At 49.3% G+C, this 52,385-nt stretch carries 48 protein-coding genes, 2 pseudogenes and 2 riboswitches; of the genes and pseudogenes, 41 read left to right on the top strand and 9 right to left on the bottom strand.

What is annotated here, in order from left to right; translation table 11 throughout:
- From IT084_RS14900 to IT084_RS14890, 3 genes are all read left to right on the top strand, one after another.
- On the top strand, positions 1-617 hold a 617-nt coding region (locus tag IT084_RS14900), incomplete at its 5' end, for a thiamine pyrophosphate-dependent enzyme (RefSeq protein ID WP_195713677.1).
- 3 nt (positions 618-620) lie between these two features.
- Positions 621-1,142 (top strand): 2-oxoacid:acceptor oxidoreductase family protein, encoded by a 522-nt coding sequence (locus IT084_RS14895; protein WP_195713676.1) that lies wholly within the window; start codon positions 621-623, stop codon positions 1,140-1,142.
- A 48-nt stretch (positions 1,143-1,190) separates the two neighbouring features.
- Complete coding sequence (locus IT084_RS14890) at positions 1,191-1,430, top strand: hypothetical protein (RefSeq protein WP_195713675.1); 240 nt, start codon at positions 1,191-1,193, stop codon at positions 1,428-1,430.
- A gap of 253 nt (positions 1,431-1,683) precedes the next feature.
- On the opposite strand, the gene rd is transcribed toward IT084_RS14890, so the two are convergent.
- The 3 genes from rd to IT084_RS14875 form a co-directional block, all read right to left on the bottom strand.
- Positions 1,684-2,370 carry a rubredoxin gene (gene rd, locus IT084_RS14885; protein ID WP_243277004.1) on the bottom strand — a complete coding sequence of 229 codons (687 nt, stop codon included), beginning with the start codon at positions 2,368-2,370 and terminating at the stop codon, positions 1,684-1,686.
- 60 nt (positions 2,371-2,430) lie between these two features.
- On the bottom strand, positions 2,431-3,612 hold the full coding sequence (locus tag IT084_RS14880; RefSeq protein WP_195713673.1) for an FprA family A-type flavoprotein: 1,182 nt from the start codon (positions 3,610-3,612) through the stop codon (positions 2,431-2,433).
- A gap of 165 nt (positions 3,613-3,777) precedes the next feature.
- Complete coding sequence (locus tag IT084_RS14875; protein WP_207744624.1) at positions 3,778-4,707, bottom strand: LysM peptidoglycan-binding domain-containing protein; 930 nt, start codon at positions 4,705-4,707, stop codon at positions 3,778-3,780.
- Between the two features lie 331 nt (positions 4,708-5,038).
- Between IT084_RS14875 and IT084_RS14870 the strand changes: the two genes are divergently transcribed.
- The 12 genes and pseudogenes from IT084_RS14870 to IT084_RS19055 form a co-directional block, all read left to right on the top strand.
- Positions 5,039-6,136: a TRAP transporter substrate-binding protein gene (locus IT084_RS14870; protein WP_313885499.1), complete on the top strand. Its 1,098-nt coding sequence runs from the start codon at positions 5,039-5,041 to the stop codon at positions 6,134-6,136.
- Between the two features lie 23 nt (positions 6,137-6,159).
- Complete coding sequence (locus tag IT084_RS14865; protein ID WP_195713672.1) at positions 6,160-6,720, top strand: TRAP transporter small permease; 561 nt, start codon at positions 6,160-6,162, stop codon at positions 6,718-6,720.
- Complete coding sequence (locus IT084_RS14860; protein ID WP_195713671.1) at positions 6,717-8,024, top strand: TRAP transporter large permease; 1,308 nt, start codon at positions 6,717-6,719, stop codon at positions 8,022-8,024. The genes IT084_RS14865 and IT084_RS14860 overlap by 4 nt, the downstream gene beginning before the upstream one ends.
- Positions 8,025-8,215: 191 nt before the next feature.
- Positions 8,216-8,770, top strand: a complete 555-nt coding sequence (locus tag IT084_RS14855; RefSeq protein ID WP_195713670.1) for a Uma2 family endonuclease — start codon at positions 8,216-8,218, stop codon at positions 8,768-8,770.
- 159 nt (positions 8,771-8,929) lie between these two features.
- On the top strand, positions 8,930-10,600 hold the full coding sequence (locus IT084_RS14850) for an NAD(P)/FAD-dependent oxidoreductase (protein ID WP_243277003.1): 1,671 nt from the start codon (positions 8,930-8,932) through the stop codon (positions 10,598-10,600).
- The gene (locus IT084_RS14845) at positions 10,584-11,834 is read left to right on the top strand and encodes an NAD(P)/FAD-dependent oxidoreductase (protein ID WP_195713669.1); all 1,251 of its coding nucleotides are present in this window, start codon (positions 10,584-10,586) and stop codon (positions 11,832-11,834) included. Before IT084_RS14850 ends, IT084_RS14845 begins: the two co-directional genes overlap by 17 nt.
- Entirely contained in the window at positions 11,812-12,075 is a 264-nt protein-coding gene (locus tag IT084_RS14840) for a hypothetical protein (RefSeq protein ID WP_243277002.1), read from the top strand. Before IT084_RS14845 ends, IT084_RS14840 begins: the two co-directional genes overlap by 23 nt.
- A 42-nt stretch (positions 12,076-12,117) precedes the next feature.
- Positions 12,118-12,249 (top strand): hypothetical protein, encoded by a 132-nt coding sequence (locus IT084_RS18685; RefSeq protein ID WP_279327885.1) that lies wholly within the window; start codon positions 12,118-12,120, stop codon positions 12,247-12,249.
- 67 nt (positions 12,250-12,316) lie between these two features.
- A riboswitch (molybdenum cofactor riboswitch) is annotated at positions 12,317-12,437 on the top strand.
- Between the two features lie 402 nt (positions 12,438-12,839).
- Positions 12,840-13,712 (top strand): substrate-binding domain-containing protein, encoded by an 873-nt coding sequence (locus IT084_RS14835; RefSeq protein ID WP_207744623.1) that lies wholly within the window; start codon positions 12,840-12,842, stop codon positions 13,710-13,712.
- 743 nt (positions 13,713-14,455) lie between these two features.
- The gene (locus IT084_RS14830; protein WP_195713667.1) at positions 14,456-16,666 is read left to right on the top strand and encodes a DUF1156 domain-containing protein; all 2,211 of its coding nucleotides are present in this window, start codon (positions 14,456-14,458) and stop codon (positions 16,664-16,666) included.
- A complete protein-coding gene (locus IT084_RS14825; RefSeq protein WP_195713666.1) occupies positions 16,650-17,678 on the top strand; it encodes a hypothetical protein in 1,029 nt (342 codons plus the stop codon). Before IT084_RS14830 ends, IT084_RS14825 begins: the two co-directional genes overlap by 17 nt.
- Positions 17,679-17,791: pseudogene (locus IT084_RS19055) on the top strand (molybdopterin dinucleotide binding domain-containing protein); the annotation flags it as partial. It abuts the gene before it with no gap.
- Positions 17,792-18,066: 275 nt separating this feature from the next.
- Here IT084_RS19055 and IT084_RS14820 read toward each other — a convergent pair.
- Both IT084_RS14820 and IT084_RS14815 read right to left on the bottom strand, forming a co-directional pair.
- Positions 18,067-18,444: a universal stress protein gene (locus IT084_RS14820; protein ID WP_195713665.1), complete on the bottom strand. Its 378-nt coding sequence runs from the start codon at positions 18,442-18,444 to the stop codon at positions 18,067-18,069.
- 394 nt (positions 18,445-18,838) lie between these two features.
- Positions 18,839-19,666, bottom strand: a complete 828-nt coding sequence (locus IT084_RS14815; RefSeq protein WP_195713664.1) for a hypothetical protein — start codon at positions 19,664-19,666, stop codon at positions 18,839-18,841.
- Between the two features lie 284 nt (positions 19,667-19,950).
- On the opposite strand from IT084_RS14815, the gene IT084_RS14810 reads away from it, so the two are divergent.
- The 7 genes from IT084_RS14810 (at position 19,951) to IT084_RS14780 (ending at position 24,959) form a co-directional block, all read left to right on the top strand.
- On the top strand, positions 19,951-20,316 hold the full coding sequence (locus IT084_RS14810; RefSeq protein ID WP_195713663.1) for a ferric reductase-like transmembrane domain-containing protein: 366 nt from the start codon (positions 19,951-19,953) through the stop codon (positions 20,314-20,316).
- Positions 20,317-20,415: 99 nt separating this feature from the next.
- Positions 20,416-21,606, top strand: coding sequence for a DNA polymerase IV (locus IT084_RS14805; protein ID WP_195713662.1), 1,191 nt, complete (start codon positions 20,416-20,418; stop codon positions 21,604-21,606).
- Positions 21,599-21,895 (top strand): hypothetical protein, encoded by a 297-nt coding sequence (locus tag IT084_RS14800; RefSeq protein WP_195713661.1) that lies wholly within the window; start codon positions 21,599-21,601, stop codon positions 21,893-21,895. Before IT084_RS14805 ends, IT084_RS14800 begins: the two co-directional genes overlap by 8 nt.
- A gap of 430 nt (positions 21,896-22,325) precedes the next feature.
- A complete protein-coding gene (locus IT084_RS14795) occupies positions 22,326-22,553 on the top strand; it encodes a hypothetical protein (protein WP_195713660.1) in 228 nt (75 codons plus the stop codon).
- A 14-nt stretch (positions 22,554-22,567) separates the two neighbouring features.
- Entirely contained in the window at positions 22,568-23,764 is a 1,197-nt protein-coding gene (locus IT084_RS14790) for a sulfite exporter TauE/SafE family protein (RefSeq protein WP_195713659.1), read from the top strand.
- Positions 23,765-23,960: 196 nt separating this feature from the next.
- Complete coding sequence (locus tag IT084_RS14785) at positions 23,961-24,449, top strand: cyclic nucleotide-binding/CBS domain-containing protein (protein WP_195713658.1); 489 nt, start codon at positions 23,961-23,963, stop codon at positions 24,447-24,449.
- An 18-nt stretch (positions 24,450-24,467) separates the two neighbouring features.
- Entirely contained in the window at positions 24,468-24,959 is a 492-nt protein-coding gene (locus tag IT084_RS14780; RefSeq protein ID WP_313885498.1) for a CBS domain-containing protein, read from the top strand.
- Positions 24,960-25,041: 82 nt separating this feature from the next.
- Here IT084_RS14780 and IT084_RS14775 read toward each other — a convergent pair whose 3' ends face one another.
- Both IT084_RS14775 and IT084_RS14770 read right to left on the bottom strand, forming a co-directional pair.
- Positions 25,042-25,233 (bottom strand): hypothetical protein, encoded by a 192-nt coding sequence (locus IT084_RS14775; protein ID WP_195713657.1) that lies wholly within the window; start codon positions 25,231-25,233, stop codon positions 25,042-25,044.
- Between the two features lie 196 nt (positions 25,234-25,429).
- Positions 25,430-26,332, bottom strand: a complete 903-nt coding sequence (locus IT084_RS14770; RefSeq protein WP_195713656.1) for a polysaccharide deacetylase family protein — start codon at positions 26,330-26,332, stop codon at positions 25,430-25,432.
- Positions 26,333-26,566: 234 nt separating this feature from the next.
- Here IT084_RS14770 and IT084_RS14765 point away from each other — a divergent pair, with 234 nt between their 5' ends.
- Complete coding sequence (locus IT084_RS14765) at positions 26,567-27,835, top strand: DUF6612 family protein (RefSeq protein ID WP_195713655.1); 1,269 nt, start codon at positions 26,567-26,569, stop codon at positions 27,833-27,835.
- A 173-nt stretch (positions 27,836-28,008) separates the two neighbouring features.
- Here the strand turns inward: IT084_RS14765 and IT084_RS18280 are convergent, their stop codons facing one another.
- Positions 28,009-28,275 (bottom strand): nucleotidyltransferase domain-containing protein, encoded by a 267-nt coding sequence (locus IT084_RS18280; protein WP_313885497.1) that lies wholly within the window; start codon positions 28,273-28,275, stop codon positions 28,009-28,011.
- A gap of 566 nt (positions 28,276-28,841) precedes the next feature.
- Here IT084_RS18280 and IT084_RS14755 point away from each other — a divergent pair.
- From IT084_RS14755 to IT084_RS14735, 5 genes are all read left to right on the top strand, one after another.
- A complete protein-coding gene (locus IT084_RS14755) occupies positions 28,842-30,275 on the top strand; it encodes a Wadjet anti-phage system protein JetA family protein (RefSeq protein ID WP_195713654.1) in 1,434 nt (477 codons plus the stop codon).
- Positions 30,272-30,895 (top strand): DUF4194 domain-containing protein, encoded by a 624-nt coding sequence (locus IT084_RS14750; protein ID WP_195713653.1) that lies wholly within the window; start codon positions 30,272-30,274, stop codon positions 30,893-30,895. Before IT084_RS14755 ends, IT084_RS14750 begins: the two co-directional genes overlap by 4 nt.
- Positions 30,864-34,187 (top strand): ATP-binding protein, encoded by a 3,324-nt coding sequence (locus tag IT084_RS14745; RefSeq protein ID WP_195713652.1) that lies wholly within the window; start codon positions 30,864-30,866, stop codon positions 34,185-34,187. The genes IT084_RS14750 and IT084_RS14745 overlap by 32 nt, the downstream gene beginning before the upstream one ends.
- Before the next feature lie 828 nt (positions 34,188-35,015).
- Positions 35,016-35,213 carry a UPF0175 family protein gene (locus IT084_RS18275; protein WP_313885496.1) on the top strand — a complete coding sequence of 66 codons (198 nt, stop codon included), beginning with the start codon at positions 35,016-35,018 and terminating at the stop codon, positions 35,211-35,213.
- Positions 35,197-35,592, top strand: coding sequence for a hypothetical protein (locus IT084_RS14735; protein ID WP_195713651.1), 396 nt, complete (start codon positions 35,197-35,199; stop codon positions 35,590-35,592). Before IT084_RS18275 ends, IT084_RS14735 begins: the two co-directional genes overlap by 17 nt.
- Positions 35,593-35,623: 31 nt before the next feature.
- On the opposite strand, the gene IT084_RS14730 is transcribed toward IT084_RS14735, so the two are convergent.
- On the bottom strand, positions 35,624-36,286 hold the full coding sequence (locus IT084_RS14730; protein ID WP_195713650.1) for a hypothetical protein: 663 nt from the start codon (positions 36,284-36,286) through the stop codon (positions 35,624-35,626).
- A 435-nt stretch (positions 36,287-36,721) separates the two neighbouring features.
- A riboswitch (cyclic di-GMP riboswitch) is annotated at positions 36,722-36,805 on the top strand.
- A 150-nt stretch (positions 36,806-36,955) separates the two neighbouring features.
- Here IT084_RS14730 and IT084_RS14725 point away from each other — a divergent pair.
- The 13 genes and pseudogenes from IT084_RS14725 to IT084_RS19050 all read left to right on the top strand — a co-directional run.
- Entirely contained in the window at positions 36,956-38,902 is a 1,947-nt protein-coding gene (locus IT084_RS14725; RefSeq protein WP_195713649.1) for a methyl-accepting chemotaxis protein, read from the top strand.
- A 12-nt stretch (positions 38,903-38,914) separates the two neighbouring features.
- Complete coding sequence (locus IT084_RS14720; protein ID WP_195713648.1) at positions 38,915-40,417, top strand: chemotaxis protein CheW; 1,503 nt, start codon at positions 38,915-38,917, stop codon at positions 40,415-40,417.
- A 19-nt stretch (positions 40,418-40,436) separates the two neighbouring features.
- Positions 40,437-41,507, top strand: coding sequence for a chemotaxis response regulator protein-glutamate methylesterase (locus tag IT084_RS14715; RefSeq protein ID WP_195713647.1), 1,071 nt, complete (start codon positions 40,437-40,439; stop codon positions 41,505-41,507).
- Positions 41,508-41,530: 23 nt separating this feature from the next.
- Positions 41,531-42,112 carry a HEAT repeat domain-containing protein gene (locus tag IT084_RS14710; protein WP_195713646.1) on the top strand — a complete coding sequence of 194 codons (582 nt, stop codon included), beginning with the start codon at positions 41,531-41,533 and terminating at the stop codon, positions 42,110-42,112.
- 6 nt (positions 42,113-42,118) lie between these two features.
- A complete protein-coding gene (locus IT084_RS14705; RefSeq protein ID WP_195713645.1) occupies positions 42,119-42,949 on the top strand; it encodes a protein-glutamate O-methyltransferase CheR in 831 nt (276 codons plus the stop codon).
- Positions 42,950-42,960: 11 nt separating this feature from the next.
- On the top strand, positions 42,961-43,347 hold the full coding sequence (locus tag IT084_RS14700) for a response regulator (protein WP_195713644.1): 387 nt from the start codon (positions 42,961-42,963) through the stop codon (positions 43,345-43,347).
- Positions 43,334-45,775 (top strand): chemotaxis protein CheA, encoded by a 2,442-nt coding sequence (locus IT084_RS14695; RefSeq protein WP_195713643.1) that lies wholly within the window; start codon positions 43,334-43,336, stop codon positions 45,773-45,775. Before IT084_RS14700 ends, IT084_RS14695 begins: the two co-directional genes overlap by 14 nt.
- Positions 45,765-46,037: an STAS domain-containing protein gene (locus tag IT084_RS14690; RefSeq protein WP_195713642.1), complete on the top strand. Its 273-nt coding sequence runs from the start codon at positions 45,765-45,767 to the stop codon at positions 46,035-46,037. Before IT084_RS14695 ends, IT084_RS14690 begins: the two co-directional genes overlap by 11 nt.
- Positions 46,038-46,076: 39 nt before the next feature.
- Positions 46,077-47,204, top strand: a complete 1,128-nt coding sequence (locus IT084_RS14685; protein ID WP_195713641.1) for a methyl-accepting chemotaxis protein — start codon at positions 46,077-46,079, stop codon at positions 47,202-47,204.
- Between the two features lie 22 nt (positions 47,205-47,226).
- The gene (locus IT084_RS14680; RefSeq protein WP_195713640.1) at positions 47,227-47,595 is read left to right on the top strand and encodes a response regulator; all 369 of its coding nucleotides are present in this window, start codon (positions 47,227-47,229) and stop codon (positions 47,593-47,595) included.
- A 378-nt stretch (positions 47,596-47,973) separates the two neighbouring features.
- On the top strand, positions 47,974-50,310 hold the full coding sequence (locus tag IT084_RS18270; RefSeq protein ID WP_243277000.1) for an HD domain-containing phosphohydrolase: 2,337 nt from the start codon (positions 47,974-47,976) through the stop codon (positions 50,308-50,310).
- A gap of 563 nt (positions 50,311-50,873) precedes the next feature.
- Positions 50,874-51,992 carry a methyl-accepting chemotaxis protein gene (locus tag IT084_RS14655; RefSeq protein WP_195713639.1) on the top strand — a complete coding sequence of 373 codons (1,119 nt, stop codon included), beginning with the start codon at positions 50,874-50,876 and terminating at the stop codon, positions 51,990-51,992.
- A 245-nt stretch (positions 51,993-52,237) separates the two neighbouring features.
- Positions 52,238-52,385: pseudogene (locus tag IT084_RS19050) on the top strand (diguanylate cyclase domain-containing protein); the annotation flags it as partial.

Raw genomic sequence — 52,385 nt, 5'->3', positions numbered from 1 at the left:
GGGCGCTGGCTTTTGCCACCGGCATAAAAATAGGTAACCCCGAACTGCATGTTATCGTACTTATGGGTGACGGTGATGCAGTAACTATCGGAGGCAACCACTTTATCCATTCCGCCCGTCGTAATATCGACTTGACCGCTGTAGTAGTAAACAATTACAACTATGGAATGACCGGCGGCCAGTACTCGGCCACCAGTCCCCTGACAGCGCGCACGACCACTTCACCCCGGGGTGTGCCGGAACCGGGCTTTGATGTATGTGCCCTGGCGGAAACATCGGGTGCCAATTTTGTAGCCCGTACCACCGCATACCATGTGCTGCAGATTAAAAAATATATCATGCAGGCTATCCAGAAAAAAGGATTTAGCCTGGTAGAGATAATGAGTCCCTGCCCCACCCATTTTGGACGGAGAAACTTTGCAGGCGGGCCGCTGGCCATGATGAAATACCTGAAAGAGAGAGCCGTGCCCAAAGCTCGTTTTGATAAAATGACGGACCAGGAAAAAATAGACCACATTGCCACGGGCGTATTTGTTGACAAAGAGCGTCCGGATTTCCTGACGATCTACCGGGAACTGAATCCAATCAACCAGCTAGCGGATCAAGGGGGGCGGTAACAAATGAAAAAAACCTGGCAAATAGTAATGGCCGGAGATGGAGGACAGGGCTTGATTGTCGGCGGGCGTATCTTGGCCCAAGCCGCCATTTTAGAAGGAAAGAACGTTCTACAAACACAGAGTTACGGCATCGCCGCCCGGGGAGGCTATTCGGAAGCTCAGGTAATCATCTCCGACGGGGAAATCTATAACCCCAAGTGTGAGACACCGGACCTTGTTCTTGCCCTAACCCAAACAGCCTACGATCGTTACTGTGAACAAGTGGACGAAAATTGCTTGATTATATACGAAGAAGATGCGGTAACACCCAGGCGCGGTAAAAATGAAGTGGGTTATCCTTTTAAGGACACATGTCTTGATATAGGCAGCCTTAAAGTGATCAACTCGCTGTTTTTGGGCGTAATATTGAAGAATGCTCCCATTGTTAACAAAGAAAGTATGGTGAATTCCATAAAAGAAGCGCTGCCAAGTAAGCTGCACGAGATTAACATAAAAGCATTCAATGTGGGGGTAGGGAGTGAATAACGTGGGAATTGGCCGGATTAAAGAATTGCAATATTCGAGGGCCGGCATGTGATTAACGCCGGCAGCGCGGGCAAACCCAAACACGGCGACCCCCGGGCGGTTTACGCGCTGATCGAGATAGACGGCAATATCCAGGTGGATTTTATCAAGGTCTCCTATGACCACGAGTCCGCCGTCCGGGCTGTGGAAAAAGCCGGTTTGCCCGCTGAATTTGCAACCAGCATTCTGTATTCCTCTTCATGCATTGAATTTTTTGCCCAGCAGGTACTGGGGGACATGGATATTTAAACCGAAAGCCTGTTGCAGGCAAACGAAGGTACCCAGCAGCTTACCGCCGCCGGTGAGCAGATTGCATCCGCCGTACAGCAGGTTTCCAATGCCGCCTAGGAACTGGCAAGTACCGCTGCGGAATTGCAAAACGCTGTCGCCAACATAGAAACCCTCTTCCGCCGGAGGAGGGTTTCTTGGATGAATGTTGGGTCACGTTCGTCCCGCGCATCAAGACCCCGGCTTGCGCCGGGGCCGGTTTGTGTTCAATGAGTTAAGCTTCTTTTTCAAATTCCTCTTTGCCCGCTCCGCACACGGGACAGACCCAATCATCCGGAAGCCGCTCAAAGGATGTATCCGGCGCAATGCCGTTTTCCGGGTCGCCAACTGCCGGGTCATAAACATAGCCGCAAATTGTGCACACGTATTTTTCCATTATAACCTTCCTTTCTGTTTGTTCAGGTGTATAATTGGGCGCCGTCTTTGGCACCGACCCTCGCTTAATCTGGTGATAATAGGCATAAGTCATGGGGATGCCTTCTTTCAATACTTCAGCTCCGGTTACTTTGCCGATGAAAATATGATGTGTTCCGGCATCCACTTCTTGGATCACCTCGGCCTCCAGGTAAGCCAGAATATGATCTGTTAGATAGGGAACCCCCGTATTTCCCGTCTTGTAACTGATGCTTGCAAATTTATCCACTTCCCGGCCGGTTTTAAAACCAAATTGACCAATTAAAGACAGCGGGGCTTCCTGAGCCAGGATGGACACGCCAAATACTTTGCTGTCCCTGATAAACTCGTTGGTTAAATTTTGCTTGTTTATGCTGACGGCGATTGTCACAGGGTCGCCGGATATCTGGAATACCGTGTTGGCCACCTGGCCGTTGATTTTGTCGCCTTTTTTGGAGGTGACGATATATAGCCCGTAGCTGATTTTATGTAGCGCTTTGGTGTTCAAAAAGTGAAACCCCCTTTCCCTTAAATAAAAGCTTTTTTCGTTCATTTTGCAATTTTGCCGTTACGCTTGAATTATTTCACCCAGCTTTTTGCCCGCTTCTTTTGCCATGTCCAGTTCGTGGTCACCGGGCAGGTACTGGATGTTGATCAAGTCCAGGGGCATTTCCCAGCCCGTGTCCTTGATTGCCTCCGCAACTTCTTTGGCCCCCTGGCCGCCCCAGCCGTAGGACCCGAAGGCCAAACCAATCCGTTTTTTGGGCCTCAGGCCTTTGATATAAGTTAGAAACGCGCTCACTGTGGGCAGCATGCCGTTATTCAAGGTGGGCGAGCCAATCAGTATTGCCCTGGAAGTTAACAGGTCGGTCATGATTTCCGATATGTGGCTGGTTTGTAGAAATCTTACCGTTACAGGCACTCCCGCTTCTTCCAGGCCGTCCCGTAGCGCCAGAGCAATCCGCTTGGTGGAATTCCACATGGTATCATAAACAATTAGGGCCTTTTTCTCTGTTTCATTGTTTGCCCACTTGCGGTACACGGGTAGAATTTTTTCGATATATGACCGCCAAATTACCCCGTGGCTGGGAGCGATCATGTCGATATCCAGTTGGGTTACCACGTCTAAAGCTTTGTTTACATTGTCTCCATAGGGAAGGACGATGTTGGCGTAATATGTAGCCGCTTCCTCCTGGATGATATCCCAGCCCACTTGGTCATCAAATCGCCCGGCACTGGCAATATGCTGTCCGAAGGCGTCGTTGGGCAGCAGCAGCTTTGCTTCCGGAATGTAAGTGACCATGGAATCGGGCCAGTGTACCATCGGCACGTGGACAAATTTTAAAGTTCGGGAACCTATCTTTAGCTCCTCGCCTGATTTGACGACCATAAAGTCCCAGTCATCTTTTTTGTAGTACCGCTGCAGGCCTTTTTTACCCTGCGGTGAAGTTACCAGTTTAGCTTTGGGGGCAAGTGTCATAATCCCGGGTAAGCCGCCGGAATGATCCATCTCGACATGGTTTGAAACCACGTAGTCTATTTGGGACGGGTCGACAATTTCTTTAATCCGGCTCAGCATTTCATCAAACAGGTAATGTTTGACGGTGTCCACCAGGGTGATTTTGTCATCGACAATGAGATAAGCGTTGTAGGTTGTTCCCCGCGGTGTTACATAACCATGAAAATAACGCAAGTTCCAGTCAATAGCTCCCACCCAGTAAATACCGGGCTTGATTTCAACAGCTTTCATAGGTGACCTCCTTTCAGAACCCGGTGGTTCTTTTGCTTAATGTTCATTATCTGTCGATTATTATAAATGCCTGAATTTACATTTAGCTTAAGTAAACCTTAATAATTTATTAAAAATGAAAAAACCCCGGCTTGTGCCGGGGTCGACTTATCACAGCGAAAATAGCTATCTGGTTGGCGGCTTTGTTTCGGTTGTTGATGCGGTGCCGGTTGAACCCTGGTTTTCGCCCGCCGCTTTCATGACGGCGTCGCGGTGCTGCTGGACATAGCTGCGGGAAATGCCGGAACCATGGGGTTGGCTGTTATATAAATATAAGTCAAAATGCCCGTTAACGTTGTTGTCGGCAATGGTATCGATGCTGTGCGGTTTCCCGGAAAGGGAGCCCGCTATTTTAATCCCGTCTTTTACAATAACGACCGGCCTTGGTGTCCACCCCCAGCTGCCGAAAACCTGAAGCATTGTGGCGGTATCCTCTTTTGTCAACGGCTCGACGTCCGAATGATTGGACCCGCCCAGCATTTTAACCTTAAATTGTTTTTTGGTTCCAATATCAACGATAGAAAAAATATCGCCTGCTTTTAAAAGGGTGCGGCCTTTGGTAAACCAGTCAATTAACTGGCCGTAACCGGTGGAGGTGGAAGCGTTGGTATCGGTGGTCTGGTCAGGCGTTTGATCTTGCGGGGTATAACCAGTGATGAGCATTTGTTGACCGGGATAAATCAAGTCACCCTCATCCAGGTGGTTATTTTTCAATAGGAGGGAAACGGGGATGCCGAATTTTTGCGCAATGGTATAGGGGTTGTCCCCCGGTTGGACAACGTAAACCCGGGGCTGGCTTGTATTTTCCCGCGGCTTGCCTGATTCGTTACCCGTCTTTTCGAAATCGATATTGGTGTTGCGGTTTACAGCACCCCTGGAGACCGAATAACCGGCGTCCAACCTTAATGTTTGCCCGGCATATATGGTATCGCTGGTAAGATTGTTTAACCGCTTGATATGATCAATGCTTATTCCAAATTGCCGGGATATTTTCCACAGGCTGTCACCCGCGCAAACAGTATAATCAGAGGCCGATGCGACGCTTCCAAAAAACAATGTGGCCGTAAAAGCGATACCGGTTAAAAATTTTTTTCCCTTAAGTATATTTCATTGAGAAGCGAAAATAGCAAGCATTAATAGTTGATCTTTCGCTCGGGTTGTATTAAACTGGTAGGTAAGTTGGTATGGGAGTACGGTTAATTGAATTTTTCCCAAAGGGTAGAACAGTAAGACGGTAGGTAAAAGGCGCGGTTTTTCCGGGCATGCCCCTTTTCCCGGGGCGTAGTAAAACCAGCTTATTATGCCCCTCGCGATTTTGACCGCACTTTTAAACTCCTACGGGAGTTTTTTTTATTGTTATTTATACAATCAAGGAGGAGGTTAACCGGTGAAAGGATGGCAATTTAGACGCAGTTGGAGGTTGTTTGCACGGGGCAATGGAATGGTGCTGCTTTTACTGGCAGCGGCCATGCTGCTGGCGTTGACTGGTTGTTCGTCCGGCGCCAAAGAATCCCAACAGGGCCAACCGGCAACGGTGGAACTCAAACTGGCGCACTTTTTCCCCAGTACCCACCCGGCCGAAACCGAGCTTATCCAGCCCTGGGCCCGGGCCATTGAAGAAGCCACGGGCGGCCAGGTTAAGATCACCAGCTACCCGGGTGAAACCTTGTTGAAGGCGGATGCGATATATGACGGGGTGGTTACAGGCATCGCCGATATCGGGCTTTCGTGTTTCTCTTATACCCGCGGGCGATTCCCGGTCCTCGAAGTATTTGAACTGCCGGGCATCACTTACAATAATTCCAAGGTGGCCAGTAAAGTTGCCTGGGAAGGAATTAAGAAACTTAACCCGGAGGAAGTGCAGGATACCAAGCTGATGATGGTGCTGACCACCGGCCCGGGAGATTTGTTCACCAAGGTTCCGGTGCGCAGCCTGGACGACCTGAAAGGGCTGGAGGTCAGGGCCACCGGGCTGAGCGCCAAAACGCTGGAGGCGCTGGGGGCTACGCCGGTGGCGATGCCGCAGTCCGAAGCGTACGAAGCGCTGGCCAAGGGCGTGGTTAAGGGAAACCTGTCCCCCGTCGAGGTATTGAAAGGCTGGAAGCACGCGGAAGTCACCGACTATTTGACCAGAACGCCGTTTCTTTATAACACTTTGTTCTTTATCACCATGAACCTGGATAAGTGGAATGCTTTGAGCCCGGAAGTGCAGCAGGCCATCGAAAAGGTGAACGAAAAATACTTTGAAGAAGTGGCCATGGGCTTATGGGACAAACAAAACGAGGCCGCGTTGAAATGGGCGGTTGAAGAAACGGGCATGAAAGTGATCAATCTTTCGGACGAGGAAACCCAGCGCTGGATCAAGCTGGTTGAGCCCATCCAGGAGGAGTTTGTGGCCAAAATGGACGCAAAGGGTCTTAACGGGCGGGAGATTTTAAATACGGTCAAGGAACTGGCGGATAAATACAACCAGGAATATAAATAACTTTTGCCGGGGGTTGGGCTGAAATGAAACAATTTGCCGGGCTGGTTACCGGATTCAGCCGGTTGCTGGACAGGATAGCGGGCTTCTGCATGGTGGCGATTATGCTGCTGGTTGTTGCCAATATTGTAATGCGCGCTGTGTTCAATCACCCCATTTTGGGTGCCTACGAGCACGTTGGCTTTTTGACTGCTGCGATGATCGCCTTTGCCCTGGCCCATTGCGCCCTGCAGGACGGTCACATTGCGGTCGGCTTCGTGGTGGACCGGTTTCCGGCCAGGGTTCAGTCGATGGTGGATACAATTTTAAATGTTATTGCGCTGGGCTTCTGGAGCCTGTCCGCCTGGTTCGTTTTACAATATGCCAATAGCATGAAAACCAGCGGCGTGGTATCCCCGTCCGCCCAGGTGCCGGTTTACCCGTTTGTTTATCTTGTGGCCTTTGGCCTGGCGGCGCTTTGCCTGGTGTTTGCGGTCAGGCTGGTTGAATCGGCTAAGAAAGTGGCAGCTGGCGTTACCCTGAAAAAAGGTTACCCCGTGGCGGGCACCGGGGTGGAGTCCATTAAAAAGGCGGCGGTCAGCAAATGAGCCCGCTGGTCATTGGTTTAATTGGCATACTGGCTTTCTTTGTCCTGTTGATTTTGCGGATGCCCATTGCTTACGCCATGGCGCTGGTGGGCTTTCTGGGTTTCAGCTGGCTGGTTTCACCGGCGGCCTCGTTTGACATGGTGGCAAAGGAAATTTACTCCACCTTTTCGTCTTATTCACTGGGCGTTATCGCCATGTTTGTTTGGATGGGCTTCCTGGCTTTTTATTCCGGGATTGGTTCCAGGTTGTATGTTTTTGCTTACAAGCTCATCGGGCATTACCCCGGGGGGCTTGCCATAGCCACCCAGGCGGCTTGCGCCGTGTTTGGGGCCATCTGCGGTTCCAATACGGCCACGGCGGCCACAATGGGGGCCATCGCCCTGCCGGAAATGAAGAAATATAAATACGATACTTCCCTGGCCACCGCCAGTATTGCGGCCGGCGGGGTCCTGGGCGTTCTGATTCCGCCCAGCGTGATCATGATTGTTTACGGCATGGCCACGGAACAATCGGTGGGTAAACTGTTTATGGCCGGGATCATCCCGGGAATCCTGCTTATGCTGCTGTACATGCTGGCCATCTATATCCTGGCCGCCCGCAACCCCGCGCTGGGGCCGGCCGGTGTCAAATCAAGCTGGCGGGAAAGGCTTGGCGCGCTCCGGGGTGGGCTGGCGGAAGTGCTGGTTGTATTCTCCATCTCCATTGGCGGGCTGTTCGCCGGGTGGTTCACCCCCACGGAAGCGGGAGCTGTGGGCGCCGCCGGCGTGCTGGCGGTAGCCCTGCTGCAAAGGCGCCTGAGCTGGGACGGCTTTAAAAGATCCCTTTGGGATGCCACCCGAACCACGGCCATGATCATGTTGATGGTGGCCGGGGCCATCATTTTCGGCCGTTTCATGGCGGTCAGCAGGGTGCCCTTTGAACTGGCCAACTGGGCCGGCGCGTTGCCCCTGCCTCCTTTTGTCGTCGTCGGAATCGTGCTGCTGATCTATTTGATCCTGGGCTGTTTCATCGATGCCCTGGCCCTGGTGCTGTTGACCATACCCATCTTTTTCCCTGTGGTGGTAACCACCCTGGGATATGACCCGATCTGGTTCGGGGTGATCATCGTGATGGTGGTGGCCATGGGTGTGATTACGCCGCCGGTGGGCATGAACGTGTATATCATCAAGGGAGTCGCCCCGGATGTGCCGCTGGAGACGATTTTTAAAGGCATCTGGCCCTTCCTGGCGGCGCTGGTGGCCTGCCTGGTGATCCTGGTCGCCTTTCCCCGGGTGGTCACTTTTCTGCCGGGTATGCTGGAATAATAGAGTGATAGCTGGATTTAAATAAGTATAAAAAATGGGGACCGGTTTACACCGGTTTATTTTTGTGTCAAAGTGTTATACTAAAAGCTTAAAAAGCGTGTGACGAAAGTAAATGGGTTGACTTTACTTTATCTTTTTGAGAAGATGACAATGAACTATATGGTATTCGAGAGAAAAGGGGGGTTCAAATCGTGCAGACGGAAACGCTCAATAAACAGTATACTTATGAAGATTATCTTAAACTGGATGATAATAACCAATACGAAATAATCGGGGGCGAATTGATCTTGGTTCCAGCGCCAAAAACAATTCATCAAAGGATTGGCGGGGAATTATTTGGCATCCTGAGAAACTTTGTTCGGGAAAACAACTTGGGAATAGTTTTATTTGCGCCGACCGACGTGCTTTTAACCGATAAAAATAAACCACAGCCGGATATTTTATTTATTTCAAAAGAACGCCTGGACATAATCAAAGAACAACACGTTGACGGCGCCCCCGATTTAATTGTGGAAATAACCTCACCCTCCACAGGCAGCTATGACCGAGTGCAAAAAAGCAAGCTGTATTTTACCCATGGAGTAAAGGAATACTGGATAGTTGACCCCGACATCGGAACAGTGGAGGTATTCACCCCCGGCGAAAAGAACTGGTATTTGTCAGGCGCATATAATAAAGAAGAAATTCTTTTATCCCCGCTTTTAACCGGGTTGCAAATCAACTTAAAGGATGTTTTTAATCTTTAATCCCTTATCGAAGAACCCCTGGCCGCCTGGCCGGGGATTCTATTTAGGGTGGAGTTTCTTTTTTTATGGAGGTATTTAACGGAGAATCATGAATTTAGATAAATTATGTCATACTTTAAAAGAGATACCATATAAAGATCGCGAAGGGAAGCCGGGAGCATGCTCAGGGTAACCGGAATCAAGTTATCCCTTGAAGAAGACAAATCCGTGTTGAAAAGCAAGCTGGCCAAAAAACTGAAGGTCGGGGAAAGCGAGATTGTCGCGTATAAAATTTTTCGGGAGTCCATCGACGCCCGGAAAAGCCACATGATCTACTTTGTTTATACCGTGGACGTGGAGTTGAGGGACGAACAGTCCGCGCGGGAAAAAATCCGGGACAAGGACGTTACGGTTACGCCGCCGCTGGAATACGAATACGTGAAGCCTGGGAACGAAGTGCTGGAACACCGCCCGGTGGTGGTGGGAACCGGCCCGGCCGGGCTGTTTGCCGGGCTGCTGCTGGCGCAGATGGGTTACAGGCCGGTGCTGCTGGAAAGGGGCGCCGACGTGGACACCCGCACGGAAATCGTCCGCTCCTTCTGGCAAACCGGCCGCCTGGACAGGGAGTGCAACGTTCAGTTCGGAGAAGGCGGGGCGGGCACTTTTTCGGACGGCAAGCTGACCACCCTGATCAAGGATAAAAGGTGCCGCAAAGTCATCGGGGAATTGGTGCTGGCGGGCGCTCCCGAAGATATAACGTATTCCTACAAGCCCCATATCGGAACCGATATCCTGAAAACGGTGGTCAAGAACATCCGCCGCAAAATCCGGGAACTGGGCGGCGAAGTCAGGTTTAACAGCAAGGTTACCGATATCATCATCGAAGATAACAAAATCAAGGGACTGGTGATCAATAACCAGGAAAAATTGGATGCCGAAGTGGTGGTTTTGGCCATCGGGCACAGCGCCAGGGATACTTTTGCCATGCTTTATGACCGGGGGGTGGCGATGACCCAGAAGGCCTTTTCCATTGGCGTGCGGGTGGAACATCCCCAGGAGCTTATCGACAGGGCGCAGTATAAACAGTTTGCCGGGCACAAAAAACTGGGGCCGGCGGAATACAAGCTGGCCTACCACTCGCCGAACGGCAGGTCGGCTTACACGTTCTGCATGTGCCCGGGGGGGACCGTGGTCGCCGCAGCGTCGGAAGAGGGGGGCGTGGTCACCAACGGCATGAGCGAATATGCCAGGGACAAGCAAAACGCCAACAGCGCCTTGCTGGTGGGGGTAAAGCCCGGTGATTACGGCAGCGATCACCCCCTGGCCGGGGTGGAGTTTCAAAGAAAATGGGAACGAAAGGCCTTCGAACTGGGGGGCGGGAATTACCGGGCCCCCGCCCAGCTGGTGGGTGATTTCCTGGTCGACAGGCCATCTACCGCCCTGGGTGCGGTAAAGCCGTCCTATACCAGGTCGGTGGTCCTGGCGGAACTGAAAAACTGCCTGCCCGGTTACGTCATAGATACTTTGCGGGAAGCAATAATCTATTTTGACCGGAAACTAAGGGGATTTGCCCTTTCCGATGCTGTACTCACGGGAGTGGAGACCAGGAGTTCCTCCCCGGTGCGGATACTCAGGGACGAGCAATGCCAGGCCAATATCGGCGGCCTTTACCCGGCCGGGGAGGGGCCCGGTTACGCCGGTGGAATCGTCTCGGCGGCGGTGGACGGCATACGGGTGGCGGAATTTATCGCCATGAAATATGCTCCATTGGTGCATGAGTCTCCCAAAGACAATGTGTATTTAAATAGGTTAAAAAAGGGATGGATCACAGGTAATGAAAGGGTTTGTTAAACATCCGGTCCGGGTGGCGGTGGTGGGGGGAGGCGCCGCCGGGCTTACCGCCGCCCTGGCGGCCAGGTACTGCGGTGCCGGTGTTACCGTGCTGGAGCGGATGGACAGGGTGGGTAAGAAGATTCTGGCCACCGGCAACGGCAGGTGCAACATGAGCAATACCGATTTAAACATTACCCACTACCACGGCGCAAACCCGAAGTTTGCCTACGGGGCCTTGAGCCGTTTCGGCTTTCACCGGACCATGGAGTTTTTTGAAAGGCTGGGTATCGCCTGGAAGGTGGAAGAAGGGGGCAAAGTTTTTCCCGTTTCCAACCAGGCTTCCAGTGTGCTGGACGTGCTGCGCCACGAGCTGGAAATCCGGGGGGTAAAAACCCTGACCAGGACGGAAGTTAAAGGAATAAGCAAAAGTAACGGCGAATTTATACTGCGGTTGGGCAACGGAGCGGACCTCCATTTCGACCGGGTGATTATCGCCACCGGGGGCAAGGCGGCCCCCAACCTCGGTTCCAACGGCAGCGGTTACGCGCTGGCGGAACAAATGGGGCATAGAATTGTCGAGCCTTTTCCGGCCTTGGTGCAGCTAAGGCTGGCGTCCGGCTTTTTAAAACAGATTTCCGGCATAAAATTTGAGTACGAGGCCGAAATACTGGTAAGGAATAAACCCGTGGCCCGCGCCGGCGGGGAAATTTTGTTCACCGATTACGGTATTTCCGGTCCCCCGATCCTGGCGCTGAGCCGCACGGCGGGAGAATACCTGGCCAAGGATGAACAAGTTGTTCTCAAGCTGATTTTAATCAACTACATGTCCCGTGAGGAACTGGAAGCGTTTTTAATCAACCGTTTGCGGCAGCAGGCCCATAAAACCCTGGCTTTCAGTTTTGTGGGGTTTATAAACAAGCGGCTGGTGCCCGTGCTGTTGCGGGAGGCGGGAATCGAGGATATCAACAAGCAGGCGGGCCAGGTTACCGCCGGAGAAAGAAACGCTATATTAACCATTTTGCAGGACTGGCGGTTTGAAGTGACCGGTACCAACACCTGGACGGCGGCGCAGGTTACCGCCGGGGGTGTGGATGTGAAAGATGTCAACCGGAAAACAATGGAGTCGAAGCTGGTGCCCGGGCTGTATTTCGCCGGCGAGGTGCTGGACATCGACGGCGACTGCGGGGGCTACAACCTGCAATGGGCATGGTCCTCGGGATACGTGGCCGGTGAAAGCGCGGCAACGGGATGATTTTGGTGGATTGAATTATATTTTATTGAGGGGAGAGATGGATATGTCGGGTTGTGGAAGTTGCTCGGCGTGCGGGGGCGGCGACAGGGCGCAGGAATATAAGAATTGTTTCGGCCAGTCCGCTGTAAGGTGCCCCCTGTGCGACAGGGAGGTAACCTTTGACAAACTGCCGGCCAGCCGCCGGGTTAAATGCGATCACTGCGACACCGTGATCGAAGTTATTCCGCTGCTTTTAAACTAAGTTTTCCTTACTTTATTCATCCGATTACCGGGGAGGGTTTGCATGAGCGAACTGGATCAACTGGCGAAATATGTGTGCGATGATTGTGGACTGGCGTTTTGGGCCAAACCGGAAGACGAACCGAGGTTCTGCCCATTTTGCGAGCGGGCAATTTTGATCAAAATGGACAAATAGGAAAGGCAACAGCCCAGGCCCCAAAGCCCGGTATTGCTTTTTCGTAATGCCGGGTTTATAATGGGTGTAAATTAATAGTCTCCGAGCCCTGGTTGCCTAAAGCCGATGGCCATGGCCCCTGGGCCGATAGGGTATGCCGGGAAACCGGCATGCCTCCCGGTGCGGAAAGGAGGTTTTTTTCTGGCGACGAAATGGAACGTGCCGGGTTAACGTGATTTACACGTCAACCCGGTTTTAATTTTTTTCAGGGAGGTGGGGGACTTTAAAATAGTAGTCAATAACAACAATTGATTTAACTGCAAAAACACCACAGCGGCAGGCGATCCGGCGGATTTCTGGAGTGAGTGGAGCACTGGATGCGGTCCCTAGCCCGTCATATCCCAAGAGTCATGACCCCTTAGGGCGTGAAGAAGTAGTTAGGCAGTGAGTTGCAAGCGTTAACTACAAGCTTCACCGTCTTCAAGAGTAAAATTGTGAAACGAACGATTGATACCGCCGGAGCGCCAGATACAAGTAACGGTTTTTGCAGCGAAATCACAATTACATAGGGGAAATAAAGAATAGAAATAAATTTGATGGGAGAGATAACGATGAAAAAAAAGATAATCCCGGTCATATTAATCGCGCTGGTAACTGTACTGGTTACGGCTCTGGCGGGCTGCGCCGGTAATCAGAAAACCGGGGAACCGAAGCAGGCCGGCGAACCGCAAAAGAAAGATATTATCCTGGCCACCACCACCAGCACGCAGGATAGCGGTCTGCTGGACGTTCTGCTGCCGGTATTTCAGGAAAAAACCGGTTACGTTGTTAAACCGGTTGCCGTGGGAACCGGCATGGCTTTGGAAATGGGTAAACAGGGCAATGCCGACGTGCTCCTGGTACACGCTCCGGATGCGGAAAAGCCCTTGGTGGATAGCGGGGATGTCATCAATTACCAGCTGGTGATGCATAACGATTTTGTGTTGCTCGGGCCGCCGGGTGACCCGGCGCAGGTCAAGGGAACCACTGATATCGCCGAAGCGTTTAAGAAAATAGCCGGCAAGGGCGCTTTGTTTATTTCCCGGGGTGATGATTCGGGGACGGATAAAAAAGAAAAGGATATCTGGAAAAAAGCCGGCATTGATCCCAAAGGGCAAAAATGGTACCAGGAAACCGGCCAGGGCATGGGCGCCAGCATCACCGTCGCCGCTGAAAAACAGGCTTACATTTTGAGCGACCGCGGCACCTACCTGGCGCACTCTAAAAACGTGGATTTACAAATAGTTTCCGAGGGCGATGATTTGCTGAAGAATATTTATCACGTAATGCAGGTCAACCCCGAAAAATTTCCCAAGGTTAACAGTGAAGGCGGCAAAGCCTTTGTTGAATTTATGATTGATAAGGAAACCCAACAAGTGATCAAGAAATTTGGCGTTGATAAATTTGGCCAATCCTTGTTTTTCCCGGACAGGCTGGAGGGATAGTGTTCCATTAAGCAAGATTTCTAATTTTTGGGCCCGGTGGCCGGTTGATTCCCGACAGGGAATAACCCGTGCACCGGGCTATTTATTTATTAAAGCAATTGATTGCATGGAGGGAAAATGATTTTAAATTTAGGTGCCGAACCTTGTGCCCGGGGGTGCCGGCCCAAACCTGCCGGTGGAAGCGAAGTTTAAAAATAATGTACGCTTATAGTTATTATTTTAAATTCTTTCTTGCTAAGGATCAAAACCAGTGCTAAGCTGATAATAAATAAACGGTAGTTATAGTTAATTTTGTTTGAGGATTTTAATTTTTTAAAAAACAAGGAGGATGGACTATTTGAAACCGTTGAATCATTGCTGTCCCATATGCAATAATGAGTTAACCGGTGAAAACGTAGCCACAAAATATTGGTTGGAACATAAACCAATAAGGTTGGACTACGCGGGAAGAATAATTTGTCAGAAGTGTGCCGACTGGATTGATAATACCGAATGGGATTGATTGAGGCAAATAGACCTGTTGTGACAAAAGCATACGAGAGGCCGGCACCCGGAGTACGGGGTGTTGGCCTCTCGTATGTTGATGCCATGCATTGTAAGCGGTACCAAAGTATAACGATAGAAGAACTTGGTTTTACTGAAAAGGATAACTGGGCTAAGAATGTCAGGCAACATTTTTTGAAGGGAATTTTAGGTTCCTGACGAAATAATGCTTTGACAAAATGGTTTTCCCCGGAGGAAACATGATAGAAAAAAACTTCGATATCCCATTTATAGCCGACCTGGCCCTCCACGAAAAGCAGATCCAGCAGAACTACCGTCCAATCATTGCAGTACATAAATGGTTTGCCAGACGCCCCGGCACTTTGTTCCGTGGGCTTTTGCTGTCTGAATTTGTTGGAGGCAGTTTAAGGGATAACTTTTATAAAGCCCACAATCTCAAAGAGATTAAGGTTGCCGACCCATTTATGGGCGGCGGGACGCCGCTTATTGAAGCCAACCGCCTGGGCTGTGATATCATCGGCTACGATATTAATCCAATGGCTTACTGGATTGTGCGCCAGGAGATAGAAAATATCGACCTGGAAGCCTACCGTGAAGCGGCAGCCGCCCTTCAAAGCTGGTTGAAGAAGAAAGTTGGGTCTTTTTATAGAACTTTGTGCATGAAATGCGGTTCTCCCGATGCCCACGTTAAATATTTTATATGGGTTAAAACCCTACGCTGTGGCGACTGCGGGGAGACTTTCGATTTATTTCCCGGGTATTTGCTTGCCGCAAACCGGCGCCACCCGAAAAATGTCGTCATTTGTTCTGCATGCGGCCAGCTAAATGAAGTGGAAGACCGGAAGAATCCAGGGATTTGTTATGATTGTGGCGAGGAATTGAAAATCAACGGGCCGGCGAACCGCAACCGCTGTCAGTGCCCCTACTGCGGTAAAATTAATATTTATCCGGATGCTTCAAATGGTGTACCCCGGCACCGTATGGTGGCGATAGAATACTACTGTTCTGCCTGTAAACCCAATCATCAAGGCAGGTTTTTCAAAAAACCCGACGCCGGGGATATAGCGAAGTACGAGGAAGCTTCCGGTGCATTGGCTCAGTTAACTCCGAGCTATATACCTGACGATGAAATCCCGCCCGGTGATGAAACAGCCCGCCTTCACCGGTGGGGATACCGGCGCTACCGCGAGATGTTTAATGACCGTCAATTACTGGGGTTGGAATTGAGCTGCCGGGCTATTGCCGGGCATCCAGACGATAAAATCCGCAATGCACTGGCAACAAACTTATCCGACTTGCTTCGCTACCAGAACATGCTTTGCCGTTACGATACAATGGCCTTGAAGTCTCTGGATATCTTTTCAGTACATGGTTTTCCGGTCGGCCTGTTTCAGTGTGAGTCCAATCTGCTGGGCATACCCAACGGTTCCAAGGGGTCAAATGTTGGCAGCGGTGGCTGGTTAAACATTATTTCAAAGTACGAACGTGCCAAAGCATATTGTGTAAGTCCATTTGAGATCCGGCATCTAGGCGGGCGCAAAGTACAGGTGCCAATCAAAGGCGAATGGATTGGCGAAAAACGTTATATATCCGGTATGCCGGGAAAAAGGAATATTGAGCTTCATTGCTGCAGTTCAACTTTTTCTGACTTGCCCTCCGGTTCCCTCGATGCGGTCTTGACCGATCCGCCATATTATGCCAATGTACAGTACGCCGAGTTGATGGACTTTTGCTACGTTTGGCTGCGCAGGCTAGTAAAAGACGACAGTGGAGTTTTTAATAAATCTTCCACACGGGACGAGAATGAACTGACCGGCAATATTACGATGGAGCGGGGGTTATCGCGTTTTACGGAAGGGCTGGCTACCGTCTTCATAAAAATGGCAGCGGCGTTAAAACGGGGAGCACCTCTTGTCTTTACATATCACCATAATACGATAGAAGCATATTTACCCGTAGCAGTTGCTGTTCTGGATGCAGGATTGACTTGTTCTGCTTCAATTCCCTGTCCGGCTGAAATGGGCGCTTCCATTCATATAAACGGGACTGGATCATCTGTAATTGACACGGTTTTTGTCTGCCGATCAACCGGTTCTGTTCCGCGTCGTACAATCGTATTCACGCCTGAAGAAATAGCCGGGCTAGTTCATGAAGATTTAAAACTGCTCCAGGCCGGAAACATTAAGCTAACACGCGGAGATATACGTTGTGTTGCTTACGGGCATCTTGTCCGACTGGCTATATGGAACTTGCGGAAAAACTGGAGTGTTAAAATGTCTGTTACCGAAAAAATGAAAACAGTTGCCCTGGCTATAGAACAACTTGGGGGTTGGGCCGGCGTTGAAAGACACTTGCCGGGTGACATGACGGATATTCCCTTCCGCCGGACCTCCCTGGCCCGCGAAGAACAAGAATATTACGGGGGAAAAGAGGATGAAATATCCTTTTGAAGTTTCTTTTACTGAACTGGAGGCCAACCCGGACGTTTACATAGACGCTGTTTTTTCCTGTCTTGAGTCCGAGTTCCTCGTCATGCCCAGGGGGGATGGATTCGTTGAATATCCTGTCTTTGAAAGTGGGTATGAATCTCTTAAACAATCGACGGGTGGGTTCCAAAATTTTAATGCTGGGCTAATAACAGAGGCGGCTTACCAAAATCCCATGATCATCATTGTTCTCCGAACAATGCTTGGATTTACCCCTCCGGAATGGGCTTATCTAACAACCCAGCGGACAGGTGTTGAAGTGACCCAGGGCTTTGCGCGTACCTTGGACCGTAATATTCGCATGTCACCATTGAAGCCTTTAAGCGATGGGAATGTTACAAAGAAACGGGTGAGAGCGCTAATAGAAACAGCTTGTCAGTTGCTTAATTCACCGGTTCCTGAAGTTAGTCAAGATAAAATTCACCGGTTGGATAAGGCTGATACACACGGTGGACCTGCTACAATCAGGGCAATGTCAGTTATGGGAGTACCATATGCCATGCTCTTATACGAACGGTTTTTGGGACGGCCTTTTGCCGGTCACAGGGATTCCGTGTCAGAATTGGTCGGCGATAGCCTGGAATCGGCCATAGAGGACGTGCTGACGAGGGCGGGCATTAGTTATAGAAAAACGAAAAGGGCGGAACGAATTGCAGGATTTGACCAGGCACCGGATTTTATCATCCCCAGTGAGTTTAATCCGCAGGTTATTATAGAAGCCAAAATTACTGAAGATGACGGTACAGCCCGTGACAAGGTAACTCGCATCCGACACCTTGTTTCAATGAGTTTGACGGGAAGTCCCAAAGGTTCACCTAAGTTTGAAGTTGTTGCTTGTATTGGCGGGCGCGGTTTCGGTGTCCGCCGTGAGGATATGAAAAAGTTGCTTCTTGACACCCGGGGGAAGGTGTTTACACTTAAAACATTGAACTATCTTGTCGAATTTACACGGTTGCGAGAATTTAAATCAAAATAGGTCTTCGCCTCCTTCCATTACCCGCAGGTGGCCATTAACAAGCTGACCAGCCCCGTCCGAGACCCAATCGCCAAGATCCCGGAATACAAGGTTGCGCGGTGGAGGTGGAGAAGCTGGAATTGAAGAAATTGTCTTGGCGGGACTATATCGAAAGCGACCACCCAATTTTACCATGGCGGCGGTGTGGTAGTTGTGACAAAAGCAATCGAGAGGCCAGCACCTGGAGTATGGAGTATCGGCCTCTCGATTGCTGATGCTATTCCTTTTAATGGTTAAAATTAGCGCCGAAACCGGCTGTCCATTAACGAAAGGCATGGCTATGCCATGGATAATTCCCTTGCGGGAATAACTATTACCTTATTTTTTATTCAAAGAGTATATATACCAATTATTTAACTATCAATACGGGACAATGGGACTGCTGGACAACCTTTTGACTCACGCTGCCCAGCAACATACCTTTTATGTTGCCGCGTCCTCTGGTGCCGACAACAATTAAATCACAATTATTCTGCCGGGCATAATCCACAATGTTTCCGGCCACGTCGCCCTGCCGGACCACTATTTCCACCGGCAGGCCGGCCCAATGAAATAGTTGTTTTGCTTTTCCAAGCAAGTTATTAACCTTTTGACTTGTAAATATATTGTATTCTGTTTCCGATACGCCTAGAAATTGAGCTTCGTCCCCGGTAAAAGTCAGGACGGTTAAAATGATGCATTGGGCCTGGGGAATATATCTTGCGGCAAATAAAAAAGCTCCTACCATACCCGGTAAAGGTGGTAGGAGCTATCAGCTTTTCAGCGTTAAGCGAGCCCCATCGCTTTTATATGCTATTAGCTTTAAATGTAATTTCCCGGGATAAATTAGTCAATTGTCATATTCTTTAAAATTATAATTTTAGAACTTCTTTTTGTTTTTATGCTTGATATTGCAAGTCCATCCTTTGTTTTGTATTGTTTTAGGTGTTATTTAACAACTGTTATGCGGCATCTCGTTTTTGAGTGCATGAAACGCGATGCACCATATTTTTATGACGTAATTTTTTATCATAATTTAGGTTATTTGTTTGCTTGGCACTTGACAGTTTTGTGCTATAGTTTGATAATAATTATAACAATTGTTATATTGGAGTGAAATTTGTGGAGTGGTTGATTTTAATCTATAAAATAGCCTCTTTGTTCTTGTCACGTATCAAGGCAATAACCAGCAGGGCCGGCAGGGCGATTGAAATTACCGCCATCAAGTGAATTTGGGCCATGGAAAACACGGTTTTTTTCAATAAAAGGAAAATTATCGTAAAAATAATATTAATCAACCACGTAATAACATCCAGCGCAAAAAACAAGGCCAACCATTTAAGCAGCATGTTGCCGTAAACTCTGATCTTTTGCCGGGCCAGCACAAAACCATAAATGTAAATTCCGGCCAAAAGGGAATCAATTACCAAATAACCGGCAACGGCAAAACTTGGCCGGTTAAAGCTATAATTGAATATAAATATATTGATTGCCAGCCCTGCAATGAATGTCAGACAAATCATCGCCATCCAGCAAGGTTTGAACACGGTATAAAACCGAACCCGGGTGCCGTAATTGCCAATGGTATAGATAAGCAAAAGGGCGACCAAAACGCCGCCCCCTTGTTGCAGGGCATAGTTGGCCAAGCTGATCAGTTTATAAACAACGGGTTGTTCAAAGATAAATTGCATAGGCGGTTGTAACTGCCGGAACATTATGGACTCCAGCAATAATCCCGCTTTAAGGGTCAACGATATAGCCAGCCATTTATAAAAACTTGTACCCTCCATTCGGTACCGGCGCCAGGCCAGTATCACTGCAATTGCGTAAAGGATAAAGCCGAGCGGGTTGAGTAATTTGCCAACCTTGATTTTGCTCAGTTCGGTTAAAACACCCGCCTCGTTGAGGATCACCGAAAGGCCCAGCATGATTACAAGTAAGGAGATTAATACGCTTTTCCATCTTTGCATAATATCCTCCCGCAATTCCCGGAATAAAACAAAATGCTTATAACTAATTTGACGTGTATATGCTCACATAAGTTCCATAAAATGCCGTTCACATTGTTACATTGGGGGCGGTTTGGGCGTCAAGCAAAGGGTGTGCATATAATGGTGGTGGAAACTAAACCGGCAAGAATGGCCTAATTCAGGAAAATAATATAAATAAAAGGATTTAATAACAATTTGCTGGAATTATTTGTTCAAATATTGTTCATTGACTAAAAAATTAGAAAAACGGGAGGATAATAGGTATGATTGAATTTTTGGGCTGGCTCGGTTTTGTCCTGCTGGTAGGCACTCTGATGCCTTTTTTATTGCGCCGTTTAAAGCTTTGGCGGAAAGAGTCGGCTTTTGGGGCTCGCTATCACCACCACCTGGCTCTAACATGCCTGGCGGTATTAACACTGCATGGCCTTTGGGCCTTGAACGGAAGGCGGGGGTGGGGATGGGGAGCCCGGGTGCATTTTCAGAATGAGATTATTAGCGGGGCATTTGCCTGGTTGGTGCTATTGGCCATATGTGTGTTGGCGTTGTCTGCGTTCCGGCAAAGACCCTTTAAACGTACCCATTGCTGGTTGGTGGGGCTGCTGGTTCTGTTGGTGCTGTACCACATTTAGCGTAATGCCCGCGGCGTATATGACATTTTTATCCTGTTGACCCGGCTAATTTAAGCAACTATAATAAGAGTCATCAAACAAACGTTCGGTGATGTTTGGATGAAACGGGTCATTTTACTGGCCGATATGAACAGTTTTTTTGCCAGCTGTCACCAGGCCGTTCAACCGGAGTTAAAAGATAAGGAAGTTATTGTGGCCGGCGACCCCGCAAAAAGGACCGGTATCGTGCTGGCGGCCAGTTACCCGGCCAAGGCGCGGGGCGTCAAAACCGGCATGCCGGTGTGGCAGGCGAAACAGCTTTGCCCGGATGGATATTATTTTAAGCCCGACCACCGGCTGTACATCGATTTCTCCAGCCGAATACTGCGGATCATGCGCGATTTTACCGACCTGGTGGAACCATTTTCCATCGATGAGGCGTTTGCCGATCTCACCGGTGTGATGCACCTCTGGAACAACCCGGGAGAGGCGGCCGGCAGGTTAAAGGAACGCATCCGGTCGGAAGTCGGCGTACTGTGCAGCGTGGGCATCGGGCCGAACAAACTAATCGCCAAGATGGTCTCGGGGGTGCGGAAGCCGGACGGTCTCACCATTGTTGAGAGCATAGACAGCTTTAAGAAAATTTTTTGGCCCATGCCGGTCCGTGAGTTGTTCGGAATCGGCCCCGGGTACGAAAAACACCTGCGGTATTACAATGTGCATACCATCGGGGATTTGGCCAACTTCCCCGTGGAAGTATTAAAGAAGCGCTGGGGTAAAAACGGTCAAATGCTGTGGATGTGCGCCAACGGAATTGACTGCAGCCCGGTGGTGCCCGCTTCCCTTGATGTTTCGAAAAGCATCGGCCAGCAAAGAACGCTTGCCCGGGACATCAAAGGTTTTCAACAAATTAAAGTCGTCATGCTTGAACTGAGCGAAATTGTGGCCCGGCGTGTGCGCCAGGGGGGATACGTGGGGCGGACCGTGGTTTTAACCCTGCGGGACACTGATCTCAGGTTTTTTTCCAGGTCGCGGAGCATGGCGGAGTTCACGGATCTTCCCGACGAAATTTACCGCACGGCCTGCGACATTTTATACGACTGTTGGGACTGGTCCCGTGCGGTGCGGCTTGTGGGGATAACCCTGGGCAATTTAATTAAACGGGACTATTTCCAGTACGATATGTTCGGTGAAAGGGCCAGGATGGCCCGGCTGGCCCGGGCCTGCGACAAGGTTAAAGACCGGTTCGGGGAAAAGGCGGTCGTGAGAGGGGTGGCGCTCACGGAAGGGAGTTTGTTAAACAATGGATAAAAGGAACGTCCTGTGGGAAAAACACCGGCTTTACCTGCCCGAAATGCGCCGGAGGGCCGTGCACCGGTGCAAACACTGTAAATTTTTTGTTGCGATTAAAGGCAGGATGGAAACCAGGCACGGCTGTGTCGCAAATATTAAAGCCTACGGCAACCTGGAAAAACGAGTGCCCCCGGTAATATCCATTTTTGACATTATCAAGCGGGTCGGGCTGGAAGGCCTGGAGGAATGTTTGAAATGCAGCGACCCGGATGCCCAGAGCTGCGGGAAATTTGAATTAAAAGCTTGAAGGTAAAAAAAACATAAAGTTCAAGTTATTTTTTTGGCGAAATTAAATTAGTGACCCGGTCTTGAAGCAAATTAACAGAATATACTGACTGGTTTTTGGATACCCGGCACACAAACGGCCGGGCATTTTTATTAGTAAATCCGGGATTCCCGAACGGCCTGATGAAAGTACATACAGCAGTGTTGTAAACCTGGTCAGATTGGTATTGCCTTATTAAAACCGGCCCCAGTAAATATGTGATTTTTTTCTCTTTGCTCGATGGCATACCCCTTGCAAATTTCTAGTGACAAATTCTCGTGATTACAAGCACAAAAGATGCGAATTAGTTTCAAGGGGGGATGCTCAGGTCATTGACAAAAAACGGGAGGGTATTTTCAATAACTTGCTTTTAGACTATAAACAATTACGAACTTAAGGGGGGCCGGTTCGAATGAAAACGGGTAAGACCGTCAGGAACGCAATTTTGTGGGGCATTTTATCGATAGCATTATACCTGGCATTATTTTTAAACCAGAAGATCGTCATGGATTATTTTGCGCGGGGAGGGATTTATGCCATTGCGATAATAGCGACCGCTCTCGTGTTTTCCTTCGTGCATGGGACCTTTGCCAACTACTTTATTGAGGCCATCGGTTTTAAACCGGTAACTAAAAAATAAAGGGGGAGAATGGAATGAAGGAAAGGTGGTTCAAGTTCTTCAAACATTGGGGGTTCATTCCCCTGGCGGCATTGATCGCCCTGGTCTTAATCCCCGGAATTTGCGAAGCTGCCGGCGAGGCGGTGGATACGACCAATGCGGTGAAAAAGTTTATTGAACTAAACACTTTCAGCGTTCTCTTCCTGTTCATCCTGGGCTTTCTCGGCGGTTTGATCAGCGGTTTTATCGGTTCCGGCGGCGCCTTTGTGCTGACCCCGGGGATGATGAGCCTTGGCGCGCCGGCGGCCATAGCCGTGGCCAGCAATATGTGCCACAAGTTTCCCAAGGCGCTGGTGGGAGCATATAAGCGCTTCAAGTACGGCCAGGTGGATATTAAGCTGGGGGTAATCATGGCGGTTTCGGCCACGGTCGGCGTGCAAATCGGGATTAAAATTCAGAAATTTATCTTTGCCAAGTGGGGGGCGGCCGGTTCCAATCTTTACGTAAGCCTGGCGTTTGTCACTATCTTAACCGTCCTGGGTATTTACATGCTTTATGATGCCAGGAGGGCAATGCGGGCCAACCAGGATGACACGTCCTCCGGACTGGCGGACAGAGTTAAAAGATTTAGACTTCCACCGGTACTTCAATTTAAAGTTGCCAATACAAAGGTATCGGCCTGGGTGACCATTCCGGTGGGGCTCGGCACCGGCATGCTGGCGGCAACCATTGCCGTGGGCGGTTTTATCGGGGTCCCGGGAATGATTTACGTGCTGGGGGTTCCCGCCATAGTGGCCAGCGCCACGGAACTGGTGATCGCTTTCATCATGGGCTTGACCGGAACATTAACCTGGGCCCTGGGCGGCTTTGTGGACATCAGGATGGCGCTTTTGATTCTGGCCGGTTCTTTGTTCGGCGTGCAACTGGGTGCTGTGGGCACCACCTATGTGAAAGAGTACATGATTAAAGTGGTCATGTCCACCATCATGTTGATTGTCTCCATCAGCAGGGGGTTTGCCATCCCGGGTTACCTGCATGAACTGGGTAAATTGCAAATGGAGCCGGCCACCATCAAAATACTCAACAACATCAGTTTTATAACCATGTGCATTGCCCTGGCCACCGGCGGGGTGATTATCCTGGGGAACATGTGGAAAAGGAGAAGAGAGCTTAAAATGGAGGCGGCAAAAGAGGCACACCCGTTATTGCAGCACGCCGCAATTGATAAATAAGTATGATTCCACAGTTTGCAATTGAGGGTACAAAAAAGTATGCGGCAGGCTGTAGGTTGAAGGGGTGCACGGCAGTAACTTGCTTTGCACCCCTTTTTAAAAAAATGCTGTCCATTTAAATTGGTGATCAAGCGGTTAAGCTCCTGATATAATGGTGGCACCGGGGATAATGATATAATTTTTCGGAGGTATTGTTGTGTACGGGAACAAAAAAGTGCGGGATTTTATGGTCCCGGTTGACGAATACCCGGTTATTCACGAGGATACACCCGTTGCCGGGGCGGTTGGATTAATGCGGGAATATTTCCACCAGAAGGACGGCACCTGGTATGGTTTTCAATCAATGCTGGTGGTAAACCGGAGTGAAGAGCTGGTGGGGATCTTGACCCTTCGGGGTTTGCTCAAGGCTTTTAAAATCCGGGCTGTCCTGGATCATTTGCTGAAAGGGGACCCCATGGGTTTGTTTTTCCTGCCCCGGTTTCATGATAGCCACGAGATCACGGTAAAGGACATCATGCGCCCTTTGAAGCTCATCACGGTGCAGGCGGACAGAGATATCTTCGAGGCCATCGTTATTATGGTCAAGTGGAACATTAATTCCCTGCCGGTAATGTCGGGCCATAAACTGGTGGGAATAGTCAGGACTATCGACCTGTTTTGGGCGGTAGGGGAATTCTTGGACTGACCGAAAGGAGCGAACGCCGTGAACGGGAAAAAGACAGCCGAAGATATCATGGTGCCGATCAATGATTATGTTACAATTTCGCAAAAGGCCACCCTGTACGAAGCCATCAATGTTCTGCGCAGCTCCTTTCACCGGGACGGCAGGGCCTGGTACGGCCATCGCAGTGTGATCGTGCTGGGGGAAGACGGCGACCTGGTGGGCGTTTTAAGCCTGAATGAAATTTTAAAGGCGGCCGGTCTCAGGGAGTTGGACAATGACCCCGACTTCAAAGCGGAATCCTGGGGCTGGTATTATATCAACAGCATGAGGCAGAGCGCGAAGTTGCGAGTGAAAGACGTTATGCGGCCCTTGGCCGTAGCCACGGTGGACGCGCGGGACGAAGCCGGCGAGGTGGCCCTGGCCCTTTTAAAACACAAGGTTAATTCCCTGCCGGTGTTGAAAAATGGTAAGCTTGTCGGTATGGTCAGAATCCTTGATATTTTCATGGTAATCGGCGAATACTTTTTTTAGTGTCATTTGGGCTGTGCCGGTAATACTATAAAATTAACTCGCTCGATCAACCGCGGGTGATCCACCTGCGGCTGTATATTGTTTATTGATATAATTTCGCTTCAATTTCCTTTATTTTTTCTTCAAGTTCCTTGATCTCCGCATCATACCTGTGCCTGGCATGGCCGGGAACGTGAATAGAAGTTTTTTCCAGCATAAAATGCCTTTCCTGTTTGACGTCCTCAAGCTCCTCTTTCAAACTTTTCAGCTTTTTCTCAAGCTCGCACCTGTCCATGCAGTACCCCTCCCTGAAGTCTTGTCAATATGTTGAGAAGAATTACATAACTTAATAGTAAACATATTAACAAAATTATAACAAACATTTGCTAATAATGCAATGTCGGGGGGAACCAATTAGCGGGAGGTATCGTCTAAAGAACGGAGTAATTATTTCTTTTGTTGGCCGTTGTCTCACCGGCCAAAGAAAAAAGTTACGGGCCGTCGGCACCGGCGGCGGCCGGAAGCGCTTCTTCCCGGTCCAGCAATTCGGAGACCGGCACCGGTTCAAGGCCACGCTCCCTGAGTTTTTGGATCATTTCCGGCAGGGCCTGCAGCGTATTCTTTCTTCCTTCGTGCAAAATAATGATGGAGCCGGGTTTTACCTGGCTCAGCACCCTGGAAACAATTTCTTCGGGTGGAGGGTTTTCCCAGTCACGGGGGTCCACATTCCATAGGACCACTTGCTGGTTTAATTCCCGGGCCACCTCAATCACATTTTCGGAGTAGCGGCCGTATGGTGGGCGAAATAGGCCGATTTCATCGCCCAGGGATTCATAAACTTGTTGCGCTACGCTGCGCAGGTCCTTGGCAATTTCCTCCCGTTCCAGTTTGTCCAGCCGGGCGTGCCGCCAGGAATGACTGCCGATTTCGCTTCCGAGTTCGATAACTTTACGGGCCTCTCCCGGATATAGACGTATTCGTTGACCAATCATAAAAAAAGTTGCCCGCACGTTGCACTTCTGCAGCGCTTTGAGATATTGACCGGTCATTTCCGAATAAGGTCCGTCGTCAAAACTCAGCCCGACTTTACCCTGGATGTCTACTTGTTTGATTAACTGGCTTGTATCAGCGGGTGAAGGTTCCACCGCCAGGGCTTGACCCGGTGGCGGCGGTGGCAGCGGTTTACCGGGGTGAACAGGCGCTTCCCGGCTTTCTTTTCCCGCTTCCCCCGGGGGTGATTCATTTAAAGCAGGTTGCTTAACGACAACCGGCGGGGGCGATGGTGTTTTATCATTTATGAAAGACCGGGGTTGAATGCCGGAACTTAACGGGTAAAAGAAAATACTAATAAAAACCAGCAATCCGGCCATAACGCGCAAAGATCTCCAATACATTTATATCTCTCCCCCGGGCATACTTGTTCATCTTGCACAATTAGACGAATTTCCACATCATTTTGTTGCGATTTTTTTTACCGGAAACTTGATATTGATTTCACTGCCAAAAAACCACAGCGGCGGGCGATCCGGTCCGAAACACATCATCTTAAAAAAAAAAGGGGGGATCAAATGCATTACCAAGCGTTACAGGCGGAATGAACAACAAATTTAAAATCGGAGGTGGGCTTTTTGAAAAGAAACCTGTTTTTAACCACGACGCTGGCGTTGCTGGTCAGTTTACTGATCGCCTTGCCGGCCTTTGCCGGGGATCAGGTGAACCTTAACGTCAACGGGGATTCCGCGGCACAGTTCGATATATTCCTAAAAGATGGAATAAGCATGGTTCCCGTGGATGCTTTTGCCAGGTTTTCCGGTGCCGATGTGGAGTGGACCCCGGGGAATACCTTAAAGATTACCGAGAACGGGGTAATCTTGTTGATGACCGTTGATAAAAAGGATGCTTTGCTTAAAGGGGAACCGGTAACGCTGTCCTGCGCGCCGGTGAAGACCGGTGACAAGGTGTATGTGCCGCTACGTTCCGTCGGCGAGGCTTTCGGTTATGAAGTGGGTTGGGATAACCGGCAGCGCCTGGTAACGTTGAACCGCAATGAAACCAGGGACGGCATGACGCCCGAGGAACTGCTGGTCAAAGCCAATCGGGTGGCTATGGACATCAACACCTACTCCATGGAAGGCAATATGAACATGAATATCAGTGTTGTTGCCGATGGGAAACAGGTCGGGGATGCCCCCGGGAACTTGAATATTGAACTGACCGGTCATTATCAGAATCAGCCCATGCGGATGTATATGAAACAAAATATTATCCCCGCAGTGAAGAATCAGGTTCCCGAAATGGTTGTGGAAACTTACATGACCGAAGAAAAAATGTATATGAAAGCTCCGGGGCAGGAGTGGGTGGTTCAGGATATGCCCTTCGCGCCGGAATTCTGGAAGCAGCAGCGGGATATCCAGTCCGATCCCTTGAAGGCGGCGGCTCAGATGAAGGAAATGGGCATGCTGCTGAATTTCGGCAACGACGTGAGCATAGACGGCCGGGAATATTACGTGATTAACTCCACCCTGGATATGAACAAGTTCCGGCAGGGTTTCCAGAAGTTGATGCAGCAGGCGATCCAAAGCATGCCTCCAAGCGCCGGCACTGGCGACCCGGCACTGGTGCAACAGCAGCTCCAGAAGCTTTTGGAAAACAGCAAAGTTGATTACTATTACACCGTTTATGTTAACAAGAAGACAATGATCACGGATGTGGTCAAGTTCAACGCCCTGATGGAACTCACCATGAACCCGTCGGAACTTGGCAGTCCCGGCGACGCGGAAAATAAAACCGGCATCCCCAAAGAAGTTAAAACGAAAATAGCAATGAAGGGCGAGTTCAAGATCGGCAACCTGGGCAGCCCCTTTGTCGCGCCCGATGTGAGCAACGCCCGGCCATGATTATATTGACGAATGTCATAAAGGAAGAGGGAAACCGGCTGTTGGAGTCCATGGGTTTCCCTCTTCCGCTTTTTTCGCCATACCTTTCTGTATATTTATTTCCAGCCGCCAGGTCTAAAACCTCCGGCTTTCAGTTACATTACATTGTAAAAAAATTCGGGGTTTTGCGCTGGTTAAAACTGATACTCTATAGTTTGTGGTTCAGTCAGCACTTCGTAAAGGAAGCAGGCTTTTTGTTTTTTCGCTTCATTTATTTCTTCCGGTGAATAGCCTCGCACCTCAATTGGTTCCAGTATTTCGGCGAGGGCCTCACCCAGCTTTTCAAAACGTTTCCAGAGAGGCATGCCGGCAAATGCTGGTGAAATAACAATAAGGTCTATATCACTGTCTGGACTGGCTGTACCTTTGGCTTGGGAACCAAATAAGTATGCTTTTTGCACTGGTACACCTTTTTTTCAAGGACAGAAAGATAAGATTTGATGATTTTATTCAATTCAGTTGTTGTTTGATGCATTCTATCAAGCATGCTCTCAGCTGTATCCAGATCGTATGCTGCTTGGTCAAGCCATTCTAAGGTTTCCGGTCTCATACAGTTTTTTCCACCTCTTTGGATATTTTAACATAATACGTAATAAAAAAGCAATGGAAATGAATCAAGTATTCAGACGCCGATTATTTTAGCGGCTTGGTCATCGGTTCCGCTTTCCTGGTCCGGAAGGAAAGTTTTTTATTGGGTCAGATTCCGGTGGCGGAGGTAGGTTTTTTGGTGGCGGGAGTACTGGGATTCTGGTTCCTGGTTTCCATTTTACGCTCGGGAGGGTTTTAAGATGGTTTGTCCTGCCGGATGTGAACGGGATTCATTCGCGGTGTGGATCAAAAAACAACTTTATAGTACAATATTTTAAAAGGCAGGAAAAAATCCCCGCTAAAATTGCGGTTTTCCTGTTTTTTTATATACGGTATGCCGCCGTTTGATTAATTAAAAGTAGATTTTAAGCAGGTATGGATGATGCAGAGTTACGGAAAAGAATTCTTTGCACAGGTTCCGGAAAACCTTTTTTCTATTTTTAGCCGAAGCCTGAAAGAAATTTATGTCGATTTGTTGTTTTTGGTTTACCGGGAATATAACAAGCGAATTTATACCCTTTCCCGGGATCATATCATCGATCTTTTTACGGAGTACCTGGAAAGCATGGGCGAACAGGCCTGGCAGGCGGAGGACGAGGGCGGCTGGGAGAATGCCGCAAAAGGTGCCCGCGAGCGGGCCCACCAGCTTTTGCGCAGGTTGGTGGACACGGGATGGCTGAGCCTGGAGCCGGAACTGGATTATACTTTTAGAATATCAATACCCGATTATGCAATTGCCTTGCTGGAGGCAATGAACAAAATTCGCACGGGCTACCGGGTGGAATTCAAGGGGAGAATACTCAGCATCTACCAGAACCTTACCGGCAGCGAAGGGTTTTCCTATGTCGCCCTGCAGCAGGCTTATGAATCCACCCGGGAATTGATTGACGGCTTGAAAAGTTTGAATCACAGCATCAAGCATTATACCGAGAAACTCCTGGAAGCGGAAGACGTAAGCGCGATCCTGAACCAGATTTATGACGAGTATCAAACCAAGGTTCTCGGCGAGCAATACTACAGGCTTAAAACCTCGGAACATATCTCCAAGTACCGCACCGGCATTTTAAAGAGCATCAGGGAATGGCAGGCCAATAGGGCGGAAATTGATCGCCAGGCCGGGATCATGGTGCGGGAAAAAAGGGCGCCGGACAGGGCGGCCGCAGAAAACATGTTGTATGATTGGCTGGAATACATAGAATCCACTTTCAGCAAGGAAATGGACAAGCTGCTGGGCGAAATTGACCGGCGCAATGCCAGGTACGCCAGGTCGGCGGCAGACCGCCTCCGGTTCAAGCTCCGCCGGGGCATGGGGTCCGGCCGGCATATTTTCAACGTGCTGGCCTACCTGGGGAAGCTGGCCAGGGAGTCGGGGGAAAAGGCGCAAGTTCCCGGGGAAATTGCCCGTTCCATCGCCCTTTTCCCCCAGGCTGCCGTGGACACGGGCAGCCTGAAAAAGCCCCCCGCGGCGCGGCAGATCCATAAACCCCAGCCCCTTCGTGTTGTGCCGGTACCGGATGAGGTGCGCAGAAAAAAACTTTCCCAATTTGGCTCGCGGGTGGCGCAAGAGGTTACAGTGGAGCAGATCAACAGCTATGTAAATGCCGTCCTGGGCGAACGGGATGCCTGCCCCATCGGGAGCCTGCCCCTAGACAATCAAAACCAGTGGGTAAAGCTTATTTACATTATTCTTTACAGCCAGTCCCCCGGGGCCTGCTACCGCCTGGAAGGCAAAAGGGGTGAAACGGTAACCATCAAAGATGGAACAATTGAGGTGCCGAACCTGGTCATCAGAAGGAAGGAGAGGACAGTTTGAGCTGGTACAGGGAGTATGAGGATTTTTCGAACAGCGACAGGGAAACCTTTCGTGATGCGGCAAACCTGCTGCTAAGCCAGAACTACCTGGTGTACGAGCGGGAAAAGGACCGCCGCTATTACCGGTTCGTGGAACGCTACGCACATATCTTCGAAGAATATTTTCTCCTTTCCGGCTGGCATCTGAACCACAACAAGCACCTCTCCGTGTTTCAGCTCTATAACCGTTACGGAAAGAACAGGTATCATTTCACCTTGCAGGAAACCATATTTTTATTTATCCTGAGGCTCCTTTATGATGAAAAACAAAAAGATTTGCGGCTGACCCGGGAGATGGTGGTAACGGGTGAAGAAATCCAGGAAAAATACATGGCCCTGGAAATAAAAAACCGCTTGCCGGCCCGGGACGACATGGAAAAGATATTAAGGCTGTTCAGTCACTTTTCTATTTTGGACTTGAAACGCGGTCAATGGAAAGACCCGGACGCCGTCTATATTCTTTACCCCTCTCTCCTGATGGTCGTGGATGCGGAAAGCGTGGAACGGCTGGCGGACTGGATCGGGACAGGCGAGGGAAAGGAGGCCGGAGATGAAACAATTAACGGGGATCAAACTGATTAACTGGCATTATTTTACCAATGAAACCATTCCCATTGAAGGAAGCGCTCTCATTACCGGAAACAACAAGGCCGGCAAGTCCACGCTGATCGATGCCCTGCAGGTGGTTATCGTGTCCAACATGAAAAAGATTCTGTTTAATGCCGCCGCCTTCGATGAAAAAACGGAGCGGGACCTCAAAAGTTACTTGCGGGGCAGAACCGGCACCGAAGGCAAATACACCTATTTGCGTGGTAATGAAGAGGACTTTTCCAGCTACATCGTGCTTGAGATAACCCATACCGCCACCAACAAACCCTCCCTGATCGGCGTGGTGTTCGACTACTATTGCGAATCCGGGGAGGAGGAGCATGTATTTTTTATCATTGACGGGTGCCCGCTGAGTGATGATCTTTTTTTGCAGGACGGGTACCCCCGCAACAGGAAGCAATTTTTCCGCCATATCAAGGCCAGGGGCCTCAATTGCCGCCAGTACCGTAACGATGTCGAGGGCTACCGAAACGACTTGCGCCAGCTTTTGGGCGGGATCAAGGAGACTTTTTTTTCGCTTTTTGTTAAGGGGATTTCCTTCAAGCCCATCACCAACCTGCGCAAGTTTGTTTACGACTACATCCTGGAGGAACGGCCCGTAGACGTGGATACAATGCGGGATTACGCCGAAAGATACCGCCAGATGGAAAATCAACTTTTAAACACCGAAGCGGAAATAGCGGCTCTGGAAGAAGTATGCGGGGAATTTGAGAAAATTGAAAATTTGCGCCGGAAAGAAGCAGCCGGCCGGTATATGCTGTACCGGGGCGGTTTTGAGCAAAAAATGCGGGAACTGGAAGAAACGGAGCGGCGGCGCCAACAGGCCGGGGACCGGTTCCAACAGCTTTTGGTTGAATTGCAAGCATTGGAGGAAAAACATAAAAACCTGCAGGCTGAAAAGGAAAAACTGATTGAAAAAATCAAGGATCATGAAATTGCCCACCGGGAAAAGCAGTTACGCCAGCAGATCACGGCATTGAAGAAACAACTGGAAGCGCTGGCTGAAATGCGGCGCAACCTGCTGCACCAGGTTAAATCGGATATCTCGGACCGGGAAAAATTAATTGAGGTTTTGCGCCGGGAAGGGGCTCCCTCCGAACTGACCGGTTCCCTGGCGGAAGATAAACAGGCCTGGCGAATTTTCCTGGAAGTGGGGCATTTTCCTTCCGACCCGGGCAAGCTTGCCCGTTCCTGGAACGAGGGTATGAAATGGCTTATTGTTCAGGCATCGGAGTGGAAAAAACAACAGGAAACTTTGCAAAAACAGGTTGAGGAACTGGAACTGGCGATTAAAAACCTTGAAAAAAACCGGGTGCTGGGCAACGCTTCTTCCACCATGAAGCTGAAAAAACTGTTGGAGGAATACCTTGTCCCTGTGGAAGGTCAAGACCGCGTCCCGGTTGAGGTTTTTTGCGAGGCCATCGATATCCGCGACCGGCGGTGGCAAAATGCCATCGAGGGTTATCTTGCCGGCCAGAAGTTTGACCTGCTGGTGCCGCCCGGATACTTCGACCAGGCGCTGGCCGTTTATGAACGGTATAAATTTACCCACGGCATGGAAAATGTGGGCCTGGTCAATACGGACAAGCTGGTAAAAGAGGCAAGACCCCCCCTCGAGGGCAGCCTGGCCGAGGAGATTGTGGCCGAAAAGGACTATATCCGCGCTTATGCCGATTGGCTTTTGGGCGGGGTGATCAAATGCGAAACGGAAAAGGAATTGAAACGCCACAAGCGGGCCATTACCGCCACCTGCATGCTGTACCAGAACTATACGGCCCGGCAAATCCCCCGCAATCGCTACGCGGTGCCGTATATCGGCAAACAGGCCGTTAAGGTGCAATTGGCCGGAAAGCGGGAAGAGTTGAAACAGTGCCGGGGGCAGTTGTCCCTGCTGGAAGCAAAATTGAAGCAAGCCGGCAGTGTTTTAAATTTAAAGAGCGACAAGCACTACCTCTATCAACAGTGGCAAAAAGATTTTGCCCGGTGCCGGGAACTGGATAACCTGGAATGGGAACTGGTGCAGGCACAACAGGAATTGCTGAACCTGGACCGTTCCGAACTTGAGGGACTGGAAAAAACCAAGAAGGATATAGAAGCCGAAATTGAGCGGTGTGCAAGTAAAACCGGCGAAATTAACACCGAAAAGGGCCAAATGCAAGCCAAACTGGAAGTATATGAACAAAAAATGGAACAACTGGCCGTGGAAAGGGATAATTATGCTCAAAAGTATCTTGCCTATGTGGAAAAACTTCCGGTGGAGCTGAAGGAAGCCTGCGAGGCCAAATGGGAGCGGGAGATTCAAAAACGGTCGCCCGGGGAACTGGCACATAATTATCAGATCAGGATCCAGGGTTTGGAAACCAGGATTAAAAAACAAATGGACCAGCTGGTCAACGCCCGGCATGAATTCAATAAAAGATTTGATTTTCTGGCCGATGTTACGGCCCCGGACAACCTGGAATATGAAGACCGGTTGCGTTTTTTAAAGGAAATTCACCTGCCCGAATACGGCAGGAAGGCCCGGGAAGCCCGGGAAAAGGCGGAGCAGGCTTTGAAGGAACACTTTCTGTCCCGGTTGCATGAGGCTATAAGCATGGCCCATGAAGAGATCGATGAACTGAACTTCGCGCTGATGGATTTGAAATTCGGCAGCTATTCTTACAGGTTCAGCATCAGCCCCAAGCCGGAACTGCGTGACTTTTACGAAATGATTGAGCATGCCCGGTTGGGGGCGAACGAAATACTTTTCAGCACGGTTTTTCAGGACATGCACGGCGACAGCTTCAACCGCCTGCTGGAGGAAATTACCGCCGGCGACCGGCAGGACAAAATCCACGAGCTTACCGATTACCGCTCTTATCTTGATTTTGACATTATCATCACCGACGAACAGGGCAACAAAAGCTATTTTTCCAAGGTTTCCCGAACCGAGTCGGGAGGCGGGGCGCAAATACCCTTTTACGTGGCGATACTGGCGTCTTTTTACCGGGTATACCACCTGCACCGGAAAAAGGACACGCTGCGCCTGGTGGTTTTTGACGAAGCTTTTAACCGGATGGATGCCGATAACGTCGAGGAATGCATGCGGTTTATCCGAAAACTGGGTTTCCAGGCCCTGATCGTGGAACCCACCGGCAAGATTCAGCTTGTGGTGCCGTATGTAAACACCAATATCATTGTCATGAGGGAAGGCTTCCACAGTTTCGTGGAACGCGTCACCCGCAGGGAAATCGAACAGTTGGTTGAACAGAAAGCCTCAGCATAAAATGAAATATTGATTTCGCTGCAAAAACCGTTACTTGTATCTGGCGCTCCGGCGGTTTCATTCGTTCGTTTCACAATTTTACTCTTAAGGACGATGAAGCTTGTAGTTAACGCTTGCAACTTACTGCCTAACTACTTCTTCACGCCCTAAGGGGTCATGACTCTTGGGATATGACGGTATCGTTGGGGACATACCTCCGACCCCAAAGCTTTGCCCTAAAGAGGAGGTGTGTCCCCTGACCGCTATTCCGCATCCAGTGTTCCACTCACTCTAGAAATCCGCCGGATCGCCTGCCGCTGTGGTGTTTTTGCAGTTAAATCAATATTTTGCTACAATATAATTTAAGGAATACAAAAGTTAATAAAAGCTTTTGTCATTGGTTTAAATATGTTAAAGTGGTTATATATGGATGTAAGTGCTACCCTTAATTAGTAGATGGATACAATGAGACGGGTAAAGTATAAAGATTTCAAAGATCAAGTTAAGAGAGACTCCATTACCGCCTTAAAAATGATAGATAGAAGTGCTCCGCGTAGAAAACCAAGGGACTTGGGGGAGGCTGATGCCCTGGTGCGTCTTGCCTGGCTTTCTTAGGACAACGCCATCTCCAGCGGTAAATTACAAAAAAAGGGGGTTAGGCGATACAGCCTGAATATAGATGGCAGTTGAGGGTAAGGGGGGTTTATGGTATAATCTTACAAAAGATCGTTTTTGACTTAGGAGGCGTAATAACATGTTCGGTGAGACAATAAAAATAGAATTTGAGTTGCCTAAAGAATTATTCTATAAAGGACGATCTCTAAGGCAAAACTAATCAAAGCTGAAGCATTGAAAAGGTTGGCTGCAACTTTTTATGCTGATGGCAGCTTATCTTTGGGCAAGGCGGCTCAACTAGCTAATGTATCTAAACAAGATTTCTTGGATTTTATGGCAACACATAATATACCACTTAACTACGATGTCCATGAGTTAGAGGAGGATTTATCGACAGTCAAGGAGTTCTTGCAAAATGAAGGTCGTCTCTAACTCAACACCTGTTATTGCTTTGTCCAGGATCAATGAATTAGAGCTTTTGCATATCTTATTCGGGACAATAATTATACCTACTGCCGTGTACAATGAGGTAGTTTTGGAAGGAGCCGGCAGACCTGGTGTTAAAGAAGTTGCCAATGCCCCATGGATTATAAAAATGGAGGTAAAAAATCTCCTTGCCGTTTCGATGCTTCAAATGGATCTTGATCGTGGGGAGGCCGAAGCTGTTGTTTTAAGGTCAAAGAGGAAATTGATATACATAGCCAATGTGATTAGATGGCAACCCTTCGTAAGGTCATGTGCCCCGGGACCCGTGTATCTGCGAGCCCGGGGCTTTTCGTTCAACTTGCTTGTTCCCGGTATTTTGTGTTAACGGTTGATGCGGTGAAAAAACAGTCCACAAATCACTGTTTTTGATCTTGTTTTTCTTTTTCTGTCTCTTGTTGTAGTTGATTTTGCTGCTGCTGTTGCTGTTGCGCCTTTTCAGGGGTGATTTCCCTGGTTGGTGCAGCGGGCTCGGGTTGTTCCCCTCCCGGAGCGGGTTTCACCTGGCTAACGGGTGCTTTGGCGGCGGGTCCGGGCGCCGCTTCCGGTGCTTTGGCCGGAGTTTTTTCTTCTTCCACCTCATCCGCATCCCTTGATTCAAACCCCACCCCGTTAACGGCCTTATCCGTCCGGTCCAGTTTGATAATCACGGGTTCCGACCGGGTGTCACCTTTTTTTTCAACCTCTGTTAGGGTAACGTCGAGCCACAGAAAATCCTGCCTGGGGACCCGCTGAACAACTTTGTCCACTTTGATGTTTTCATCGTCCGGTCCGGAGTTTAATATGATGTAATTGTTATTGCCCGCGCTTGTCCAGGTTATCATTTGCCTGTCCGACATGGCGGTAACGATATTCCTGACTGGTGTGGGAACCTGTTCCAGGTCCACCTCGCGGAATCCAATGGTTGATTCCTGGGGAATCACCTTTTCGGGTTGGTCCCGGGGTACCGGTTTTCTTTGGGCGTTACACCCGAAAATGGTGATGGAAAGTACGATTAAAATTAGTGGTAAAACTTTCTTCATTGTTACAACAACCCCTTGTTTTTTAGCTATAATATTCCTTTTGTTCCGGTTATTTATGCGTTAGTTGTTCTTTAGGGCAGGATTTGGTTTGCAATGAAAAATTGACTATAGCGCATAAAAATAATTTTTGCAATTCATAAGAAAATAATGTATAATTTAGTCGAATTTAGATAAAATATAAAATCATATATAATTAAATGATTAAAATAATACGGATTTGAGGTGATTATGATGAAACAAAGAACAATAACAAACATATGTTCGAGGGGGGGGGGGGGGGGGGTAAATATACTAAATTAGTTAAATTATGGAATGTATTCCACTTTATTTCTTCACGCCTGCTTTTAGCCGACCAGCTATTTCATCTTCATCTTCATCTTCATCTTCTTCTCCGTTCTCCACCACACAGTTCTTTTCCATTGTTTTTCTTAAAAGCAAAAAACAGGGCAAACCGGTCGAAAGGCCGGGACGCAAAGCAATGGGTCTAAGGTTTTTAGCTATGACTGCCATGCTGCTTAAACATTATGCAGGGAGAGTTTTAACGGTCATGGCTATCGTGGCCGGTTTTTTTACTGAAAATGAGAAGATCGTTAATTAATAAATGATTTATTCGGGAAGTTATTACCTAATAATAGCCAAGAATAACGATTAATTTAGGGAGGGTTAACAATGAGTGGAAACGGTAAAAAACTAGCGCCCCTGCCGCAGGAAGACCCGGGCAAAAAGCACGACGGTAAGGCTCAGGAGTCGGAGGCGAACAAAAAAGAACTGGCCAAAAAGCTGGAGGCCCAGCGCAGGCAGGCCCGCACGTTTGCCAAACAGCAACAAATCGCTGAAAGACTCGCTGCTGCGACAGAAGAGTTGTCATCCAACGTGGAGGAATCCACCAGTGCGGTGGAAGAATTACGGGCTGCTGTGGAACAAATTGCATCGGGGGCGGAAGAGTCAAGCAGCGCGGCCCAGGAATCACTGGCCGCCATCAACCAGATAACCAAGGGCGTTGAACTGGCGGCAAGGAATGCTGGCACAGCCCTGGAGCGTGGACAGGCCATCCAAAATATCATTAGGGTAACTTCGGCTGATATAGAAAAAATAGTAAATAGCGTTAATGTTGCAGCCCAGTCGAACGCTGAGTCGGCCAGGCTGGTCGGTGAACTGGAAAACCAGGCCGAAGAGATAGGCAACATTATCAGCACAGTGGTTAAGATAGCCGACCAGACAAACCTTTTAGCGCTGAACGCGGCCATTGAGGCGGCACGGGCCGGTGAACACGGCAAGGGGTTTGCCGTGGTGGCCGATGAGGTGCGCACGCTGGCTGAGATTTCGGAAAAGGCCGCCAATGATATTCGCGAACTGGTGAGTAATATTCAGCGTGACGTCAATGTTATTGCCAAAGATATTAACAGCGCCGCCGATGAAGTTAGGAAGGAGTCGGAAAAAGGCCAGGCGATTTCGCAAGGTCTGGTGCAGATTGGCGAAGACATGAATGATGTGGTAAGCGCGGCGCATGAAATAAACAATTTATCCGGTGAATCTCTGCAGAGCGTCAAAATATTTCAGCAGGGTGCAGCCGATATTGCCAAGGCGGCCGAGGAACAATCCCAGGCCTCCCAGGAAGTTTCCGGCACGGTGGAACAGCAGGTTAAGGCCCTGGAGGATATTGGTTCCAGTGCGGTTGAACTGGCGGAAATGGCGGAGGAATTAAGATCATCCACCGATATCAGCAAATCCTCCGAGGGGTTGGCGGCCGCTGCGGAAGAGCTTTCCGCGGCCATTGAGCAAGTTGAACGCTCTGCCAATGAGATTATGTCAGCCCTGAACATAGCGGCCCAGGGCGCCGAGGAACAATCCAAGTCCTGTGAAGAGTCTGCTTCTATTTGCGCCCGGGTGGAACAGGAGTTAACCAATATAGCCGAGAAAGCCGAGATTTCTCTGCAAAAAGTCACCAACTTATCGGATTTGCTGGCAAAGAACAAGGTTAATACAGATGAATTAATAGCCGGTATTAGTACGGCACTGGAAGCAAACCTTCAGAACCTAAAAAAATTAAAAGAATTGGATGTCAGTGCCAGAAAAATTGATAAAATTGTAGATACCATCGTCAATGTAGGCATCCAGACAAACATGCTGGCCGTCAGCGGCGCCATTGAAGCTGCCCGTGCGGGCGAGTACGGCAGGGGGTTTGCCGTCGTAGCCTCGGATATTCGCAACCTGGCGCAGGACAGTGCGCGCAACGCCGAGCAAATCAAGGATATGGTAAAAGCGATTCAGGACCAGATAATGACCGTGCTGCGTGATGTGGAACAGGTGGCCAACGAGGCCCGGCAGGAAACGGAAAAAGCCAGGAAAACCACAGCTGATTTGGAGCAAATCGAGGCGGAAATGAAGGTTATATTAAACGGTGCGAAGGAAATTGCTGAAAATGCGGCCGATAGCCAGGCGGCCATTGAACAGGCCAAGAAAGCAGTGGAACAGATTTCCGCAGCCGCCCATGAAGCCGCGTCGGCTACGGAACAGGCTGCATCCGCAGCCAGGCAGCAGTCTGCCGGCGCCCGTGAACTGAGCCGCGCCATAGAGGAAATAGCCGCCCTAGCCGACCAACTACAGCAAGGTTAGGGGGAGAAAGCAATGACTGTAACCAATCAACTGGTCACCTTCTATCTCGGACAGGAAAACTATGGTATTGAAATAGATTATGTGCAGGAAATCATCCGCATGCCCCAAATTGTACACCTGCCGAAGGCCCCTGACCATGTTGAAGGTTTGGCCAACTTGCGCAACAATATTCTGGCTGTTATCAACGGCCGGAGAAAGTTTGGCCTGCCCCGTGCGGATCATACAGATGCAACCCGCGTGGCGGTGTTGGACTTTCATGGATACAAACTGGGCTATGTAGTAGACAGGGTATCCGAGGTAATCACAGTTAATGCCGATGAGATCGAGGAAATTACCGCTGAAAAAGACGGCCGGGAAAAATTTTTAAAAGGTGTAGCCAAGCTGAATAACGGGCAGCGTTTGGTAATGATTATTGATCCCGCTTATCTGTTTGGCCAGGCGGAAAAGGACATTTCAACCAACGACGGGGCACGGTCGGAGATGGAGGAAAATACCGGTCGCAGCGCCCAGATGACCGAAAGCCAGGCAACAGAAAAAATTGAGGAATTTGTAAACTTTCGTGTGGCCCTGGAGGATTACGCCATACCCATTGCACATGTACAAGAGATTGTACACGTGCCTTCCGTAATCAACCGGGTACCCAACGCGCCGGAGTATGTCGACGGCTTGATCAGCTTGCGCAAGCGCATTTTGCCCATTGTCAACATGCGTAGTTTGTACGGTCTGGAACAGTCCGGTTTTGACGAAAGATCCCGGATAGTCGTTGTAAGAATCAAACATTCCGGGCAAACCCTTACCGTAGGTTTGGCCGTGGATGCGGTAAACGAGGTGTTACGCATTTCCTCCGAGGCTGTTGCCCCGGTGCCTGATCTGCTGCGCACCAGGAAAACAAGTGAAATTACCGGGGTTTGCAAAAGTAAGAATCAGAGCCTGGTTTATATACTGGATCCCGCCCGTCTTTTCTCGCTGGAGGAAATGATAGAGTTCACTGCTCAGAACATGGACTCTGAACAGGAAATACAAAGTACCGTGCAATCGGATGACGAAGAACAGCTGGTTACATTCTGGCTGGATAATGAGGAATTTGCCGCCAGTATAACTCAGGTGCAGGAAATCATTCGCGTACCTCAAGTGGTCAGGGTTCCCAAAGCTCCAAATTATGTTGAGGGAGTAATTAACATTCGGGGCGCGATTTTACCTGTGATCGATTTGCGAAAGAAATTCAATCTATCACAGTATAGTCGCGATGAACAGTCGCGCATTGTCGTAATAAACCTGGACGGCCAGCGTACAGGGCTGATTGTGGATTCGGCGCGGGAAGTTGTAAAAATAAGTTGCGCCGATATCGAACCGGTGCCCGAGATGCTCGATACGCGTATTGACACGGCCTTTATCAAGGGAGTGGGAAAACTTGCCGGGGGACGGCGGATGGTGATTATTTTAGATATGGCCAAAGTAATCCTGGCGGATGATGACGACGCGTCCGGTTTGTTTCAAGCAAGTGAGATGAATTAAATCAGGTGGTGTTCCGTGGATGGAAAAAATCGGGGTGCTTGTGGTTGATGATTCGGCCTTGATGCGTAAGTATATCAAGCAAATCATCAATGAAGAGCCGGATATGACGGTGCTGGATACCGCCAGGGACGGCGAGGAGGCGGTGGATAAGGCCATATCACTAAAACCGCAGGTTATCACCATGGATATCAATATGCCCCGCATGGACGGGATAACAGCGTTGCAGTATATCATGGCGCAGGCTCCCTGCCCGGTGGTGATGCTGTCATCGCTTACCCAAAAAGGGGCGCTGGCCACATTTGAAGCCCTGGAACTCGGGGCGGTGGACTTCATATCCAAACCGGACGGCACTGTTTCTCAAGAAATATTTAAAATAAAAGAAGAAATTAAAGCCAAGGTGAGGGCGGCGGCAAATAGCCGCCGCCCCGCTAAATTCCGGCCGGAACAGAAAAAGATTAGGGAGAAAAAACAAGCTCCAATAAAAACCGTTACGGCGCCTGCAAATGTAAATATAGAAAGAGTTGTAATCATCGGTGTTTCCACGGGCGGGCCCAAAACGCTGATGGATATTTTGCCGCTTCTGTCGCCTGATCTCCCTGCTCCGGTGGTGGTTGTCCAGCACATGCCGGCAGGGTTTACGGCTCCCTTTGCGCAAAGGTTGAATCAACATTGCCGGCTGCGGGTCAAGGAAGCCGCCAATGGAGATGTGCTGGAGCAGGGTGTAATATATGTGGCCAGGGGTGGTTATCACCTTAAAGCAAGCCATAATCAGGTTGACAAAGGGGTAAAGCTTTTTATTTCCCGGGAACCGAAAGATACGCTTTTTATGCCTTCCGTTCATGTAACCATGGAATCCTTCTATAAAGCATTGGGACCGGAACGCCTGGTGGGCGTGCTGCTTACCGGCTTGGGTGACGACGGGGCGGACATGATGGTGCGAATACGCCGGGGCGGCGGGGTGACCATAGCGGAATCGGAAGAAACGGCAGTGGTGTGGGGGATGCCCCGGGAAGCTTATTTGCGGGGCGGCGTGCAGCACCTTGTGCCTTCATATCAGGTAGCGGAGCGCATTATGGAAGCCCTAAAGTAAAGTCTTGGCCGGAGGTGCTCAAAATGAATATTGACAATCTGCTCACCAAGTTGAAAGAGGGTAGTGAAAAGGAACGCCTGGCGGCTCTGCGCCATCTGGAGCAGCAGGGGAATGAGACGGCAATTAATGCCCTGGTGGATTTATTAACGCATGAACACAGCCGTTTGGTTCAAGAGGCGGCGGTAGCTGCGCTGATCCGGATAAACACGCCGCAAGTGGCGGAAGCGGTGGTTCAACTGCTGGAGAGCGCCGATGCCTGGGTGAGAAATGCGGCTGTGGAAATATTGCAGGGACTGGGTGAAACCGCATCTGGTGTGGTCGAGGAACTGTTGCAATCTTTCGACCCCGACCTGCGTCTTTTTGCCGTGAATGTGCTGGGAGAGGCCAAATATAGGAAGGCCGTTTCACTGTTGCAAGAGGTTGTCAATAATGATTCCGATGTTAATGTAGTGGCGGCAGCGGTGGAGTATTTGGGGGAAATGGGCAGCCGGGTGACGGATGTCAGGTGCCTTGAGCAAGCCGGCCGGCGTTTCAAAGATCCTTTTCTTCACTATGCCGTGGCCGAAGCGTTAAAAAAAATAGGTCACCCGCAGAAGAGAAGGTGATATGAATTGACGTTTGACGAGTTTGTTAAAATAAGAGACTACATTTATCGTAAATCGGGCATTTTTTTTGAGGATAATAAACAATATTACGTGGAAAAACGGGTGCGTGACCGCATGGCCGCCACCGGCCACCAGAGCTTTCAAGGCTATTTTTTGTCTTTGCGTTTTGAGAGTTCAAACAAAGAGTGGCAGGAACTAATTAATGCCCTGACGGTGAACGAGACATACTTTTTTCGCGAGTATCCCCAATTGAAATGCTTCGCCGAAGAAGTTATTCCCAAAATGCTGGAAAAAAAAGCAGCACAGGGGCAGAACCCGGTTAAGTTGAAAATCTGGTCTGCAGGCTGTTCTACAGGCGAAGAGCCGTATACACTGGCCATTATCCTGAAGGAGATGACGGAAGGGATAGTATCCGCGCCGGTGACATTTGAAATTCATGCCACTGATATCAACACCGACGTGCTGGACAGGGCCAAAACGAGGCTATACGGTCAACGCTCGGTCAAAGATGTACCGAATGAATACATGGGAAAATACTTTCGCCGGCGAGGGCAAATGTATGAGTTGTCCGCTCAAATGGCAAGCCATGTTAAATTTTATCAACTAAATTTGCTTGATAGCGCCGCCATGGAGCGTATGGACAATTTTGACGCCATATTTTGCCGCAATGTATTGATTTACTTTGATGATAATTCTCGCCGGGAAGTGGCCCTGTACTTCCATGCAGCGCTTGTCGAGGGTGGATACATGTTCTTGGGTCACTCGGAATCCATGAGCCGGGTAACCTCTGTTTATAAAATGGTGCGGTTGAAGAATGCCATAATATATCAAAAGTAGGTGGTGATTGGGTGATTTTAAAAGCATTAGTGGTGGATGATTCATTGACAGTACGGGGGTATCATTCCCAAATTCTGCAGGAAGCGGGCTTTGCAGTGGAACAATCAGTCAACGGATACGAAGCCCTGGAAAAAACCCTTTTGGATTTTTACCACCTGCTGGTGATTGATATCAACATGCCCAAGCTGGACGGGGTCAGTTTACTCAAACAGCTGCGCCAAAGAGAGGAATATACGGACACACCGGTCCTGGTTGCCTCCACCGAAACTGGTGAACAAGATATCCGGACCGGCCTGGCGGCCGGGGCGACAATTTATCTGTCCAAGCCCATACATCCCGAAATACTAACCTTTTTGGCAAAAATTTTTACAGCCGGAAGCGGGGGTGATTGCGATTAATCTGCTTGCCACATTCATCCAGGAAGCCAGAGAATACCTTGAAAATATAAATCAAGGGCTGTTATATCTGGAAGAAAACCCGGCGGATGCAAATATGCTGGACGAAATTTTTCGTGTTGCCCATACCCTCAAAGGATCTGCGGGAATTGCCGGGCTGACTGAAGTCCAGAAACTGACCCACGCGCTGGAAGACGTGCTGGGCGCGTTGCGTGACGGCCGAATAACTTATGATTCGGAACTGGCGGATGTTTTGCTGAATGGTTTCGACGGGGTGCATGAACTGGTGGAGGCGGCTGCCGGCGGGCAGGCACCCACTGTAGATTACCGCCGGCTAATAACAATGATTGAAGAGTACCTGCCCTCAGTTTCCGGCGCTGCTTCAGGAGTTACCCATATCTTGCGGGATGTAGATAAAGATGCTCTAGCTGCCCTGCCGGAAAATGTGCGAAGTAATATTTCGGCTGTTGGGGGACAAGGGCTTAATGTATACCAGATCTGCTTTATGCCCGATGCCGGCATTTTTTATACCGGTACAGACCCGCTTTTGCTTGTTGACGAGTTGATGGAACTGGGGCAAATAATTTATCTGCAAATTGATGATGCCGGGCTTCCTCCCCTGTGTGAAATGGATGCGGAACTTTGTTACCTGGGCATAAATATCTATTTGGCCAGCACAGCGGAGCCGGCCCGGGTGGAAGAGGTATTTCAATTTGTGGAATCGCCCGAAAATCACCTCCGGGTGGCAATTGTGAGCGAAGTGGAGCAAACGCCTGCAGTCAAAATCGCCAACACTTTGACCGGCCTGTCGATTAAAGAAAGGAAAATGTTCAAAGAATTTCTGGAACAGCAACAAACGGCCCTGGCTGCTGCCGAAACGGAAGAAGACCGGGAATGGCGGGCACAACACATAACCAAAATTCTTCACCGGGCGGCCCAAAATTACCAGTGGCAGTGGTTGATTGAACAGTTGCCCGGCTTGCCGGTTGAACAGCAGGAATTTCAGGCTTTTTTAGATCGATTGGTGGACTTGTTGTCTGAAAGTGACGAGCAGGATTTGCCGGGCCAAGAAACCGGCCAAAAAACGATTAATGTGGATACCACGGAAATTGATTCCACAGCAAGTCCGGTTTCCGTTAATGAAGGAAAGAACGCTCTCCCTGTGCCGGGCGGCGGGCCCGCCGGCGGTAAAGACGGAGAGAAATCATGGGAAAGCGGGATAAACCAGCCCATAAAAGTGGAGCAGGAGAAATTGGACCGGCTGATGTCCCTGGCTGGTGAGTTGGTTGTGGCCAAAAACGCCCTTCCTTATCTGGTTAAGAAACTGGAAATAGAACATGGTCTGGTCGAGTTGGCCCGGGAAATGAAAGAAACATATAGCATTTTGGATCGTATAGCCCGGGATATGCAAGATACCATGCTGGACGTGCGGTTAATGCCCGTATCGCATATATTCCGAAAAATGCCCCGGTTGGTGCGGGATATTTCGCGCTCGCTGGGTAAACCGGTGCGGCTGGTCACCTCCGGCGAGGAGACCCAATTGGATAAGAACATCATCCAGGCTTTAAATGAACCAATGGTTCACCTGGTGCGCAATGCCCTGGATCATGGAGTGGAACCTCCGGAAGAACGGCAGGATTTGGGGAAGCCCGTGCCTGCAACCGTCACCTTGCGTTCATACCGCGAAGGTGACCGGGTAATCGTAGAAGTGGAAGATGACGGTAGGGGTATCGCTCCGGACCGGGTCAGGGCCATGGCGGTGAAAAAAAATTTATTGACGCCTGAAGAAGCGGTGTCCGTTAGTGATGAAGAAGCGTTAAACTTCATATTTATGCCCGGCTTCAGCACCAGTGAAGAGGTATCCGATCTTTCCGGCAGGGGAGTGGGCATGGACGTGGTGGCCACATCGCTGCGCCGAATAAACGGTAAGGTTCGGGTTTACAGCCAGCCGGGTTCAGGCACCTGTATCCGGATGGAATTGCCGCTGACCATGGTCACGTCGAAGGTTTTGCTGGTAGAAGTTTCCGGGCAGCCGTACGGTTTACCCCTGGATGCAGTCCAGGAAACCGTAAAACTTAATATGGTTCAGATAAAGACAATGAAGGGACAACCGGTTGCCGTGCTGCGTAATGAACTGGTACCATTGTTTGACACGGGTAGTTTACTCGCCCGGCATAAAATTATCAATACCGATGCCGGTGCCGGTAGCGGCAGTGATGAAGAAATCTATATCGTGGTGCTGAATACTGGTACCGGGTTGGCAGTACATGACTTGCTGGGTGAACAGGACATTATCTTGAAACCTCTTGAAGGTGAACTAACGAAAATTACTATTTTTGCCGGCGCGGCCATCCTGGGCGACGGCAATGTTTTGTTGGTATTAAACCCGCATGAACTGACACGGACGGGGGGAGTAATGGATGGGGTATAGTTTTATAAATCAGGAAGGGTACCTGGTAGTTCAATTGCAGGACCTTTTTAACATCACCCAGGTGAAAGAATTTACCGCTGATCTGTGTTCCCGGCCCGAGCGGCATCTGGTGCTGGACATGAGTAATTTAACCGGGCTGGACATGGCCGCATTGCAGGTATTATGGGCTATACGGCAAGCATATACCGGCCTGGAGATAATTTGGCCCGGTGATCGCCAGGTCGTTGAACGCCTGGAACTTCTGGGGTTCAAGACAAATTAGTTCTTTTCAGCGTGTTGGCAAGGGAGGGTGTAATATATTTTGGAACTTCACTGGCTGGCGGCGGGTGCAGGCTGGCTTATCGCTGCGGGGATAGGATACAAATATTATCAACTGCGGAAAAGGTATTTCTCCAGCAAGGAGGCAAATGATGCTGTTACGGACGGCGCGGTCGGCATTATTCAACAAGTCTGCCGGGTATTGCCTGTAGCACAGGGCAATATTCAGGCTGTGGTGACTACTACCGAAGAGTCGGTGCTGCAGTTGGGCGACAAAATAGCCGGTATCTGTTCGGCGGCTAGGGAAAACGCCCGGGAAGGCCTGCATATTTTAGATGAATATATAAGCCAGGAAAACGAGCAAAGCCTGGTAGCGCGGTTATTAAATGAAAACCGGCAAACCATGCGGGATTTAATGAGCGATTTAAACAGGCTGATTGAAGATGTCAGGTCGGCGCAGGAGCAATTTATTCAAGATGGAGTGTACTGGCGGGACAAACAATCTGCTTTGACCGGTAAGCTGAGAGATATTGCCGATCGTTCTCAATTGCTGGCCCTCAATGCTTCCATAGAAGCGGCCCGCGTCGGCGAACACGGGCGGGGATTTGCCATTGTGGCCCGGGAAGTAGGCAAGCTGGCGGAGCTGACCAAAAGTACCCTTGATGAGATGGACAAACAGAATATGGATATTTACAGTCATGTAGAAACTATGACAGCAAATGTCATGAATACAATCAACACAATTAACGATTCAACTAATATCATACAGCATATCAGGGACCAGGTGTTTAAAACGCATGAAAGAATGGTCGAGGCAGTAAAAACCATACATGAAGCATCCAACACCCTGGTCGCCAGTGTAACCGGCTTGTCCCGGCAGGTGGAAAACACAGTTATAAACCTTCAGTTTCAGGATATTGTATCCCAGGAATTAAATCATGTTTTGCAAGTAATTGGAGAGTGCAATGATGAACTCCAGCATCTGGCGCAAGCGCTGCAAAATGGTATGGCTTTAAAAGAGCGAACGGAAATAATGGACAAGCTGGCAAAGCTTTATACCACCGCCGGTGAGCGGCGGGTACACCAGCAAGTGACCGGTGAAAAGCTTCTGGATACGACCAAAGTCGGGAAAGTGGATGAGGAACTGGGTGATAACGTAGAGCTGTTTTAACTAAATAAAGGTGGTGTTAGCATTGGCCAGGACCATATTAACCGTCGATGATTCATTAACCATGTTGAAGAGTATAAAGATTGTTTTGGAAAATGCCGGTTACCAAGTGGAGCAGGCGCAAAACGGCCAAGCAGGTTTGACTGCCCTGGACAAAATAGGCAAGGTGGATGCCATTATTACCGACTTGAACATGCCGATCATGGACGGGATAAGTTTTATCAAGGCGGCACGCCAAAAAAAGACTTGCAAGTTTACTCCAATTATCATGCTTACAACGGAAGCGCAAGCTGCCAAAAAGGAAGAAGGTAGAAAAGCCGGTGCCACGGCCTGGATCGTAAAGCCGTTTAAACCGGAACAATTGCTGGCGGTACTGAAAAAGGTGGGTGTGTAATGCTGACATGAGGGCCATGTCATAGTTACAGAGTTGGACAGGCGAAAACTAGGCTTAATAGTAGATACTGTATATTCAGTGTCCAGGTATACCGGGGATAAAGTGGCAATGGGGTAGTGGATAACATGCAGGCCGGTGCCGCCGGCAGCCGCTCCCGGATCATTCATGCGCGCAAACTTGCGCGAGGTTGTCGGCCAGGTAGTCCAAACGTCCAAGCAGGTGGCCGACTCGTTCTCCCAACTCGCCGCCCAGGCCGAGCAGACCGCCGCCGGTGCGAACGAGACGGCCTCCACCATGAGCGAAATGGCCTCGACCGTCGAACAGATAACGAAAATGCGCAGAGGGCTTTTTTGGTCGGGAAAAGGGTGATTTAAGCAGATGGAAGAAAAGATTTATAAAGAAATACTTATGAATTCTCCCTTCGGTTATGCTTATCACAAGGTGCTGTTCGGGAAGCAGGGAGAGCCGGAAGACTATATCTTTCTGGAAGTTAATCCCGCCTTTGAAGAAATAACCGGGTTAAAAAGCGAAGCCATCCTCGGGAAAAGGGTGACGGAAGTGTTGCCCGGCATCAGGGCGGGCGGCTTTGACTGGGTGGCCTTTTACGGCAAGGTGGCCCTAACCGGCGAAAGGCAGGAGTTTAGCCAGTATGCAGAACCTTTGCAGCGTTGGTACAAAATAGCCGCCTTTTCTCCTGAAAAAGGGTATTTTGTCACCTTGTTTCAGGAGATCACGGAAGAAATCCGGCAGATCGAAAACCTTGAGGCCCGGAGAGAAAAAATCGAGGAGCTGTCCACAGAACTGGAAATGGTGTTCAACGGTACCCAGGATGCCATGTTCCTGGTCAGGGTGGAAGACGGAGAATACCGGTACATGAGGAACAATGCCACCCACCGGAAATTGACAGGGTTCAGCCTGGAGGATATAAAAGACAAAACCCCCGTTGAACTGGCCGGGAAAGAAATTGGTGAAGCCGTCAGTGCCAATTATCAAAGGTGTGCGGATAGTAAAAAAACCATGACCTATGAGGAAACTCTGATACTCCCCGCCGGAAAAAGGACCTGGCTGACCACCCTGACGCCGGTGCTGGAAAAGGGGAAGGTAAAATACCTGGTTGGCTCCAGCAAGGATATTACCCTGCAAAAGAAGGCCGAAGAAGAACTCAAAAAGAGGCTGAAATACGAAAAAATAATCAGCAGTGTTTCCCAGCTGGCTTTACAGGTAAGAAGCCTCGAAGTTTTTCTGACAGAATCCCTGCGGCTTATGGGCGAGGACATGGGTGTAAGCCGGGCCTACCTCTTTGAAGCGGACCGGGAAAAAGGGACCATGAGCAACACCTTTGAGTGGGCGGCGCCCGGTATAACGCCCCAGAAAGAAAACCTTCAGGAAATCCCTGAGACTGAATTTACCTGGTGGGTGGACAGGCTTAAAAACAGGGAAGTGATAAACTACGGGGATATTGAAGACATCCCCGACGAAAAGACAAAGGAAATCTTAAGGCCCCAGGAGATCAAGTCCCTGCTGGTACTGCCTGTATATGTGGAAGGGGATTACTACGGCTTCATCGGTTTTGACGACTGTCTTAAAAACAGGGAATGGTCTGAAGCCGACATCAATTTGCTGCAGCTTGCCGCAAGGATTATTTCCGAATATATTCTGCGCAAGAAATTTGAAGAAAAAGTCCTCTTTTTGAGCTATCATGACCGGCTGACAGGGCTTTACAACCGCAGGTTTATGGAAGAAGAAATAAAGCGGCTGGATACGCCGCGTCAGCTGCCCGTATCGGTTATCATGGGTGATATCAACGGATTGAAACTGACCAATGACGTTTTCGGCCATAGGGCAGGGGATCTTCTTTTGAAGAAAGCGGCAGAGGTAATAAAGGAATGCTGCCGCCGGGAGGATATCATCGCCCGCTGGGGCGGGGACGAATTTGTCATTTTGCTGCCCCGGACCGGTATGAAAGCAGCAGAAAAAATTGTCGGGAGTATTAAAAACAAGTGTGTTTTGGACAGTGAAGGGCCTGTTCAGGTGAGCATCGCCCTGGGCTATGCCGCAAAAACAAAGGCCGAAGAAAATATCTGGCAGGTACTGAAGGAAGCCGAGGAATGGATGTATCGCCATAAGCTTCTGCAGGGCAAAAGCTACCGGAATGCCGTCATCTCCACCCTGAAGGCCACCCTTTTCGAAAAAAGCATGGAAACGGAAGAGCATGCAGAAAGGTTAAAGGCAATAAGCCTGAAAATAGCGAAAGGGCTGAGCCTTTCCGCTAAACAAATGGATGAGCTGGAACTACTGGCGGTGCTCCACGACATCGGCAAGGTGGCCATCAAAGAAAGTATTCTGCTAAAACCCGGCCCTTTGACAGAGAAAGAATGGGAGGAGATGAAGAAACACCCGGAAATCGGCTACCGCATTGCCCAGAGTACGCCAGAGCTGGCTTCCATTGCTGAATACATCCTGTGCCACCATGAACGGTGGGACGGCAGGGGTTATCCCCGGGGGATAAAAGGTGAAGAAATCCCTCTTTTATCCCGTATCTTGGCTGTTGCTGACGCTTACGACGCCATGACCAGCGACAGGCCCTACCGGAAAGCAATGGGCAGGGAAGAAGCTTTAGCTGAACTTGAAAGGAATGCGGGGACGCAGTTTGACCCGGAGGTAGTAAGTGCTTTTAAAAGTGCCTGGCACATGGAAGGTATTGGTTATTTATAAAGCGTTTTATTTCGGGCCTGGTGGTTGATTCCTGATCACCTGGTAAAACTGTTTAAACCCGAGACAAATTGCTGAAAAATGTGGGCATGTAATACTGATATGTAATGAGACATGGATATGACCTTATTTAAATATTGTATAATTTTAATTAAAAAATAATGGATTGAAGGTTGATCATTATGAAACGAATAAATTTCAAACATATGTTCGTTGGGGGGGATAAATGTTCTATATATGTTAAAATATTGAATAATAGTAACAATATGTATTTATGCTTTCGTTTAACCTGCCATCTTTTTCTTCTTCGTTCCCCACCACCTAATTCTCATCCTATTGTTTTCCTTTCGGCTTGTTTTCTTGTTTTCACGAGGTGTAACATGGCGCTGGATATGAAAAATTTAACCGGGCTGGACATGGCCGCGTTGCAGATTGTGGACGATGCGGCAATCGTATGCCGGCCTGGAGATAATTTGGCCCGGTGATCGTCAAGTCGTTGAACTTGGAACTTCTAGGGTTTATGACAAATTAGTTCCTTTTAGAGTGTTGGCAAGGGAGGGTGTAATTTGGAACTTCACTGGCTGGCGGCAGGCTCATGCTGGCTTATTGCTGCAGGGATAGGATATAAATATTACCAGCTACGAAAAAAATATTTAGCCAACAATGAGGCAAGTGATTCTGTTACGGGAGGCGCGGTCGATATCATTCAACAAATTTGCCGGGTATTGCCTGTAGCACAGGGCAATATTCAGGCTGTGGTGACTACTACCGAAGAGTCGGTGCTGCAGTTGGGCGACAAAATAGCCGGTATCTGTTCGTCGGTTACGGAAAACGCCCGGGAAGGCCTGCATATTTTAGATGAATATATAAGCCAGGAAAACGAGCAAAGCCTGGTAGCGCGGTTATTAAATGAAAACCGGCAAACCATGCGGGATTTAATGAGCGATTTAAACAGGCTGATTGAAGATGTCAGGTCGGCGCAGGAGCAATTTATTCAAGATGGAGCGTACTGGCGGGACAAACAATCTGCTTTGACCGGTAAGCTGAGAGATATTGCCGGTCGTTCTCAATTGCTGGCCCTCAATGCTTCCATAGAAGCGGCCCGCACCGGTGAACACGGGCGGGGATTTGCCATTGTGGCCCGGGAAGTGGGCAAGCTGGCGGAACTGACCAAAAGTACCCTTGATGAGATGGATAAGCATAATAAGGATATTAATATCCACCTGGAAAATATGACAGCAAATGTTGTGAATACAATTAACGATTCAACTAATATCATACAGCATATCAGGGACCAGGTGTTTAAAACGCATGAAAGAATGGTCGAGGCAGTAAAAACCATACATGAAGCATCCAACACCCTGGTCGCCAGTGTAACCGGCTTGTCCCGGCAGGTGGAAAACACAGTTATAAACCTTCAGTTTCAGGATATGGTATCCCAGGAATTAAATCATGTTTTGCAAGTAATTGGAGAGTGCAATGATGAACTCCAGCATCTGGCGCAAGCGCTGCAAAATGGTGAGGCTTTAAAAGAGCGAACGGAAATAATGGACAAGCTGGCAAAGCTTTATACCACCGCCGGTGAGCGGCGGGTACACCAGCAAGTGACCGGTGAAAAGCTTCTGGATACGACCAAAGTCGGGAAAGTGGATGAGGAACTGGGTGATAACGTAGAACTGTTTTAACTAAATAAAGGTGGTGTTAGCATTGGCCAGGACCATATTAACCTGGAATACGAAAAACTTATCAGCCGTGTTTCCCAGCTGGCTTTACAGGTAAGAAGCCTTGAAGTTTTTCTGACAGGACCCCTGCGGCTTATGGGCGAGGACATGGGTGTAAGCAGGGCCTACCTCTTTGAAGCTGACCGGGAAAAAGGGACCATGAGCAACACCTTTGAGTGGGCGGCGCCCGGTATATTGAAGAAAAAGTCCTCTTTTTGAGCTATCATGACTGGCTGACAGGGCTTTACAACCGCAGGTTTATGGAAGAAGAAATAAAGCGGCTGGATACGCTGCGTCAGCTGCCCGTATCGGTTATCATGGGTGATATCAATGGTTGAAACTGACCAATGACGTTTT

The organism is Desulfallas sp. Bu1-1 (assembly GCF_015594625.1).
Lineage (GTDB): Bacteria > Bacillota > Desulfotomaculia > Desulfotomaculales > Desulfallaceae > JADNRQ01.
Note: the sequence above shows the minus strand (reverse complement) of the source record. Positions and strands in the feature narration are given on the sequence as shown.

What these genes read in the sequence shown, in the direction of transcription:
- IT084_RS14895 (WP_195713676.1), top strand. Translation starts at nt 621, where the DNA reads ATGAAAAAAACCTGGCAAATAGTAATGGCCGGAGATGGAGGACAGGGC.
- IT084_RS14880 (WP_195713673.1), bottom strand. Translation starts at nt 3,612, where the DNA reads ATGAAAGCTGTTGAAATCAAGCCCGGTATTTACTGGGTGGGAGCTATT.
- IT084_RS14865 (WP_195713672.1), top strand. Translation starts at nt 6,160, where the DNA reads ATGAAACAATTTGCCGGGCTGGTTACCGGATTCAGCCGGTTGCTGGAC.
- IT084_RS14860 (WP_195713671.1), top strand. Translation starts at nt 6,717, where the DNA reads ATGAGCCCGCTGGTCATTGGTTTAATTGGCATACTGGCTTTCTTTGTC.
- IT084_RS14850 (WP_243277003.1), top strand. Translation starts at nt 8,930, where the DNA reads ATGCTCAGGGTAACCGGAATCAAGTTATCCCTTGAAGAAGACAAATCC.
- IT084_RS14845 (WP_195713669.1), top strand. Translation starts at nt 10,584, where the DNA reads ATGAAAGGGTTTGTTAAACATCCGGTCCGGGTGGCGGTGGTGGGGGGA.
- IT084_RS18685 (WP_279327885.1), top strand. Translation starts at nt 12,118, where the DNA reads ATGAGCGAACTGGATCAACTGGCGAAATATGTGTGCGATGATTGTGGA.
- IT084_RS14835 (WP_207744623.1), top strand. Translation starts at nt 12,840, where the DNA reads ATGAAAAAAAAGATAATCCCGGTCATATTAATCGCGCTGGTAACTGTA.
- IT084_RS14830 (WP_195713667.1), top strand. Translation starts at nt 14,456, where the DNA reads ATGATAGAAAAAAACTTCGATATCCCATTTATAGCCGACCTGGCCCTC.
- IT084_RS14825 (WP_195713666.1), top strand. Translation starts at nt 16,650, where the DNA reads ATGAAATATCCTTTTGAAGTTTCTTTTACTGAACTGGAGGCCAACCCG.
- IT084_RS14820 (WP_195713665.1), bottom strand. Translation starts at nt 18,444, where the DNA reads ATGGTAGGAGCTTTTTTATTTGCCGCAAGATATATTCCCCAGGCCCAA.
- IT084_RS14815 (WP_195713664.1), bottom strand. Translation starts at nt 19,666, where the DNA reads ATGCAAAGATGGAAAAGCGTATTAATCTCCTTACTTGTAATCATGCTG.
- IT084_RS14810 (WP_195713663.1), top strand. Translation starts at nt 19,951, where the DNA reads ATGATTGAATTTTTGGGCTGGCTCGGTTTTGTCCTGCTGGTAGGCACT.
- IT084_RS14805 (WP_195713662.1), top strand. Translation starts at nt 20,416, where the DNA reads ATGAAACGGGTCATTTTACTGGCCGATATGAACAGTTTTTTTGCCAGC.
- IT084_RS14800 (WP_195713661.1), top strand. Translation starts at nt 21,599, where the DNA reads ATGGATAAAAGGAACGTCCTGTGGGAAAAACACCGGCTTTACCTGCCC.
- IT084_RS14795 (WP_195713660.1), top strand. Translation starts at nt 22,326, where the DNA reads ATGAAAACGGGTAAGACCGTCAGGAACGCAATTTTGTGGGGCATTTTA.
- IT084_RS14790 (WP_195713659.1), top strand. Translation starts at nt 22,568, where the DNA reads ATGAAGGAAAGGTGGTTCAAGTTCTTCAAACATTGGGGGTTCATTCCC.
- IT084_RS14775 (WP_195713657.1), bottom strand. Translation starts at nt 25,233, where the DNA reads ATGGACAGGTGCGAGCTTGAGAAAAAGCTGAAAAGTTTGAAAGAGGAG.
- IT084_RS14770 (WP_195713656.1), bottom strand. Translation starts at nt 26,332, where the DNA reads ATGTATTGGAGATCTTTGCGCGTTATGGCCGGATTGCTGGTTTTTATT.
- IT084_RS14755 (WP_195713654.1), top strand. Translation starts at nt 28,842, where the DNA reads ATGATGCAGAGTTACGGAAAAGAATTCTTTGCACAGGTTCCGGAAAAC.
- IT084_RS14745 (WP_195713652.1), top strand. Translation starts at nt 30,864, where the DNA reads ATGAAACAATTAACGGGGATCAAACTGATTAACTGGCATTATTTTACC.
- IT084_RS14735 (WP_195713651.1), top strand. Translation starts at nt 35,197, where the DNA reads ATGAAGGTCGTCTCTAACTCAACACCTGTTATTGCTTTGTCCAGGATC.
- IT084_RS14730 (WP_195713650.1), bottom strand. Translation starts at nt 36,286, where the DNA reads ATGAAGAAAGTTTTACCACTAATTTTAATCGTACTTTCCATCACCATT.
- IT084_RS14725 (WP_195713649.1), top strand. Translation starts at nt 36,956, where the DNA reads ATGAGTGGAAACGGTAAAAAACTAGCGCCCCTGCCGCAGGAAGACCCG.
- IT084_RS14720 (WP_195713648.1), top strand. Translation starts at nt 38,915, where the DNA reads ATGACTGTAACCAATCAACTGGTCACCTTCTATCTCGGACAGGAAAAC.
- IT084_RS14715 (WP_195713647.1), top strand. Translation starts at nt 40,437, where the DNA reads ATGGAAAAAATCGGGGTGCTTGTGGTTGATGATTCGGCCTTGATGCGT.
- IT084_RS14710 (WP_195713646.1), top strand. Translation starts at nt 41,531, where the DNA reads ATGAATATTGACAATCTGCTCACCAAGTTGAAAGAGGGTAGTGAAAAG.
- IT084_RS14690 (WP_195713642.1), top strand. Translation starts at nt 45,765, where the DNA reads ATGGGGTATAGTTTTATAAATCAGGAAGGGTACCTGGTAGTTCAATTG.
- IT084_RS18270 (WP_243277000.1), top strand. Translation starts at nt 47,974, where the DNA reads ATGGAAGAAAAGATTTATAAAGAAATACTTATGAATTCTCCCTTCGGT.